This is a genomic window from Sphaerisporangium sp. NPDC051017, from assembly GCF_040683095.1.
In the GTDB taxonomy this organism is placed as follows: domain Bacteria; phylum Actinomycetota; class Actinomycetes; order Streptosporangiales; family Streptosporangiaceae; genus Sphaerisporangium.
In genome coordinates this window covers 1-55649 of the sequence record NZ_JBFBCI010000057.1, presented here as the reverse complement: position 1 = coordinate 55649, position 55649 = coordinate 1, and the positions used below count along the sequence as shown (strand labels likewise).

The following is a 55649-nucleotide window of genomic DNA, read 5'->3' as shown; positions in this document are numbered from 1 at the left end:
CACGCGGCTGGTCTTCGACCACGACGTGATCGTGATCGAAGACCTCGCGGTCAAGAACATGGTGCGTAACCGGAACCTGGACAAAGCGATCTCCGACTCCGGATGGGGCACCTTCCGCCGCATGCCGGAGTACAAGGCGGCCAAGCACGGCCGCCACCTGATCGTGATCGACCGCTGGTACCCCAGCTCCAAGACGTGCAGCGCGTGCGGGCATCTGCTCGCCGAGCTGAGCCTGTCCACCCGGCGCTGGACGTGCCCGGCCTGCCGCACCCTGCACGACAGGGACGTCAACGCGGCGAAGAACATCCTGGCGGCAGGTCTTGCCGTGTCCGCCTGTGGAGGTGACGTCAGACACTCCGGGTCCGCCCGGGTGCAGTCGCCTGGGAAGCAGGAACCCCAACCTGTGAAGGTCGGACTCCCCCGCTAGGCGTGGGGAGAAAGTCAATCACCGATCCTTTTCCGTGATCACCGAAGTTTTCCCTGGAAATGGCGATATATGTTGGGACTTCTGGGATTATCGCCAACCGGCACGGCGGCCCCCCATCGGGGCCACCGGAACGGGAACATCGGCGGGCGTCCGGCGTCAGGGCGCGACGGTGGGCAGTCCGGTGAGGACCTCGGCTGCGGCCTGACCGCAGACACGGGCGGCGCCGTGCGTGGCGATGTGGACGGCCCCGAGGTCGGTGCGCCCCGGCAGGCCCATCTCCACCACGACCGCGTCGGGCCGCGCGGCCAGCAGGCGGACGATCGCGTCGGTCTGCCAGGCGTGACGGTGCGCGTCGCGGACGACCACGACCAGCGGACGCTCGGCGGCCGTGCCGCTCAGGACCTCGTCCACCGCCGCCCGCGCCTCCTCCTCGCCCACGCGGGTCACCGTGGTGCCGGGAAGGAGCTTGCCGAGCGGCTCGCCGACGCCCCAGGGCATGTTCTTGTCGATGGCGAGGTTCATGCGTGGCGCCAGCTCGACCACGTGCGGCGCGGCGGCCAGCGGCAGCACCCCGGCAGGGTCGCGGCCGGCGATCCGGATGGCCCGGCGCGCCGCGTCGAGCCCGACCGGCACGTGCCCGCCCGCCGCGGCCCCGTTCGCTTCGCCGCCCACGGTCAGGATCGCGGTCCCCCGCCCGTCGCCCGGAGCGCTCGCCGCGGGCACGGAGAACGCGCCGGTCCAGGCGGTGAGCGCGCCGACCCGGCGGGCTGCCTCCACGAGCCGCTCCTCCGGCAGCACCCCCTCGGCGACCGCGTCGGCGATCGCCTCGCGGATCGTCACGACGACCGCCTCGTCGGCGCTCTCGCCGCCGACGCAGATCAGATCCGCCCCCGCCGCGACCGCGCGCACGCTACCGCCGCCGATGCCGTACCGCTCGGCGATCGCCGCCATCTCCACGGCGTCGGTGACGGTCACCCCCTCGAAGCCCATCTCGTCCCTGAGCAGGCCGGTGAGGATGCGCCGGCTCAGCGTGGCGGGCAGTTCGGGGTCGTACGCGGCGACGAGCAGGTGACCCGTCATGATCATGCGGACGCCCTCGGCGATGGCCGCGCGGAAGGGCGCCAGCTCCACCTCGTGGAGCTGACGGGCCGAGGCGGTGACCGACGGCAGCCCGTGGTGGGAGTCGACGGCCGTGTCGCCGTGGCCGGGGAAGTGCTTGGCGCACGCGGCCACGCCCGCCGCCTGGAGTCCCCGGACCCAGGCGGCGGTGTGCCGGGCCACGAGGCCGGGGTCGGCGCCGAAGGACCGAAGGCCGATGACGGGGTTGCCCGGGTTGGAGTTGACGTCGGCGGCGGGCGCGAAGTCGACGTTGATCCCCAGCGCGGCGAGGTCCACGCCGATGCCGTGGGCGATCCGCTCGGTGAGCGCGACGTCGTCCACTACGCCGAGGGCGTAGTTGCCAGGCCGGGAGCTGCCGGTGTGCGCCTCCAGCCGGGTGACGTCCCCGGTCTCCTCGTCGATGCCGATGACGGCCTCGGGGCGTTCGGCGCGCAGGGCCGCGGTGAGCTCGGCCAGCTCGGACGGCGTTCCGACGTTCCTGGAGAAGAGCACCACTCCGGACAGCCCTTCGCCGAGGCGGCGGCGGAGCCAGTCGGGGGGTGTTCGTCCTTCGAACCCGGGGAGGAGGACCGAATCGGCCAGACGCAGTAATTCAGGGCTGCGCTTCATTCACACTCCTCGCCTGGCGGCAACGTCGGCGGCTCGCGCCGGAAGCTCGCAGGACAGTACGGGGCTCGACGCCCGGGAGAGGACTCTCCCACGGCCGCCGTCTCGGGCATTTCGACAATCTAATAGGAAAGTTTCCTGTATTCCATACCCCGCGACCATTGCATCTCGGTATTTGAGAACGCTCCCATATTCGGAGCAGACCGTAACCACCCCTCCCCGCGCCGCCCGCCCGGCCCCCGCGGAGCGGGCTTACAACAGACCCCGGGAAACGCGGTCAGAGGCGTTCGACGACCGTCACGCCGGCCTGGCCGCCCTCTCCCATGACCTGCAGGCCATAGCGCCCGCCGGTGCGTTCGAGCTCGTGCAGCAGCGAGGTCATCAGCCGCGCGCCCGCCGCGCCCGCGGGATGCCCGAAGGCGAGGGCGCCGCCGTTGGGGTTGACCCGCTCCGGGTCGGCGCCCGTCTCGCGGATCCAGGCCGGCGGCACGCAGGCGAACGCCTCGTCGACCTCCACGACGTCGAACTGGTCGATCGCCATGCCCGTCAGGTTCAGGGCCCGCGCGGTGGCGGCGACGGCGGACGGCGTCCCGGGGCCGGAGCCGCGCGCCGAGGTGTGGTGGATCCGGGCGCGCGGGCTCAGCCGGTGTTCCCGCACGGCCCGCTCCGAGGCGATCAGCAGGACGGCGGCGCCGTCGGCGGCGTGCGCGGACAGCCCGGCGGTCAGCCTGCCGCCCTCGGCGAGCGGCTCCAGGGCGGCGAGTTCGCCCGGGGTGACGTCGCGCGGTCCCTCGTCGGCGAGCAGCCCGGCCACGGGGACGACCTCGCGCTCGAACCGCCACTCGCCGGTGGCCCGGACGGCGCGCCGGTGGGACGCGACCGCGAACTCCTCCATCCGCTCGCGGGAGATGTCCCACTTCTTGGCGATCGCCTCCGCCCCGCGCAGCGGCGAGGGCTCCCGCCCCCCGTACCGCGCCTGCCAGCCGCGGGAGCCCGCGACCGGCGTGGCGAACCCGAGTGCCTTCGCCGCGGCCGCCGCCTTGGCGGACGGCACCATGCTCGCGCTCTGCACCCCGCCGGCGACGACCAGCCCGGCGTTCCCGCTCCACACCGCGTGCGCGGCGAAATGGACGGCCTGCTGTGAGGACCCGCCCTGCCGGTCCACGGTCACGCCGGGCACCTCGCCGGGCAGCCCGGCGGCCAGCCAGCACGTGCGCGCGACGTTCCCCGCCTGCGGCCCGACCGCGTCCACGCAGCCGAAGACGACCTCGTCCACGGCCCCGGGATCGGCGCCGGTACGATCGAGCAGTGCCCGGATCACGTGGGCGCCGAGGTCCGCGGGATGGGCCCGGGCGAGCCCGCCGCCCTCCTGGCCGACGGGGGTGCGCACGGCGCCGATGACGTAGGCCTCCGTGTCACGAAGGGCCGTGCGAGGGGTCATGCGGGGGGTCGTCCTTCCCGTCCTCCGGCTTCACGGCGGCCCGGCGCGGCCGTGTTCGTAGCAAGCGCTTGGTGCGCGCGCGAACGCGCGGTGAGCAGCCGACTCGCCGTCCTCGTTAGGCGAACAAGCGATTGCACGGAGGCCCATAATGGAGGACGTGAACACCCGAAAGAACTCCGGCGGCGCGTCCGCGGTCGCCGCGACCCCCACGGGCGCGGTTCCCCGTGGCGGCTCCGCGGCCAAGCGCCAGGGCACCGCCACACGCCGGGCGGCCGCTTCGGGCTCCGCCTCCGACCGCCGCGACCACCTGGTGAAAATCGCCGCCGAACTCTTCGCCCGCAAGGGCTTCCAGGCCACCACCGTGCGCCAGATCGCCGACGAGGCCGGCATCCTCTCGGGAAGCCTCTATCACCACTTCGACTCCAAGGAGACGATCGTCGACGAGGTCCTGTCGACGTTCCTCCGAGACCTTATCGCGCGCTACCGCGCGGCCCTGGCGACCGACGGCGACGCCCGTGCCGTCCTGTCGGAGATGGTGCGCATCGGCTTCGGCACGCTGGAGCCCCACCGCGCCGCCATCACGGTCATGCAGAACGACTGGAACTACCTGCGCTCCCTGCCCGGCGACCGCTTCGACTACCTCATCAAGGCCGAGGACGAGGCCGAGCGCATGTGGATCAGCCAGATCAAGCGTGGCCAGTCCGAGGGCCTGTTCCGCCCCGACGTCGACGTCAAGCTCACCTACCGCATGATCCGCGACACGATCTGGGTCGCCGTGCGCTGGTTCCGTCCCGGCGGGCGGCTCAACACCAACGCGCTGGCCGAGCACTTCATCACCGTCCTGTTCGACGGCCTCGCCACGGGCGAACGGACCAGCCACAAAGCATGACCCCGCTCCACAAGGCCGTGCGGCTGGCCCTCGCCGAAGTCGCCGACCCGGCCAAGGCACCCGCCATGCAGGCGTACATGAAGTCGGCCATGCCGTTCCTCGGCGCGCAGGCCACGCCGAGGCGGGCCGCGCTGAGGCGCGTGTTCGCCGAGCACCGCCTGGAGACCGCGCCCGAGTGGCGCAGGGCGGTGCTGGCGCTGTGGCGCGACGCCGAGTACCGCGAGGAGCGCTACGCCGCGATCGAGCTGTGCGCGTTCCGCTACTACAAGGGCTTCCAGACGCTCTACACCGTGCCGATGTACGAGGAGATGATCGTCACCGGGGCCTGGTGGGACTACGTCGACGACCTGGCCACCCACCGCGTCGGCGGGCTGCTGCGCGCGTACCCCGACACGATGCGCCCGCTGATGCTGGAGTGGGCGGCGGGCGCCGACCTGTGGAAGCGGCGCACCGCGATCCTCTGCCAGAACTCCTTCAAGGAGCGCACCGACCTCGGCCTCTTATACGCCTGCATCGAGCCGAGCCTGTCCGACACCGACTTCTTCGCCCGCAAGGCGATCGGCTGGGCGCTGCGCGAGTACGCCAAGACCGACCCGCGCGAGGTCGTCCGGTACGTCGAGCACAAGGGGCTGAACGGCCTGAGCCGGCGGGAGGCGCTGAAGAACCTTCCGGCGACCTGAGCCGGCCGATGCGCGGCCCCGTCGAACGGTCGTGATGGTTTTCCTCCTGTTTCTCTGTTGTTCACCTTTTGGCCACACTGCGTGGCCGTCGCCTGTGACCGTGTTGTGAGTTTTTGACGAAAAACCGTCACATGATCAACATGATCTGGTTTTTCGTCTATATTCGGCGGTAGAGCATTGATCACACGGCGTGATTCCCGGCGAGGGCGAGGGCGCGTATGACCGAAGGCGAAAAGACGTTACCCGGGATCGATCCCCGGACCCCCAGCGTGGCCCGCATGTACGACTACTACCTCGGAGGAAAGGACAACTTCGCGTCGGACCGCGAAGCCGCGGAAAAGATCATCAAGCTGTTCCCGAACGCCAGGGATTTCGCCCGCGACAACCGGGGCTTCCTGAAGAAGGCCGTACGACTCCTCGCCGAGTCCGGAATCACCCAGTTCATCGACATCGGCACCGGGCTTCCCACCCAGGAGAACGTCCACGAGGTCGCCATCGCCGCCGCGCCCGACGCGCGCGTCGTCTACGTGGACAACGACCCCATCGTGCTCGTGCACGCCCGCGCCCTGCTGGCCGACAGCTCGCGCACCATCGTGGTCGAGGGTGACCTGCGCGACCCCAAGGCGATCCTGGAGCACCCGCGCGTGCGCGGCCACCTCGACCTGGACAAGCCCTTCGCGGTGATCCTGTGCGCGATCGTGCACTTCGTCGACGACGATGACGAGGCCGCGAGCATCGTGTCCTACCTGCGGGGAGCGATGGCGCCCGGGGGGGCGCTGGTCCTGTCGCACGGGTACAAGGGGAGGGTCGCGGCGGACGCCGTGGCGCAGGCCGAGGAGATCTACACGCGCACGCGGGGGACGCTCAAGCTGCGCGACCACGACACGATCGCCGAGTACTTCACCGGCCTGGACATGGTGGAACCGGGCCTCACGTACGTACAGGCGTGGCGGCCGGACTTCGAGGTGTCGGTCGACCCCTCGCGGCCGGGCGCGCTGGTGGGCGTGGGGCTCGTCCCCCGGACATAGGCACCGCCGCACCCCGGGGAGTAATAGGGGGCTTCGCACGACACAGGGGGCACGGGGGACACAGGGGACACGGGGGACATCGCGCACCGGCCACAGAGGCCGGGCGCCCCAGCCGTCCGGACACACCGGCCGCATTGGATAGTCACGGTATCCAGAGCGAGGTACGATCGCCTCATGCGGATATCCCAGCTCAGCGCCGCGTCGGGTGTGCCGATCCCCACGATCAAGTACTACCTGCGTGAAGGGCTGCTTCCCCAGGGAGAGCAGACGGCCGCCACCCGGGCGGAGTACGGTGAGGGCCACCTGCGCAGGCTCAGGCTGATCCGGGCGCTGCTGGAGGTCGGCCGCGTGCCCGTCGCCACGATCGCCAAGATCATCGCCGCGGTCGAGGACGAGGACATGCCCGTCCACACGATGCTGGGCACCGCGCACTACGCCCTCGCCGCCCCCGCGGAGCCCTCCCCCGGCGACGCCGGCCACGCCAGGGCGCGCGAACGCGTCGAGGCGCTGGTCGCCGGCCTCGGCTGGCACGTGAAGTCCGACGCGCCCACGCGCGACGAGCTGGCGGAGATCCTCGTCCGGCTCGACCAGCTCGGCATGCCCGCCACCGACGAGCACCTGCACGACTACGCCGACGTGACGATGCGGCTGGTCTCCGAGTACGACATGGCGCTGATCCCGTTCCACGGCCCGCGCGAGACCGCCGTGGAGTCGCTGGTGATCGGGACGGTCCTGTACGGGAAGGCGTTCGACGTGCTCAGGAGGCTGGCCCAGGAGTCGGAGTCCGCCCGCATCCTCGGTACCTGAGCGACGCCGCGCCCGTCCCGTCCCCGCTCACGACCCCGCGGCGGTGATGTGCCCGGCGGACTCGGTGAGGGCCGCGATGAGCGCGGGCAGGTCATGGCCGCACAGCGCGCCGTCCCTCTTCACCACGCGCCCGCCCACCAGGACGGTGTCGACCGAGCCGCGCTCCGCCGACATCACCACCGAGGCGACGGGATCGTGCGCGGGGGCCAGCCCCAGCGTGTCCGTGCGCAGCAGGATCAGGTCGGCCTGCTTGCCGACGGCGAGCGACCCGGTGACGTCCCCGAGACCGGCCACCCGCGCGCCCTCGATCGTGGCCATGCGCAGCACGTCCGCGCAGGTGAAGCCCATGCCCGCCCCACCGGGCCGTGCGCGTTCCAGCGTGTACGCCGCGCGCATGATGCCGAACATGTCGCCCGGGCCACTGCCCACGGTGTCCGCGCCGAGCCCGGTCGGCAGTCCCGCGGCGCGGGCGCGGCCGGTCGCGGGATAGCCGATGCCGAGCTCGGCCTCCACGAACGGCGTCACCGAAGCCAAGCCGCCGCTGTCCGCGATCCGCCTGAGCGCGTCGTCGGTGTAGAAGTTCGGGTGGACGTACATCGTGCACGGGCCGAGCAGGTCGTTCCTGACGAGGAAGTCGAGGCCCCGCTCGGCGCTCTCGGCGTCGTGCGCGCCCATGTGCGCCGACAGCGGCAGGTCGAGGTCGCGAGCGAGCCGCCACTCGTGCAGGGCCAGCTCCTCGCTGACGATCTCGGGGCCGAGCGCGGCGACGGCCATCGTCAGCAGGCCGCCGGCACCGTCCGCGTACTCCCTGTGGACGCGGCGGCCCTCGGCGGCGAGCCCGGCGGGCCCGCCGTCGCCGCCATAGCAGTAGCCGAGCACCGCGCGGATGCCGGACCGCTTCAAGGCGTCGGCCACGGCGTCGGTGTGCGCCGGGCTGAGCTGGATGTGCGACCAGTCGAACACGGTCGTGATCCCGGAGTCCAGGCACTCCAGCGCCCCGGCCAGGTTGCCGATGTGGACGTCCTCGGGGCGGTACCGAGGCGCCAGCTCGCCGAGCACGCGGCCGAGGTAGCCGCCGAGGGTGACGTCCGGGGCCACCGACCGGATCGCCGCCTGCCAGGTGTGCCGGTGGGTGTCGACGAATCCGGGCATGACGATGCGGTCCATAGCGTCGATCACCTCCGCGCCGGGTACGTCCGGCAGCGAGGGTTCCACGGCGGCGATCAGGCCGTCCTCGACGAGGATGTCACCGCTCCGGACGACCGGAGTGGGATCTGTGTCGATGAGAAGCCCATTACGGATCAAAAGCGACGTAGACATGGCAGAAAACTTAGCCAAAAGCTTTTGAGAAAGCAATATGGGTGAAGGTACCCTTTTCGGGTGCAGCATGAAGGACACGACGCGCGGGACGAGGTCGACGCCCTGGTCCCCGCCTGGGAGGCCGAGCTTCCCTCGTCCCTGGTGGCCGTCCTGGAGCTCGGCAAGCGGGTCTCGCGCATTGACGGGCTGCTGGAGCAGGCCACGCGCGCCGAAATGGCCGGCCTCGGCCTGACCTACGCCGAGTTCGACGTGCTCGCCGCGCTGCACCGCGCGGGCCCGCCCCACCGGCTCAAGCCCAGCGAACTCGCCCGCGCCCTGTTCCTGACCTCCGGCGGCACCAGCAACGTGCTGCAACGACTCACCCGCGCGGGCTACGTCGAGCGGGAGGCCGACGCCGAGGACGGCCGCAGCCGGTGGGTGCGGCTCACCGACGAGGGACGGCAGGTGACCGCCACCGCCCTCGCGGCGTCCAGCCGGGCCCACTCCGACGTCATGGCCGCGGTCCCCGAGGACGTCGTGCGGCGGGCGGCCGACGCGCTGCGCGAGGTCCTGCTCGTCGTCGGTCGCCGCCGCGTCCGCTGACCGGCCAAGCACCGCCGCCACGACCACGGAGTGCCGCCGCCACGTCCGCCGACCGGCCGAGTGTCGCCGCCGTGTCCGCCGAGCCGGGCCAAGTGCGCAACTGATCGTCTGGGCGGCCTCGCGGCCGGTTGTTAGGCTCGACGAGCGGCAGGGCTTCCCCGAGGAGAGGACGCGCATGACGGCTCAGGGTCACTGCGATCCCCGGTTCGCCCGGGTGCGCGAGGTGTTCGACGCGAGCTTCGCCCGGGGCGAGGAACTCGGCGCGGCGTTCGCCGTGTACCTCGGCGGCGAGCCGGTCGTCGACCTGTGGGGCGGCGTGGCCGACCGCCACACCGGGCGCGCCTGGGAGCGTGACACCCCGGTGCTCACCTACTCGTGCACCAAGGCCGTCACCGCCACCGCGCTGCTCATGCTCGCCGAACGCGGGCTGGTCGACGTCACCGCGCCGGTCGCCGAGGTGTGGCCGGAGTTCGCGGTCCACGGCAAGCGGGACGTCACGGTCGAGCATGTGCTCAGCCACCAGTCCGGGCTCCCCGCCCTCGACGAGGAGGTCCCGATCGAGGAGTTCGAGGACCACCCCGCCATCGCCGCCCGCCTCGCCGCTCAGGCCCCGATCTGGACGCCGGGCACCGCGCACGGCTACCACGCGCTCACCTACGGCTTCCTGGCCGGGGAGGTCGTCCGCCGGGTCACGGGCAGGAGCACCAGGGAGTTCGTCGCCGACGAGATCGCCGGCCCGCGCGGGCTCGACCTGTGGCTCGGCGCCCCGGACGCCGTCGCCGCGCGTACCGCCCGCATGTCGGCGGGCGAGCGGCTCGGCTCCAAGGGCGGGACGACCACGCCCCCGCCGCAGGGGGAGGGAACCCCGCTGGAGCGGCTGGCCAGGGCTGCGCTGGACAAGACGAGCCTGATGAACCGCGCGCTCGGCAACCCCAACCCGAACAAGCTGAAGGGCGGGGGCAACCACCCGGTGATCCTGCGGACCGGATGGCCGGCGATGGGGCTGGTCACCACGGCCCGCGGCCTGGCCGCGTTCTACCGCGACCTGATCGCGGGCGAGATCCTCAAGCACGACACCCTGCGGGACGCGGTACGCCGACGCGTGAACGGGCCCGACCGCGTGATGATCATCGACAGTTCGTTCGGGCTCGGCTACATGCGCCCGTCGACGAACTTCCTCACCCCGCGCCGGGGCGCCGACACGGCGTTCGGCCACACCGGGCTCGGCGGGTCCCTGGGCCTCGGCGACCCCCGCCACGGCCTCGCCATGGCGTACACGATGAACAGGATGACGACCGCCGGCCCAGGCGTCCTACGCGCCTACCGCCTCGCCTCCGCCGCGTACGACTGCCTGGACTGACTCGTTCGGGGCGCGGCGGTGTTCTGGAGGAGGAGGGAGGAAGGGGTGAGGAACGAGCCCCTTCCGAGTGACAACGAAAGAACACCGCCTCCGGGGCGCCCCGGACCGCCGTGCCGGAGGCGCGGCAATAGGCACTGTTCGGGGCGCCCCTACCTGGCGTAATCAAATCGTCACCGTGACGATCTACCAATCCCGTGACATTTCGCGTATCGGGTGAGACCTTCGTCTGGGGAGACGGGAGCATCTTCACCTCTGAGGGGACAACGATGGATGCCTGGTCCGTTCCGGGATACAGGGAAGAACGCACCCTCGGCTCCGGCGGGAGCGGCCGGGTCGTGCTGGCCACCTACAACCAGACCGGCGCCCACGTGGCGATCAAATATCTGAGCGACGAGCTGAGGGGCGACCCGCGCTTCCTGGCCGCGTTCCGCGAAGAGGCCCGCACGATGGTCGAGATCGACGACCCGAACATCGTGCGCTTCTACGAGTACGTCGAGAGCCCGCTCGGGGCGGCCATCGTCATGGAGCTGGTCGACGGGGTGGCCCTGCGCAGGATCCTCCACGAGCACGGGTCCACGAGCCCCGAGGCCGCGCTGGTCGTGCTCAAGGGCTCGCTGGCCGGGCTTTCGGCCACGCACGCGCACGGCATCGTGCACCGCGACTACAAGCCCGAGAACGTCCTGGTCCAGGCCGACGGCTTCAGCAGGCTGGCCGACTTCGGCATCGCCACGCCGGCCGGGCAGTCGGGCAGCCCGTCTGGTACCCCGTCCTACATGGCGCCCGAGCAGTGGAACGGCGCGCCGGCGAGCCCCGCGACCGACGTCTACGCCGCGACCTGCGTGTTCTTCGAGTGCCTGACCGGCCGCCGTCCCTACCGCGCCGAGAACGTGGCGGCCCTGCGGCATCAGCACCAGACGGCTCCGATCCCCGTGGACGCCGTGCCGGGTTCGGTCCGGTCGCTGGTGGCCCGCGGCATGGCCAAGAACCCCGCCGACCGTCCCGCGACCGCTCAGGCGTTCATCGGCGAGCTGGAGGCCGCCGCCGTCGCCGCGTACGGGCCCGAGTGGGAGCAGCGCGGCCGCCGCCACCTGGCCGAGCTGGCGGCGCTGCTCGCGCTGCTGTTCCCCCTCGCCGAGCCGCCCGCGCAGGCGGGCTCCAGCCTGGCCGAGTCGGTGCTGCGCCGGCCACGGCGCGCGCGGCTGCGCCACCTCTCCCGCGTGCTGGTCGGCACCGGCATCCTCGCCGTCGGCGTGGTGATCGCCGTGCTCGCCGCCAACCGCAACAACACGACCATTCGGGACGTCGCCCTGACCTCGCCGACGGTGAAGGCCGCCGTCGGCGAGGGCACGGCCGACCCCGCGTCGCCCTCGCCCGCCGACTCCGGGTCCGATCCGGCGGTCGCGCTGTCGCCGGACTCCCAGGAGCCGGCCACCCCGCCCTCGACCTCGGACGGCCGTCCGAGTCCTCCCCAGCCGACGGCCACGGGGAAGGCCACCCCGACGCCCGGCACCTCCCACAAGCCGTCCCCCACCCCGACCCCAACGCCCAAGCCGACGCCGACCCCCACCCCGACGCCCACTCCCCTGTCGGTGAGCGACCTGAGCGTCTCCTTCGACGGGCGCACGGCCTCGGTGCGGGTACGGACGTCCACGCCGCAGAACGTCACCCTGACCGCACGCTTCGCCGAGGGCCCGTCGGCCTCCGACCTGACCCCGGCCGGGACGCGTACGCTCACGCTCGCCGGCGCGACGTCCTACACGCGGCCGATCGACGCCGGGTTCGCGCCGCCGGCCTGCGGCGTCACCGTCTACCGCCAGGTCAGCGTGTCGACCACGCCCAAGGCGAAGGACGGGACGGCGAGCAAGGTCGTCTCGGTGAAGGGCGAGCCGTGCCCGCCGCCGACCGTCGACAACCTCGCCGTCGAGTGGAACGGCCGCACCGCGCGGGTCTCCGTGCGCGCGAGCGGGCCCGGGGCCGTGCGCCTCGCGGCGGAGTTCACGCGCAGAGAGGGCGACGGCTCGGCGCAGGTCGTGGACCAGGCGAGCCGCACGCTGTCCGGCGACACGTCCTACGGCCTCTCGCTGGCGGGCGACCTCGGCGAGGTCTCCTGTGGCACGACCGCCTACTTCGGCGTGCGGGTGACGACGCAACCGGCCGCCGCGAACGGCGCGCAGACCAAGGAGGTCCGGTTCGCCGGGCCCAAGTGCGCCCCGCCGTCGGTCGCGATCACGTCCTTCGACGGCGGCACGCTGACGGTGAGGGTGAGGAACGCGACGCCCGACCCGGTCAGCCTGTCGGCCCAGTTCACCCAGACGCTGGACGTGGGCGAACGCACGGTGACCCGCACCTCCAGCCGTCAGGCGCGGCTGTCCGGCGACACGGTGTACGAGCGGACGTTCACGGTCCGCTTCAGCACCCCGGAGTGCGGCTACAGCGACGTACGGCGGGTCACGGTGAGCGTCGGCTCCGACCTCGGCACGGCGAGCGACTCCGCCCGCTGGTCGGGACGGGGCGCGCCGTGCGCCGAACCGACGCCCGAGCCCTCCGACCCGACCACCGACGAGCCGAAGGACCCGCAGCCCGAGAGCCCCAAGCCGGAGGACACCCCGAGGCCGCCCGTCATCCGGTGAGCCGCGCGAGGCGCGCCTTCCCGTCGCGGTGAGGGCGCGCCCGTCCGGGGATCCCCGGAGAGCCCCTAGCGGGGTGCCGTGCGAGCCGTCTTGTCCGGTAGCTTCGAGGCAGAGGAGCTACCCCCAGTGGAGGCCAGCGTGAGCGCGCATGCCCAGAAGGTCGGCAACGTTCTGATCCCCGTCAGCGATCTGGACAAGGCGGTCGCCTTCTACTCGGAGACGCTGGGCCTGACGGTGAAGTTCCGGGACGGCGACCGCTTCGCCGCGCTGGACGGCGGCGGGGTGACCGTCGCGCTGGCCGCCTCGGCCGAGCAGGTCGCGGGCGCGGTCACGTCGCCGTCCTACAAGGTCGGCGACGTCGCGGCGGCCGTGGAGGACCTGACGACGGCCGGGGCCGAGCTCGTCAGCGGCCCCGAGACCGGACCGCACGAGGTCAGGGCCGTGCTGCGCGACCCGTCCGGCAACGTCTTCGTGCTGTACTCATCCCTCTGACGCCCCGGGCCGGGCGGCGCGTCGGCCTCGGCGGGCGGTGGCAGTCCCGGTTCCCGCAGCGGCTCTGCGCGGGCGAACCAGATGGCCTTGCCCACTCCCCCGGGCAGGGCCTCGATCCCCCAGCGGTCGGTGAGCGCGGCCACGATGCGCAGGCCGCGCCCGTGTTCGAGCTCCGCTCCGGCGGCGATCAGCCTCGGCCGTCCGGGTCCGTGGTCGGCGACCGAGCCGGCGAGGGTGCCTGAGACGAGCCGCAGCGTCAGGTGGATCGGCGGCGCGCCGTGGATCAGCGCGTTGCCCAGTAACTCGGTGACGACGACCACCATGTCGTCGGTCAGGTCGCGCAGGTCCCACTCCTCGAGCGTCTCGCGGACCAGCGCGCGGCACTTCGCCGTGACGCTCGGGTCTGCGGGCAGTTCCCAGCGGGCCTCGCGGGGGCAGGTCGGGATGCCGGTCATCACGAATGTCCCTGTCCTTTCGCGCGTCGCGGTACATCGGCTTCGTGACGGGCCCCGCGCACGGATCCAGGCGGAGCCGGGCGACGGGGACGGACCTTTACCTTCCGGTGAGCGGCGGGGGCGTCAACAGGCGGTCAGACGGGGTGCGTCTGTAGCCGGGAACCCCTGATCCGGCGGGAGCGCGGCTTCCGGTGGCAGAAACCGGCGGCCGGGTCGCCGATTCCTGACAACCCTGCGTAGCGGAATCAAGCCTTTGGCTACTCTCGGTGTCGGCGATACGCATCCACGGGGGTCGGAGGGTACGCGATGCCACGTAAGCCACGCAGTCTCAAAGTGGAGATGGACCGCTTCACCGCCGAACTTCGCGAACGGGGCTCGACCTGGGTCGAGGTCGCGGAGGAGTACCGGCGGCGCTACCGGCTCAACGCCCGGCAGGCGTTCCGCGAGGCTCACCGCCTCACCCAGGAGCGCGTGGTCGAGCAGTGGAAGGAGCTGTGGCCCTCCGAGCCGTTCAGCGTGCGCAAGCTCGGCTCGTGGGAGGCGTGGCCCGGTCTCACCGGCAACGAACCCCCGGTGGCCGGGCTCAACCGGCTGGCCCGCATCTACGGGTGCCGGGCGTGCGACCTCGTCGACGGCGAGGACCACACCGGCTCCGACCAGAACGCGAATGTGCCCCGCAGGCGGGATATCCCGACCACGCCGGGCACCCTTACCCTCACTTTCAGCGACATAAAGGACATCCTGCCGACTCAACCACTCCCTGGGCCGGCCTCACCGGGCGACCAGCGTGACCGGGAGTTCGAGCAGCTCGTCCACGCCTTCACGGATTGGGCATCGCAGATGAATCGACGTGACGTTCTCGCCCTGATCGGGGCGGCCGCCACCTCCGCCTACGCCTCGCCGCTCCTGGACCGGCTCGACGCCGAGGAGTCGCAGCGCCTCAGGATGGCGATCACCGATCCGAGCCGCGTGGACGACACGACGATCGGCCACATCGAGGCGGTCCTGCGCCACTGCATGCGCCAGGAGGACGTGCTCGGCCCGCAGGCCACCGTGGCGACCGTCCTGGCCCAGCAGAACCTGGTCCTCTCGCTGCTGTCGGCCGGGATGTCGGCACACATGCGCGGCCGGGTGCTGTCGCTGCTGGCCGACATCCGGCGCTGCACCGGCTGGATGCTGTTCAACCTCAACGACTTCCGGGGAGCCGACTACTACTACGCGCAGGCGCGCGACGCGGCCCACCAGGCCGACGACGACGCGATGTGCGGCATGGTGCTGGCCAACTGGAGCCAGCTCGCCACCTGGCGGGGCGACCCGCGCCTCGGCGTCGAGCACGCGCTCGGGGCGCTGGCCTGGGGACGCCGCGCGGGCAGCAAGATGCTGACCGCCTACGCCTGCGACGTCGGCGCCCGGGCGTACGCCGCGGTGGTCAGGCGGTCACCCAAGACCGAGCGCCGCAAGGACCACTCCCGCTGCTTCCGGTCGGTCGACCAGGCCGAACGCGAGCTGCACGGAGCCGACGAGGGCGACCCGGGCGCGCGGCTCGTCCCGTTCTACGGCCAGGGGCAGTACCTGTCGACCAAGACCGGCTGCCTGCTGGACACCGGCGACCCGGCGCGGGCCCTGGAGGTCGCGGCGGACGCGACGGCGGGCATCGACCCGACCTTCGTCCGCAACGTCGCCTACATCCGCCTGAAGACCGCGCAGGCCCACCTCGACCTGCGCGACATCGAGCAGGCGTGCGAGGAGCTCGGGGAGGCCGCGCGACTGGCCGAGCGCAACACCTCGCCCCGGTTGGCGCGGTCGGTCGTGGAGACCCGGGAGAAGCTCAGCCCGTGGAGCCGCACCCGCAGCGTGGCCGCGCTGGACGAGCGCCTGTACACCGCCCGGCTCATCGCCTGAGCGGGCGGGCCCGCAGCGCGCCGGCCAGTCCCAGCGCGACCACGGCGACGATGAGAAGGTCCTCGGCCAGCGGTGCCGCCCAGGGCCGGTAGACCTCGGCGATCCACTGGGCCTGCGGGCCCGGGATCCGCGACAACCCCACGGCGCCGGGCAGGTAGATCAGGCTCGTGACCACCCCGCGGGCCAGTACCGGCCCGTCGAGGCGGCCGGCCGGCATCAGTGCCAGCAGCGGGAAGAGCATGGCGTCGTACCACGGGTGCTGCACGGGGGAGGTAAGCAGCCAGCCCAGGCACAACGCCAGCGCGGGGCGCGCGGAGGCGACGTCCGCCGGCCCCTCGGGGAGCCGCCAGAACAACAGCAGGGCGATCAGCAGGGCCGCGCCGAGCGCCAGGCGTCCCTCCAGCGGGGAGTCCGGCGCTCCCGGACCCGTCGTCCCGGGGGCCAGGAACTCGACGACCAGCCGCCAGGGGTCGGCCATGGACCGGGCCCCGAGCTTGCCCGCCAGGTTGTCGATCGCCTCGGGCCCCTGCGTGGCGTACGCGCCGACCAGCGCCGCGGACACGCCCATGACCAGGGCCGTCAGGGTGGCCCACGACCGGCGCGCCGCCCACGCCAGGCCGGCGCCCGCCAGGATGAACGGCGCCTTGACCGCGGCCGCCGCGCCGAGCAGCGCGCCCGCGAGCAGGCCCGCCGCCACACCTCCCCGCCGCAGCGCGAGCAGCGCGGCGAGCAGGAGCGCGACGCCGAGCCCGTCGACGTGGCCGCCGAGGACGACGTGCCAGAGCATCAGCGGGTTGAGGCTCCACAGCAGATGGACGCGGATCCGCCGCTCGCGGTCCGCCCGGGCCAGCCGGTCCAGGACGAGCGCCGATAGCAGGAACGCCAGCGCGGTGGCCAGCTTGAGCGTGAACACGATGCCCGCCATGGACGCGCCGCCCAGCCGGGCGCAGGCGAACTGCGCCCAGGTGGCGAGCGGCCCGTACACCGACGGGGTGTCGCGCCAGGCCAGGGGGGCCATCCGGCCGACCGGGTCGCCGATCTCGTGCAGCCAGGCGGGCGTGGTGACGTAGGGGTCGTGGCCGAGGGCGGCGATCCGTCCGTAGATCGCGTAGTTCAGTACGTCGGTGGACCCGGCGGGCGGCACGACGGCGAGGAGGGCGACGGCGGCGACCACGCCGCCGAGCAGCCCGCCGATCGGCGGGCGCCACCCCCGGCGCAGCGCGTACAGGGCGACGCCGACGCCGGCCGCGCCCATGATGACCGCGAGCCAGCCGAGCACGATGACCGTCCCGCCGCCGGGCGCGGCGTGGAAGGACCACGGCGGGGCGCCGCCGCCGAGATCGGGCACCGCCGTCGAGGGACCGAGCAGCGCGATCGCCGCCATGACGGCCACGGCCCCGCCGGTCGTCCCCAGCCCCGCGAACCCGGCGATCCGGACGTGCCTCATCGTCGGCTCCTCGGAAAACGCGAGCGGCCGCCTTCTCCGGCGGCGAAGGCGGCCGCGTCTTGGGCGACTTGCATGGATTTAATGTGACGTTCATCGTAGGGCAAGATCACCAGAATGGGGTAATTGCGGGGCGTTACGGGAACGGCGGGAAAAGGGGTGCACCGATGACCGGAATGGCCCTGACTTGCGAGCCGAGCCGAAAGATTCCATGCGGTCACGCTGGGCGACCGCTATCGAGTGCGATAAATCACACTCAGCCCCGTTTTTCACGCCCATCCGGACATGCGACACCCATACCCGACGAGCGCCCAGAAAAGCCTCCGTACGGAGGGATCAGTGGACGAACTCTCTCGTTCTCCCGCGATTAGCAGTGAGATAGTAGGCCGCACGTACTAAGCGGGGCATAAGCCATCGGAAGGCTCACGGGGAGATCGGAACCGGGCCCGGCGGCGGTGCGGTGCCCGAGGGCGTGGAGCCCGGCCTGCGCCGCCGCCTCGGCCAGGACGGCTTCGGCACGCCGGCGGCCAGGAACGCCTCGGCCTGCAACGCCGAGATGCCGATGCGCGGCAGGTCGCGCGCCGTCGGGTACAGCAGGAACCGCGGCTCCCAGAAGGGCCTGAACTTGGCGTTGAACTTGTACAGCGACTCGATCTGGAACCAGCGCGACAGGAACACCAGGACGCCGCGCCAGGCCCGCAGTACCGGCCCCGCCCCGAGCCGCTCCCCGCGCGCCAGCGCCGAGCGGAACATGGCGAAGTTCAGCGAGACCCGGGTGACGCCGAGCAGCGGCGCCGCCTGCAACGTCTTGACGATCAGCAACTCGTTCAGGCCCGGGTCGGCATCGCGGTCGCGGCGCATGAGGTCCAGCGAGATGCCGCCCGCCCCCCAGGGGACGAAGTGCAGGACCGCGCGGATGTCGCCGCCGGGCAGGCCACGGCCGTCCTCGCCGGACTTGTGCGCCGTGACCACGACGCAGTCGCCGTCGGACGCGTCGCCGAAGCGGCCGAGCGCCATCGAGAAGCCGCGTTCGGTCTCGGCGCCGCGCCAGAAGTCGGCGGCGGCGCGGATCTGCTCCTTCTCGTCCTCGCCCAGGTCGCGGACGCGCCGTACCACGCACTTGTAGCCCGCCCGCTCGGTGCGGTTGACCATCTGGCGGACGTTGCGCATGGCCCGGCCCTCCAGCGTGAAGCCGCCGACCTCGACGACGGCCTCGTCGCCGATCTCCAGCGCGCACAGCCCCGCCTCGCGCGCCCAGACCTCGCCGCCGGTCTCGCTGCAGCCGATCACCGCGGGCACCCAGGCGTGCCGCCTGACCTCCTCCATGAACCGCTTGATGGCGCCCGGCCACGCCTCGACGTCGCCGATCGGATCGCCGCTGGCCAGGGCCACCCCGGCGACCACGCGGTAGGCGATCACGGCCTTGCCGGACGGCGAGAACATGGCGCTCTTGTCGCGCCGCAGCGCGAAGTAGCCGAGCGAGTCCTTGGCGCCGTGCCGGTCGAGAAGGGCGCGGACGCGGCGCTCGTCCTCGGCGCTCAGCGCGGCCACCGGCCGCTCGGGACGCAAGGCCAGGTAGAGCGTGGTGATCGCGGTGAGCGCGCCGAGCCCGGCCAGCGAGAAGTACACCAGGTCGGCGGTGCGGTCGAGGGAGTACTGGACCGGGCCCTCCATGCCGAACAGGCCGAGCAGGACGTGCCGGAGGCGCTCGCCCGGGGACGGGTCACCGACGATCGTCGCCGGGTGCACGCTGACGATCATCCAGCCGATGCCGAGGTCGAGGGCGGCGAGCGCCAGGAAGTTCCACAGGGCCCGCCAGCGCGACCGCGGGTCGGACAGGGCGTGGAACTCACGCCGGTTGACCAGGAGCACGGCGAACAGCAGCAGGCCGACGACCGCGTGGGCGGAGTGCCTCCAGCGCAGGGCCTCGACCACGGCGCCCAGCGGGAGCAGGACGATCACCGCGCGCCACGCCCGCACCTTGCGGCGGCGCAGCGCGTGGGCCAGCATAACGAGCAGGACGCCGACCAGCAGCGACGCGGCGGCGGCCAACGTCGTGACCGTGCCCGGCAGCAGGCCGGCGATCACGCTCACCCGGCTTCGCCGGAAATGCGGGAACACTCCGCGAATGATGTCGATTATGCCGATGGCGAGCGCGGCGTACCCCGCCGCGGCGGGCACCCAGGAACGCGATGCCGCGAAACGCGAAAGGCGTGTCCGGTCCTTCACAACAGGACACACTAGAGGGTGCGATCCGTGATTCGGGCGTCCGAGAAGTGATACATCGTTACCCTGGCCCTCTATCGCTTGAGTCGCTTTTACTGGCACTACCATAAAAGACGCCATGGAGTGAGACCAAGACCGGGGGAAGCAACATTGGGACTCACCGCAATAAAGCTGGAGCTTCTGGTGGCCTCGCTGGCCGTAGCGGGGCTCGTCACGACGGTGTGGTGGATATGGCCGCGGCTGAGCGCGCGCACGATTCCATCCATTCTCGGACGGGTGGGGGTGCTCCTCCTGAACCAGATCCTCACCCTGGCCACGCTCGGGCTCGCCCTTAACAACTACTTCGGCTTTTACGGCAGTTGGGCGGATTTGCTGGGCACCGACACCCCGCAGTCGGCGCCCATCGTCGCCGACCAGGGCGCGGGCGTCCCGCCCCCCGCGGAGGTCACCAGCGGCGTCCAGGTCATCTCCACCACCCGCGTCCCGCTGATCTCCGGCAGGAACGGCGACGCCGGGGGCAGGCTCCAGCAGGTCGTCATCTCGGGGGCCACCTCGCGGCTGAGCTCCCCGGCGTACGTCTACCTGCCGCCGCAGTACTTCGAGGAGCGCTACGCCGACACCCGCTTCCCGGTGATCGTCGCATTGACCGGCTACCCGGGCGACGCGCGCAACCTGGTGACCCGCATGAACATGCCGATCGTCGCCGCCAAGGCCATCGACCGGCGCGAGATGATGCCCGCGATCATGGTCCTGATGCGCCCGACCGTGGCGCCGCCCCGCGACACCGAGTGCGTGGACGTTCCGGAGGGCCCGCAGGTCGAGACGTACTTCACCAAGGATCTCAGGGAGGCGATGGCGAGCGGCTTCCGGGTGGGGACCGACGCCGCGAACTGGGGCATCCTCGGCGCCTCCACCGGCGGTTACTGCGCGCTGAAGGTGGCCATGCGGCACCCGGAGGCGTACTCCGCCGCAGTCTCCCTGTCCGGCTACCTCAAGCCGCCGATCGACGCCACGACCGGCGACCTGTTCGGCGGCAGCCGCAAGCTCCGGAACGAGAACGACATGATGTGGCGCCTGGCGCATCTGCCCCACCCGCCGATCTCGGTGCTGGTGACCAGCAGCAGGCAGGGCGAGTCGAACTACCAGTCCACGCTGGCGTTCCTGCAGGCCGTGAAGCCGCCGATGCAGGCGTCCTCGCTGATCCTGCCGAGCGGGGGCCACAACTTCAACACCTGGAGCCGCGAGGTGCCGCAGGCGCTGCCCTGGCTGGTGCAGCAACTGCACATGCCGGCGCACGCCTCCCTGGCCTCGCCCACGCCGAGCCCCCGGTCCTGACGCGGGGCAGGCGGAACCCTGGGCGGGCGCAGGGGTCAGCGCGCGGCGGCGCGGCGGGACTCCTCCAGCCGCTCGGTGAGCGCCACGAGGTCGGCGGTCACCGCCGTGAGCTCCTTCTCGGGCACGTCGGTCAGGACGACCGCGTCCACCAGGTCGCGGACCTGCTGGGCGAGGACGGCGAGCCGGGTCTCGTCGCCGGACTCCTGGGGGCTGCGCGAGATCGGGCACCATGCCGCCGATTCCAGGCCGCCGGACCGAACGATCTTCTAATCTGACCGTTTTAGTCATCTTTGGGTAAAGGATTCCGATTCGAGGAATGGCCCGCCGAGGGCCGTCACGGGACCGGAAACCCCGGCCCCGCAGGCGATCCCGCACCCGGCGTCCGCCGCCAGGGGGGCGGGTCAGTCCTCCTTGGCACGCTTTTGACCTGCGCTTTCCCTGACTAAGGTCCTGCCTCACCGAAGACCTGGCGTGCCCCAGCGCCACGGGAACAAGCGGAAGGTCCCTCGCTTCCATGTCGTCTGAACTGCAGAACATGATCGACCTGCTGAAGTCCCAGCTCGGCTACGGCGAGCGGGGAGGCGGGTACACGAAATACGGAGACTGGTACGGCAAGACGGTCGAGTTCGACTCGGACTACTCGGCCCAGCCCTGGTGCGACATGCTCCTGTCGTGGGCGGCGCACAAGCTCGGCTACGAGAAGTGGTTCGGCCAGTTCGCCTTCACCCCGAACCACGCCCGGTGGTTCGTCGACCACGACGCCTGGGGGCACCACCCCGAACCCGGCGCGGTCGTGTTCTACGACTGGAGCAGCTCGGGCACCGTGGACGGCATCGACCACGTCGGCATGGTGATCTCGGCCGACGACGACGGCACCATCCACACGATCGAGGGCAACGTCGACGGCGGGCACGTCAGGGAGAAGACCCGCGACCAGAGCTACGTCGTCGGCTACGGCTACCCAGACAAGGTGAAGATCGCGATGCGGGGCGAGGCCGCCGGGAAGACGCCCGTCAGCGACGCCAAGACCCTGGCCCTCACGGCCGCCGAGACCTCGCTGAACCTCCCCGGCCAGGCCGCGCACCAGCCCGGCCCCGGCGCCGCGGGCGCGCTCGTCCTGTTCGCCCTCCTGCTCGTGGTCGCCTGCCTGCGGGTCACGCGCCTGTCCACCCGGCTCGCGCACGCCGCCACCGGCCCCTGGGGACGTGACTCGGCCTCGCCCGAGCCCGCCCACTGCGCATCCTCCCCGGACGCCGCCCAAAGGGGCGCCCCGAACCGCCGAGCGGAGCGAGGCCATAGGCACTGAAACATCACTTTCTCAACATCCACGACGCGGTGGAGCGCGAATACCCAGACAAATCGCCGCGCCGAGAAGTGAGACGATGACCCCACCCCCACATACCGATGACACCCCCCGCCGAACCCTCCCCGCCGCGCCCGCCGTCCCCCGCGCGGTGCCACGAACGGCGGCCCGGGGCGGTGAGGGGTGACCGAACACTTAGAAGGCACCGACCGCGCCGCGATCCTGCGCCGGTTCGAGACCGCGCTCCTCGACCCGCCCGTCACCCTGCTCCTCCACGGCGAGGCCGGCATCGGCAAGACGCACCTGCTGGCCGAGACCGAGGAGATGGCCAGGTCCATGGGGTACCGCGTGCTTCACGGGCAGGCGCGCGACTTCGGCAGCGGCCTCGCGTACGCCTCCCTCACCGAGGCGCTCGGCCCGCTGCGCGACGACCCGGCCACGCGCGAGCCGTACACCGAGCTGGTGGAGGCCATCGACCAGGCCGCGCTCGGCGTCCTCGGCGGCGCGCCCGCCGTGCGCACGGCCAACCTGCTGCGGCGGCTCCCGGGCCGCACCCTGCTCGCCATCGACGACCTGCACCTGGCCGACCCCGACACCCTCGGCGCGCTGTCCCTGCTCCCCCGCCGCGTGTACGGGCTCGCGGTGGCCGGGACGGCGCGGCGGCTCCCGGCGATGGACGCCGACATCGTGGCCGGGCTCAGCCCGCTGTCGTTCGGCGAGGTCGCCGCGCTGGTCACCGGCCTGCTCGGGCGCACGCCGAGCGACGCCATCGTCCGGCACGTCCACGACGTGAGCCGGGGCAACCCGTGGTTCGTCCGCGAGGCCGTGCTGACGCTCGTGCACGGCGGCGCGGTGCAGTCCGCCTACCCCGGCCCGCGCAGGGGCGCGATCCTCGGCCGCCTGTTCCAGCGCGACCGCGGCGGGCGCGGCCTGGCCCGCGTGCTCGCCGCGCTGCGCCGCACCCGGCCCGCGCGCATGGCCGACCTGCCCGACCTGGCCGAGATCGCCGGACTGGAGGTCGGCGAGGCCGAGCGCGCCTTCGACGGGCTGGTCAGGGACGGGCTGCTGCTGCCGCTCGACGACGACACCTTCGAGTTCGCCCACCCCCTGGTCGCCGAGGCGCTGTACGCCGACCTCGGCCCGGCCGAGCGCCGCCGCGTGCACGCCCGCATCGCCGCCCTGCTGCACCGGCAGGGCCTGGGCGGGACGCGCAGCGTCCTGGAGTGGGCGTCCCACCTGGCCGAGGGCGGCACGAGCGCCGAGGCGCTGCCCGCCGTGCTCCGCGCCGCCGAGGTGACCCGCTGGACCGCTCCGCTGTCGGCCGGCCACTGGTACGGCAGGGCCGCCGAACTCGCCCCCGTCGCCGAACGCGGCGTCCTGCTGGCCCGGCAGGCGCTGTCGTACTGGAAGGGGTCGCGCCCCGTGGAGGCGCTGCGCGCCGGGCAGGCCGCGCTCGCCGTGCTCACGCCCGGACGCCGCCACACCCGCACCGCCCACACGATGGTGAACGCCGCGCACGCGATGGGCCGCTACGAGCTGGCCATGTCGATCGTCGCCGAGCAGCTCCCGGTCGCCGACGACCGGACCGCGCTGCTCGCCCAGCGCGCGGTCATCGGCACCCAGCTCGGGATCGACTCCCGCGCGCTGGTGGCCGAGGCGTGGAAGACGGTGGGGACCTGCCCGCCTGAGGACCTCGTCATCGCGCTCAGCGCGCTCGCGGGCGACGCGATGATCAGGGGCGACTGGGCGGCGACCGAGCGCGCGCTGGACACGCTGCTGTCGGCGTCCGCGGCGCTGCCGCCCGGCGCGCGGCTGGCCGCGCTGGAGTCGGCGGCGCACATCCTGGCGAGCGGCGGCGTGCGCACCCGTACGCTGGGCCTGCTCTCCGAGGCCGAGCGCATCTACAAGGGGCTCGGCTGGCGCGACATCGCCGGCCAGCACGTGCGCACAATGGCGGTGGTGCGCAGGCTCGGCGGCGAGTGGGAGCACGCGCTGCGCGACCTGCGCGTGGACGCCGTCGCCCTCGCCGACGCCGGGCTACGGGAGAACGCCGCCCTGCTGCGCAACGTCGAGCTGGACATCCTGCTCGACCAGGGCCGCTACGACGCGGCCGAGCCCCTGCTGGCCGACCCGCCGCCGAACTGCGTCTACCAGCTGTCGCTGCGGAAGATGTTCAGGGCCAGACGCGCGTTCTACGCCCTCGGCGACCGGGCGACGGCCGCGCGGCTACTCGACGAGGCCGTCCGCGACGGGCCTCCCGACGTCGTCCACCGCGCGCTCGGGGTCCGGGTCGTCATGCTCATCGTCGCGGGAGACGACGACGGCGCGCGCACGGCCGCCGTCACCCTCGCCGAGTCGGCCCGCACGGGGACGCCGCGCGCCCGGCTGATGGGGACGCTGGCGACGGCCGCGGTGTTCAAGGACGCCTCCCGGGCCGAGGCCGCGCTGGAGACCGCACGCGCCGACGGCCTGAAGTTCGAGGAGGCGCGCGCGCGGTACGCCCTCGGCGTGATCGGGGACGGGCGGCAGCTCGTGCGGGCGCACGGGATGTTCGGCGACCTGGGCGCGGCGCCCTGGCGCGACCGGGCCGCCTACCGGCTCCGGGAGGCCGGGCTCGCCCCGGCGCCGTCCACCGCGCTCACCGCCGCGGAACGCCGGGTCGTCGAGCTGGTCGCGGACGGGCTGTCCAACCCGCGGATCGCCGAGGAACTGCACTACAGCCGCAAGACGGTGGAGGTCTACCTGTCGCGGGTGTACGCCAAGACCGGGCTGCGCTCGCGCGTGGAACTGGCGCTCGCCTACGAGCGCGGCGAGGTGTAGGGCGGCGAGCTGTGGGGCGGATTCCCCGCGGAGGGCACGGGATGGGCAAAGATCCGGAGATGTAGGGAACTCCCTACTGCGGCGGCCCGGCCGCCCGGGTCAGGCTTGTCGGCATGAGATCACCGATCCTCGACCACGCCGACAGCGTCTGGCGGGGGGTGGTGAGCCCGCAGGCGGTGCCGCTGCGGGACCTGCGCTCGAGGGGGGTGCAGGAGGTCGCCGAGGGCGTGGTGATGTGGCCCGCCTTCGGCAACGTGTACGGCATCAGGGGCGATGGCGGTCTGGCTCTGTTCGACACGGGCAACCTCGTGGACGCGCCCACCATGCACGCGGCGATGCGCGCCTGGTCGGACGAGCCAGTCCGCTACGCGATCTTCTCGCACGGGCACTTCGACCATGTCGCGGGCCTGCGCCCGTTCGAGCGCGACGACGGCCCGCGCCCGCTCGTGGTCGCGCACGAGGACGTCGCCGCCCGGTTCGCCCGGTACGCCAGGACCGCCGGGTACAACACGGTGATCAACCAGAGGCAGTTCGGCTTCTCCGGCCTGAGATGGCCCACCTCATACCGGCAGCCCGACCTCACCTACCACGACCGGCTCACCGTCTCGCTCGGCGACGTGACCTTCTCGCTGCGGCACGCGCGCGGCGAGACCGACGACGCCACCTGGGCGTACCTGCCCGAGCGCGGCGTGCTGCTGACCGGAGACCTGTTCGTCTGGGTCACGCCCAACGCCGGCAACCCGCAGAAGGCCCAGCGCTACCCCGACGAGTGGGCGGTCGCGCTGCGCACGATGGCGGCCCTGGACGCCGAGGTGCTCCTGCCCGGGCACGGCCTGCCCATCGCCGGGGCGGCCCGGGTGCGGCAGGCGCTCATCGACACCGCCGACTACCTGGACAGCCTCGTCGAGCAGACGCTGGAGCTGATGAACGCGGGGGCCCGGCTGGACGAGATCGTCCAGGCCGTGCGGCCCCCGGAGGAGCTCGCCCGCCGACCGTACCTGCAGCCTCACTACGACGAGCCGGAGTTCGTCGTGCGCAACATCTGGCGGCTCTACGGCGGCTGGCACGACGGCAACCCGGCCCACCTCAAGCCGGCCCGGGACGAGGTGCTCGCCCGGGCGCTGGCCGGCCTGTCCGGCGGCGCCCCGGCCCTCGCGGCGCGCGCCGCCACCGCCGCGGCGGACGGCGACCTGCGGCTGGCCTGCCAGCTCGCCGAGTTCGCCATGCAGGCCGACCCGCACGACCACAAGGTGCACGAGATCAGGGCCCGGGTCTACACGCTGCGGGTGCGGCAGGAGACGTCCGCCATGGCGCGCGGCGTCTACACCTGGGCCGCGGCCGAGTCGCGCAGCGTGATCACGTCCAAGGACCTGCTGGACGTGTACCAGGAGATCGCGGGCGGGCACATGTGGTGGGTGCCCCCGGCCGGCCCGGCCGCCCCGGAGTGACCCGGAGCGGTGGAGTCGAGCTTGCCCTTCGTCGGCACGGGCGCGCGGGGGCGCGAATCGAGCCGGGGTGCCCGGCCGGTCCCGGGATGGCTTGCCCTGATCGTCTATCGCGCGTGCGTGGCCCGGCGCACCAACCGGTCGAGAAGATCCTCCAGCTCGGCCTCGGGATCGGCGGTGAGCCCGGCGTGCACGGGGCCGGCCTGGACGATCGTGCTGCGCGGCGCGGTCAGCCAGCGGAACCTGCTGCCCAGCGACTGCGCGCGCAGCGCCTCGGACTCACCGGCGCAGGCCCGCTCGTACGCCGCGAGCGCCCTGCGCACCCCCTCGACGTCGGCGTCCTCGTCGAGCGTCCTCAGCCGCCGCTCGTCCAGCTCCGTGCGGGCGCACAGGAAGTCACGGGGCTGGCAGTAGAGGATCACGCCCGCGTTGATCAGCTCCCCGCGCACGACGCACGGCACGACCCGGATCACCGCGTACTCGTAGACGTCCTTCACGCGGCCACCTCCGGGAGCCAGGCGCGGGGGGCGGCGGCGCGGGTGAGCAGGTGGTCGACGTAGGCGTCGCGGACGGCGGCGGCGTCGTCGAAGCCCGGCTCGTCGTCCAGCCACTCATCCGGGACCAGCGCCGTGACCCTGCGCAGGAGGTCCTCGGTGATGAAGCCGGGCAGCTCGTCGTCGGCCTCTTTGAGCCGCTTCGCGAAGGGCGCCATCACGTGGTCGCGGGCGTCGAACGCGCGCCTCGGGTCGGCCGTGCGCCAGTTGTGGTGGAACCACAGGGCTGCGCCGTGGTCGATCAGCCAGGTGTCGCCGTGCCAGACCAGCAGGTTCGGGTTGCGCCAGCTTCGGTCGACGTTATGGATCAGGGCGTCGAACCAGAGCAGGCGGGAGGCGAAGTCGCGGTCGGGCGTCCAGGCCAGGGGGTCGAAGCCGAGCGCGCCGGGCAGGAAGTCGACGCCGAGGTTGTGGCCCTCGCTGGCCTTGAGCAGGTCCTGGACCTCCTGGTCGGGCTCACGGGCGCCGATCTGCGGATCGAGATCGACGATCTTGAGGTCGGGGGTGCGCAGGCCGAGCCGCCGGGCCAGCTCCGCGCAGATGATCTCGGCGACCAGCACCCGGCGCCCCTGCCCGGCGCCGCGAAATTTCACGACATAGGTGCCTAGATCATCCGCCTCGACGACGCCCGGCAGTGACCCGCCCTCCCGCAGCGGGGTCACGTACCGCGTCGCGGTCACCAGTCCGATCACCCGCCAAGGTTACCGGCGCCGCCAGGCCTCCCCGTCCCCTGCCGCTCCACCGCGGCGCCGGGGACGGACCGGCCGCTCAGAACAGGACGGACATGAAGGTGTCGACCTCTTTGAAGCCCACCTTGCGGTACGCGGCCCGCGCGGCGACGTTGAAGTCGTTCACGTACAGCGAGACCACCGGCGCGACGTGACGCAGCGTCTGATCGACGACCGCCGCCATGCCCGCCACCGCGTGCCCCTGGCCCCGCCGGTCCGGATGCACCCACACGCCCTGGATCTGGCACACCTGTGGCGTCACCGCCCCGACCTCCGCCTTGAAGACGACCTGGCCGTCCTCGATGCGGGCGTACGAGCGGCCGATGCGGATCAGCTCGGCCACCCGCGAGCGGTAGAGGGCGCCGCCGTCCCCGAGGTCGGGAGAGATGCCGACCTCCTCGGTGAACATCGCCACGCATGCGGGCAGCAGCGTGGCGAACTCGTCGGGACGGACCTGGCGCACGAGGGGGTCGGGTGGGACGGGCGGCGGCGAGGACGTCGCCATGACGGGCTGGGCCCAGCGGATCGCCCGCGCCTGGCCCCAGTACGGCTCCAGGCGCTCCCAGAGCTTCTCCACGGCCTCCGCCGGGCCGACGATCGAAGAGCACCGGCGGCCCTGCCTGCGGGCGCGGTCCGCGAAGGCCTGGACGGCTTCGGGTCCCGCGTTGACCGGAACCAGGTTGGCCCCGGAGTAGCACAGAGACGTCATCCCACCGCGCGGGCCGAACCCCCACATCTGCCCACCGAGACGGGCCGGGCTGAGACCGACCGATCGCACGCGGGAGGCGACGAAGACGTTGGCGACGGGGTCCGCGTCGAGGATCGTGAGCACCTCGTCACGGTCCTGGTCGTCGAGCACGCGCGACGCCGATGTTCGCAGCATCACGCGCATTAGCCTACGCGACCGGCCCGATTTTGGAACGAAGCGACCCTACTGGCCGGCGATCACCTTGGTCAGCCGCAGGTGGCCGGCCCCGCGCTCCGCCGGGGGCAGCGGCCGCGGCTCCGGACCGGCGGCGCACGTGGCGTCCGCCCTGCGTCCCGGCTGCCGCTGGGCGCCTCCCGGGACACTTCCGTCCCGCAGGTACGCGGCCAGGTAGCGGTTGACGCACGGGCTGCCGCCGAGCGACACGCCGTGGTTGCCGCCGCCCTCCTGGAGCAGCCGCGCGCTCGGGAACCGGGAGCGCACGCGCAGCGCGCCGGCGTACGGCGTCGCGGCGTCGCGGTGGGACTGGACGAGCAGGATCGGCGGCAGGTGGCCGGCGGCGTCGCCGACGTGGACGGGTTCGCCGCCCTTCTCGGGCCAGAACGCGCACGGCGCGTTGTACCAGGCGTTCGGCCAGGCCATGAACGGCGCCCTGGCGTTCACCTTCGCCGTGTCGGCCGTCCAGCGCGCCCAGTCGCGGGGCCACTCGGCGTCGCGGCACTGCACCGCGAGGTACACCGCGTAGTTGTTCTCGGCAGCGGCGTCGTGGTCGACGTGCTGCCGGTAGGCCGTCACCAGCCCGTCGGGCTGCCCCCTCTTGGCGTAGGCGGCGAAGGCGGCGGCGAGCTGCGGCCAGACGATGTCGGTGTACCCGCCGACGGTGAAGATGTCGTCCAGCTCGCTGGGCCCCACCGGGCCGGCCGGCCTGGCGGCGAGCCGCTCGCGCATCGCGGCGTAGGCGGCCGAGACCTCGGGCTGGGTGCGGCCGAGGTGGTAGTCGTCGTTGTGCCGCGCCACCCAGGCCAGGAACTCGCGGTGACGCCGGTCGAAGGCGTAGTCCTGGGCGATGTTCGCGTCGTACCACACGCCCTCGGGATCGACCACGCTGTCCAGCACCAGCCGCCGCACCCGGTTCGGGAACAGCGTCGCGTACACCGAACCGAGGTAGGTGCCGTAGGAGTAGCCGAGGTAGCTGATCTTCTGCTCGCCGAGCGCCTGGCGGATCGCGTCCATGTCGCGGGCGGAGTTCTCTGTGGTCAGGTGGGGCAGCAGCCACGACCAGCGCGCCCCGCACGCGTCGGCGTACGCCTTGGCCCTGGCCACCAGCGCCGCCGCGGCGACGTCGTCCTTCGGCACCTGGTCGGCGCGGGGGGCGGCGAAGTGCCTCTTGGGGTCGACGCAGCTCAGCGCCGGCTCGCTGCCCCCGACGCCGCGCGGGTCGAAGCCGATCACGTCGTACCGGGCGGCGACGTCCTTGGGCAGCGCCGCCGCGACGTACCGGGCCAGCGTCACGCCGGACGCCCCCGGGCCGCCGGGGTTGACCAGCAGCACCCCGAGGCCGTTCTGGTCGTGCGAGGCGGAGCCCTTGATGCGGTTGACGGCGAGGGAGATGGCCGGGCCGTTCGGCTTGGCCGGGTCGAGCGGCACCTTCACGGTCGCGCACTCGACTGTCGCCGCAGACTTCGACCCGGGGCAGGACCCCCACGTCACCGCGTCGCGAGGGGCGGCCACCGCCCCTCGCGCCCCTGTCGTCAAGCCGGCGACCAGCGCGATCGGCACCGCCATGCCCACGACAACTCCGAGAACCCGTCTCACCCTTGCTCCTCCGCTCCTGGGACAGAGGCGATGCTCCCGGATGGGACCGCCCCCGACCGCCCGCACGAGCCGTTCTTTACCAATCCGTAGTCGTGCGATTGCCTATTGTAGCCATCGGGAGGACTGCTCCGAACCGGGGCTGGGTGGCGCTTCACACCCCCGCGACGGGGTGTCTCACCCGGGGAGACGCTGGATGGCGACCATGGCCGCGTCGTCGCCGAGCCGCCCGCCGACGTGGGCCAGCAGATCGTCGCGGACGTGCGCGACCAGTGACTCGGGGCCGTCACAGCTCCAGGAGGCGAGCCGGTCGGCGAGCTGGTAGAAGGTCCCGGCGGGGCAGCGGGCCTCGACGACCCCGTCGGTGTAGAGCAGGAGGAGGTCTCCCGGCTTGAAGTCGAAGGTCTCGGTCAGGTATGCGGCGGCGTCGCCCAGCTCACCGAGGCCGAGCGGCGGCGCGGGGGTGGCGACCTGCATGGCCATGATCCGCCCGTCGCGGATCATCAGCGGCGGCGGGTGTCCGCAGGCGATCAGGTGGACCACGGGCAGCTCCTCGGGGACCTCCAGGACGGCGGCGGTGATGAAGTTCTCCGAGATCTCGCCGGACTCCTCGGCGTGCTCCTCCAGGTCGGCCCGGACGCTCTCGTCCAGGTAGCGCACGACCTCCGGCAGCGTGGCGTGACTGCGGGCGGCCTCGCGGAACGCGCCGAGCAGCAGGGCCGCATCCGAGACCGAGGGCAGCCCCTTGCCCCGGACGTCCCCGATCAGCAGGCGGGAGCCGCCGTCCGCGCGGGCGGCGGCGTAGAGGTCGCCGCCGATCTGCGCCTCCCGCTCGGCGGCCAGGTACATGGACGCCACCCGCAGGGACCCGAGCCGGGTGGGGAGGGGCCGCAGCAGCGCCCGCTGCGCGGCCTCCGACACCGACCGGACCCGTACGAGCTCCTCGCGGTGCCGGTCGATGACCGTCGCGAACAGCACCAGGAACGCCGACACCAGCGCCAGTGCCGCGAGTTGCGTCTGCGCGCCGCCGAAGCCCAGGGAAGCGGCGCGCAATTCGAGCAGGATCTGGACGGCGACAGCGACCGCGCCGACCAGCGCGGTGAGCTTGGGCCCCGCGAAGGAGGCGGTGATCGCCGGGGCGGCGACCAGCAACGGGCTGAGCTCGATCGTGGCCGGGGTGACGATGTCGGCGACCGCGATGACGACGATCAGCGCGAGTGGGATGGCCAGCAGGGCATTGCCGGACAGCCATGTCCGGGAAAGATCCGACGACCCTAGCCGAAATCGCACTCTTCCTGCATACACCCGTCGGCGACGGCTCAGGAAGGCCGGTACCGTCCAGGGCCGGGACCGCCGGAGACAGGCCCGAGGGACGACGGACGCCGCCCGCCCCGCGCCGGTCGGGTCATCGGACGACGACCTCCGGGCCGGGCGCGTCCTCGTCGTCCAGGTCGACGTCGACGCCCATCTCTTCGGCGAGGCGCAGGGCCTCCTCGATCAGGGTCTCGACGATCTGGGACTCGGGGACGGTCTTGACGACCTCGCCCTTGACGAAGATCTGGCCCTTGCCGTTGCCGGAGGCCACCCCGAGGTCGGCCTCACGGGCCTCGCCCGGGCCGTTGACGACGCAGCCCATGACCGCGACCCGCAGCGGGACCTTCAGCCCGTCGAGGCCGGCGTGGACCTGCTCGGCCAGGGTGTAGACGTCGACCTGGGCGCGTCCGCACGAGGGACAGGAGACGATCTCGAGGCCGCGCTCGCGCAGGTTCAGGGACTCCAGGATGCCGATGCCGACCTTGACCTCCTCGACCGGAGGGGCCGAGAGGGACACGCGGATGGTGTCGCCGATGCCCTCGGCCAGCAGGGCCCCGAACGCGACGGCCGACTTGATCGTGCCCTGGAAGGCGGGCCCCGCCTCGGTGACCCCGAGGTGAAGCGGGTAGTCGCACTTGGCGGCGAGCAGGCGGTAGGCCTGGATCATCACGACCGGGTCGTGGTGCTTGACGGAGATCTTGAGGTCGCGGAAGCCGTGCTCCTCGAACAGCGAGCACTCCCACAGCGCGGACTCGACCAGCGCCTCGGGCGTCGCCTTGCCGTACTTGGCCAGCAGGCGGGGGTCGAGCGACCCGGCGTTCACGCCGATGCGGATGGACACCCTGGCGTCGGCGGCCGCCTTGGCGATCTCGCCGACCTTGTCGTCGAACTTCTTGATGTTGCCGGGGTTCACCCGGACGGCCGCGCATCCGGCGTCGATGGCCGCGAAGACGTACTTCGGCTGGAAGTGGATGTCGGCGATCACGGGGATCTGCGACTTGCGCGCGATGGCCGCCAGCGCGTCCGCGTCGTCCTGCGAGGGGACGGCGACCCGGACGATCTGGCAGCCGGCGGCGGTCAGCTCGGCGATCTGCTGCAGGGTGGAGTTGACGTCGGCGGTCAGCGTGGTGGTCATCGACTGCACCGAAACCGGCGCGTCTCCGCCCACCGGCACGGACCCCACCATGATCTGCCGCGACACCCGCCGCGTGGCGATCGGCTTGCTCCGTACCGCGGGAATCCCCAGATCAACAGATGTCATCTTTTCCAGCACCTTGGTCGCTCGGCTACGCGCTCAGACGCGTCCAGTCTAGGTAACCCCGGGCACCCTAGGGTTCCGGACACAGAGATAACCGAATAAGTGACCTTCAAGCATTAAGCGGCCACATCGCCCTACCTCACGGCTTTAGACGGGAAGTGTCCGGACTTATCGCGGATTCGCCCCCGGCACACCGACCGTCCCCCCGTGCCGGTCAGCCGGTCAGCTCCCGCGCCCGCGCCCGGGCCCAGGCGTCCGCCTCCAGGACCTCCTCGACCGACTCCACCGACCCGGACGGGGAGACGGTGTGCTCCCCGACGACCGCCTCGATCGTGTCGACGATGCCGAGGAACGGCAGCCTCCCGGCGAGGAACGCCTCCAGGCACGCCTCGTTGGCCGCGTTGTAGACGGCGGGCGCCGTGCCGCCCAGGGCGCCGACGTGCCGGGCCAGCGCCACGGCCGGGAACGCCTCGTCGTCCAGGGGCTCGAACGTCCAGGTGTGGGCGGCGGTCCAGTCGACCGGCCGCGCGGCGCCGGGGACGCGGGCGGGCCAGCCGAGCGTCAGGGAGATCGGCAGCCGCATGTCCGGCGGGCTGGCCTGCGCGATCGTCGAACCGTCCACGAACTCGACCATCGAGTGGACGACGGACTGCGGGTGCACCACGACGGTGATGCGCTCGAAGGGGATGTCGAACAGCAGGTTGGCCTCGATCACCTCCAGGCCCTTGTTCACCAGCGTGGCCGAGTTGATCGTGATCACCGTCCCCATGTCCCACGTGGGGTGCTTGAGGGCCTGCTCGGGCGTCACGTCCTTCAGCTCGGCGCGCGTGCGCCCGCGGAAGGGCCCGCCGCTGGCCGTCACGACCAGCCGCCGCACCGCCCCGGGGTCGTACCCCTCGGGACCGGCCGCCCACAGGCACTGCGCGAGCGCGGAGTGCTCGGAGTCGACCGGCAGGATGCGCCCGGGGCCGGCCGCCCGCTTCACCAGCGGGCCGCCGATGATCAGCGACTCCTTGTTGGCCAGCGCCAGCACCCGGCCCGCCTTCAGCGCGGCCAGCGTGGAGGTGAGCCCGACCGCGCCGGTGATGCCGTTCATCACGATGTCGCAGGGCCAGGAGGCGACCTCGGCGACGCCCTCGGCCCCCGCCAGCACCGGCACCCCGCCGACGGCCTCGCGCACGGCCTGCACGGCGCGCTCGTCGGCGACGGCGACGACCTCGGGCCGGAACCGCTCGACCTGCCGCGCGAGCAGGTCGGGCCTGCCGCCTCCCGCGACCAGCCCGGCGACGCGGAAGCGGCCGGGCTCGCGCTCGATGACGTCGAGCGCCTGGCTTCCCACCGAGCCCGTGGAACCGAGCACGACGATCGAGCGGGGCTCGTACGAGCCGGGCAGGTCGGCGGGGCCCGCGAGGCCGTCCGGAACCGCGACTGGGGTCTGCATGCCCCCATTATCGGCCCGCCCGCCCCGTTCCCTCCCCGTCTCCGCCACAGGGCCATCGAACGGTCACCAGAGCGACAGGTGGGAAAACAGCAGCTCAATGCCCGAATCTCGCCATACCTGTCTCGATGAATCACGAGAAATGCGGCAATCAGCCGCACTACGGTCCCGCGTCAGACACGGCACCCGAAAAGCGGGAGCCGGGCACGCCGAAGCACGCGCCTCGCCGCCCCGGACGGGCGCCGCCCCGCCTCCGCCTGCCCGGCGAGCGCGACCACCAGGAGGACCCGTATGCACCGCACGGCACGACGTCTCATCCCCGTTCTCGCCCTGTCCCCCGCGGCGGCGGGGATCGTGCTGACCGCCCCGGCCGCCGGCGCCGCCAGGCCGCCCGCCACGCCGAGGCCCATCGTCCACGACGCGGCCGACACCACGACCGAGCAGCGCGTCGTGAAGAAGTTCTGGACGCCGGCGAAGATGGCCGCCGCCAAGCCCCTCGACCTGGTCCGCACGCGCGGCGGGCGCACGACCGTGGCTCCGAGCGGCGCCGGGACGACCCTCATGCCGGGCTCCGCCACCCCGAGGCGCGCGGACGCCGAGCCCTCCGCCGTCCCCTCGACGCCGTCCACGCCCCCGCCTCCGGTGACCGCCTCCCCCACCCCCTCCTCGTCCGCCTCCCCCACCGCCACGTCCGCCGCCTCGGTCGTATCCGCCCGCTCCTCCGGGGCGTCGTGGACGGCGGGCGGCGCGATCGTGAAGACCGAGGGCCGGGTCTTCTTCACCTACCAGGGCCGCAGCGCCTCCTGCTCGGGCACCGCCGTCACCAGCGCGAACAAGAGCGTCGTGATCACGGCGGGGCACTGCGTGAAGCTCGGCGGCGCCTTCCACACCAACTGGGTCTTCGTCCCCGGCTACAACGCCGGCGCCCGCCCGTACGGGACGTGGGTGGCCACCAACCTGCTCACCACCCCGCAGTGGAGCGCGGGCGAGGACATGAACCACGACATGGCCGCCGCCGTCGTCGCCCCTCTGAACGGCCAGTCGCTCACCGACGTCGTCGGCGGGCAGGGCGTGGCGTTCAACCAGGCGCGGGGCCGGCAGATGTTCGCCTTCGGGTACCCGGCCGCGAGCCCGTACGACGGGTCCCGGCTGGTCTACTGCAGCGGCAGGGTGTTCGAGGACTACCTGATCTCGACCGACCAGGGGCTGACCTGCGACATGACCGGCGGCTCCAGCGGCGGCGGCTGGTTCCTGAGCTTCAACGAGCGCACCGGGGCGGGCACGCTGAACTCGGTGAACAGCTTCAAGTACAACTTCGCGCCCTACTGGATGTTCGGCCCGTACTTCGGCCCCGAGGCCCAGGCGGTCTACACGGCCGCCCAGAACGCCGACACAACCTGATTTACCGAAAGTATCCGCGAGGACACGGAACGTGGTTCAGACTCGGGAGCCATGACCCCGATCCTCCCCCTGCTGGCCGTGGTGCTCGCCGCCGGGCTCCTGAACGCCCCGCCCGGCGGCCCGGCGGCCTCCCCCGCGGCCGGGGACGCCGTCACGAGGAACGAACGGACGTCCCACTCCTCTCCCGCGGCCCCCTCGGCGTCCCCGCTCGCGCCCGGGCGGTCCTCCGGCGTCGTCGGGCACACGGCGGCGCGCACCCTGGCCGAGCGGCGCCGCGTGCTCGGGTACTGGACCGCCCGGCGCATGTCCCTCGCGCTGCCCGCCGGCCTGCGGGGCCCGGTCTCCGCGCTGGGCCCCCTAGCGTCCGGCGCCGTCCCGCTGCGCCTGGCCTCGGTGCTCCGGCAGGCGCGGGCGACCCTCGGTCCGCCGCCGGGTGTCCCCGCGAGGCCCGGCGACCGCCGGATGGGCGCGAGCGGGGCGGGCGTGGGCGTCACCGGCGCGCGGTGGGCGGCCGGTGGCACGGTCACGCGCACGACCGGCCGGGTGTTCCTCACCATGCGCGGCGTCGACTACGTCTGCTCGGCGGGCGCGGTGCGCAGCCGCAATCTGGACGTCGTGGTCACGGCCGGGCACTGCGCGAAGGACGGCGCGGGCGCGTGGGCCGAGAACTGGACGTTCGTCCCCGGCTACGAGTCCGGGCGCAGGCCGTACGGCGTCTTCACGGCCCGGCGCATGTTCGTGCCCGAGGCGTGGTCGCGGCGGGGCGACGACAGCCAGGACCTCGCCATGATCGCGTTGAACGCTTCGGAGCGCGGCCACCTGAACGAGGTGGTGGGCGGCCAGGACATCGGGTTCGGCCGGCCGCGCGGCATGCGGGCGTTCGGCTTCGGTTTCCCGGCCGACCCGCCCTTCGACGGCGAGCACCTCGTCTACTGCTCGGGCGGGCTGCACGGCGACCCGCACGACCAGACCGGGGACCAGGGCATGCGCTGCGACCTCACTGCGGGCTCCAGTGGCGGTCCCTGGCTGAGCTCCTTCGACTCCGCGACCGGCCGGGGCGTGGTCACGTCGGTCAGCAGCTTCAAGTACAGCGACGACCCGGGCACGATGTACGGCCCCTACTTCGGCGACGAGGCGCGGCGGCTGTTCGAGACGGCCGAGCGCGCCTGAGCACACCTTGAGCAACACCTTGAGTGCGGCACGGCGGCCGCCGCCCGGGGGCGATCCGGACGGCGGCCCGGCCGCGGGAGGCCCTACAGGACGAGGCCGGTGAGCACCATCACCTTCTCGTAGGTGAAGTCCTCCATCGCCGAGCGCAGTCCCTCGCGCCCGATGCCGGACTCCTTGACCCCGCCGTAGGGCATCTGGTCGGCGCGGTACGACGGCACGTCGCCGATGATCACCCCGCCGACCTCGAGCTCCCTGTTCGCGCGGAAGGCCAGGTCGAGGCTGCGCGTGAACACACCGGCCTGCAGGCCGAACTTCGAGTCGTTGACGGCGGCGAACGCCTCGTCGGCCGAGGCGACCGGCTGGATGACCAGCACCGGGCCGAAGACCTCCTCGCACACGACCTTGGCGTCCGCGGGCACGTCCGCGAGGACGGTCGGCGCGACGGTGGCCCCGTCCCTGCCGCCGCCCGCCAGGACGCGGGCGCCGCCCTCGACGGCCTCGGCGATCCACTGTTCGACCCGCTCGGCGGCCTGCTCCGACACCAGCGGCCCGACCTGGGTCTTCTCGTCGGCCGGGTCGCCGACGACCAGAGAGTCGACCGCGGCGAGGAGCTTGGGCGTGAACGCGTCCAGCACGGACTCCTCGACGATCACCCGCTGGACGGCGATGCAGCTCTGCCCGGCCTGGTAGTTGGAGAACAGCGCGACACGGCTCGCGGCCCAGTCCAGGTCGGCGTCGGCGAGCACGACCGCCGCGGCGTTGCCGCCGAGCTCCAGCGTGACGTGCTTGCGCGGCACCTGGTCCTTGATGGCGTACCCGACCGGCCCGGAGCCGGTGAACGACACCACCGGCAGGCGCGGGTCCTCGACCAGGGAGCCGGCGCGGTCGTTGGGCACCGGCAGGACCGAGAACATGCCCTCGGGCAGCCCGGTCTCGGCGAGCAGCTCGCCGAGCAGCAGGGACGACAGCGGGGTGGCGGGCGCGGGCTTGACGATCACCGGCGCGCCGACGGCGATGGCCGGGGCGACCTTGTGGGCCACCAGGTTCAGCGGGAAGTTGAACGGCGTGATCGCCAGCACGGGACCGTGCGGCTGCCGCGTGATGTAGGCGAGGCGACCGGCGGCGGCGGGCTCGGTGTCGAGGCGCTGGGCGATGCCGCTGAAGCGGCGGGTCTCCTCGGCGGCGACGCGGAAGGTCGCGACCGCGCGGCCGACCTCGCCACGCGCCCAGAAGATGGGCTTGCCGTTCTCGGCGCTGATCAGCGCGGCGATCTCCTCGGCGCGCTCGGCCAGGCGCCGGGACACGTGGGCGAGGGCCTCGGCGCGTACGTGGATGGGCAGGCCGGCGGCCTCCTTGCGGACCGCGTGCGCGGCCGCCACGGCCCGCTCGGTCTGCTCGGGCGTCGGCACGGAGGCGATGCCGGCGACGCGGCCGTCATGGGGGTTGGTCACCGTGAGCTCCGCCTCGCCCAGGGCGGGGGAACCGGCGAGCCAGAAGGGGCGTACGTCCATGACCATGACCGTATGTCACGAAGCCGGAGGGAGCCCCACTCCACTACGGACAAGAGACCGAGTAGACCGCTACAATCCGCATAAGACATGGTACTTCCCCTTTCTGTAACAGACATGCCGCAATTTCAGAAGGTTTTCTATTGCATGTCGGTTTGAAGCCTCTGACACGTGGTTAAGTCCAGATGCGGGTCCGCGCGGGGACCCTTGGTGAGAAGGGTCTGGGTCGCTCATGGGTTCGCCGGCGCCGCTCGGTCTCCAAGGGGCGTACGCACTGGGCAACCAGACGTCCCATGACGAAATACGCAACCGTCTCATCCAGGTGGCGGGGGATCTCCTGCTGACCCACGGCGCCGACAGCCTGACGGTGCGCCGCATCGCGAGCGAGGCCGGCTGCTCCACCACGGTCGTCTACACGATGTTCGGCAACAAGGAAGGGCTCGCGGAGGCGCTCTACCTCGAAGGGTTCGAGCGTTTCCGGCTCAGGCTCGCCGCCGTGCCGCGCCACCCCGACCCGCTTGAGTACCTCACCTCGCTCGGCCCCGCCTACCGCGAGGCATGCCTGGCCGAACCGGGCTACTACAGCGTCATGTTCGAGAAGGCGATCCCCGGCTTCGAGCCGAGCGAGCGGGCGCGCACCCTGGCCAGGGCCGCGGTGAACGTCCTCGACCGCGCCATCGCCGACTGCATCTCCGCCGGGTACCTCGTCCCCACCCAGCCGCGCAAGATCGCCGACTGCCTGTGGGCCGCGGCACAGGGGGCCGTCAGCCTGGAACGCGCCGGTCACCTCAGGGACGAGCGGGTCTACCTGTCCGTCACGCTGGCCGCCATCAGCCGCTACCTCGTCCAGAAGGACAGCCTGCCGAGCCCCCTCTAGCCCGGCGTTTCACCCCATGTCCGGCTCCGGCGCGGACAGGGCGATCCACAGCTCGGCGCGCGCGGCCGGGTCGTCCAGGTCGCGGCCGAGCAGTTCGGCGGCCCGCCGGATGCGGTAGCGGAGGGTGTGCCGGTGGACGCCGAGCCGCTGCGCCGCCGCGTCCCAGTGGCCGTTGCAGGCGAGGTACGCGCGCAGCGACTCCACCAGGTCGGCGCGCGAGCCGTACTCCCGCAGCGGGGCCAGCAGCGAGGACGCGTAGCCGGCGAGCAGGCCCGGGTCCACGAGCGACAGCAGTCCCTGGCCGGCGAGGTCGGGAAAACGCATGACGGTCGCCCCGTACGCCAGCGCGCGCCGGGCCTGGTCCAGCCCGGCGGCGACGTCCGGCGCCTCGACCGGCCCACTCGCCCCCACCCGGCCGTGGGACGAGGCCAGCGCGACGACCGCCTCGGCGTCGTCCTGCGCGGCGAGCGCCACGACCAGGCCGTCCTCCCACGGCGCGGCGAAGCCCGGCAGGGCGTCCTGGAGCGCCTCCGCGTCGCGCGGCTCGCAGGCCAGCACCACCACCCGCCCGTCCGGGAAGCCCGCGCCGCGTCTGGCCGGGTCCGGGAGGCCCGCCGCCTCCAGGACCTCCTCGGCCGATCGCCGGTCCCCGGTGAGCAGCAGGCGCAGCGCGGCCGCGCGGACCCGGCGCGTCGCGGCGAGCCGCACCCGTCCCTGTTCGAGCGCGAGGGTGAGCAGCGAGCCCGCGGTGTTGACGACGGTGTGCCCGACCGGCGAGAACGGCCGCTCGGCGCCGACGGCGAAGAACCCCCGCACGCGGGGCCGGTCCCCGAGGGGCTGCACGATGACGTGCTCGGACGGCCCCGAGACGGCCAGGCTGGACGGCGCGCCGGGGGCCAGGAGCCTGCGCACCTCGCACCGCGCGACCCGCGCCCCCTCGGCGGCGCCCTCGCCCGCCGCGCACAGCACCTCGCCGGCGTCGTCGAGCAGCACGGCCCAGCCGTGGATCTCCTTGGCGAGCCGCTCCACCACCGCGCCGGTGCCCCCGGCCCGCAGCGCGGCGCGGGTGAGCCGTCCCTGCGCGGCGAACGCGTCGCTCAGCTCCTCGTACCGCTCGGCGGCGAGCAGCTCGCTGACGGCCTTGCCGATCGCGATGAACGGCGTCTCCCGGGGCACCTCGAACAGCGGCAGGCCGGCGTCGGCTGCGGCCTCGACGAAGGCGGGCGGCACGTCCTCGTGCCCGAGGCCGACGCCGAACCCGAGCCCGGCCACCCCTCGGGCGACAAGTCTTGATATGTACGATTCGGCGTCCCCGGGGCCGAGCCGCATCCCCGTGGTCAGCAGGAGCTCGTCGCCCTCCAGAAACGGCGTCGGGTCCTCCAGCTCACTCACGGCCACCCAGCGCACCGGCCGGTCCAGCGCGTCCCGCGCCGCGCGAACCCGCAGGCGCAGCGCCGGCATCGCCGCCACCCGCCGCAAGCTCGGAGCCATTCAGTCCTCCGAACAACCCGCACAGGTTTGTACAACTTGGACAAGGAGAATGCCCTTATTGTGCCATGTCGCCAGATCGGCATCCGGAGCCGGTGGCCCTACGGTCGAAGCATGAGCACCGAGCGTGACGCACACGAGCAGCCCTTCGCGCACGGCGGCCCCTCGCTTCCGCAGGAGCGCCGCCTGGTCACCGAGATCCCCGGCCCGAGGTCGCGGGAGATGTTCGCGCGCAAGCGGTCAGCCGTGCCGCCCGGCATCGGGACCACCCTGCCGGTCTTCGTCACCCACGCGGGCGGCGGCGTGGTCGTGGACGCGGACGGCAACTCCCTCATCGACTTCGGCTCCGGCATCGCCGTCACCACCGTCGGCAACTCCGCGCCGCGCGTGGTCGAACGGGTCCGACGGCAGGTCGCCGACTTCACCCACACGTGCTTCATGGTCACGCCGTACGAGTCGTACGTCGAGGTCTGCGAGAAGCTCAACCGGCTCACCCCCGGCGACCACGAGAAGCGCTCGTTCCTCGTGAACTCCGGCGCGGAGGCCGTCGAGAACGCCGTGAAGGTCGCCCGGCACGCGACCGGCCGCCAGGCCGTCGTCGTGTTCGACCACGGGTACCACGGCCGCACGCTGCTGACCATGACCCTGACGGCCAAGAACATGCCGTACAAGCACCGGTTCGGCCCCTACGCCCCTGAGGTGTACCGGATGCCCATGGCCTACCCGTACCGCTGGCCCACCGGCCCGGAGAACTGCGCCGAGGAGGCCGCGGCCCAGGCCATCGACGCGATCGACAAGCAGATCGGCGCGGCCAACGTCGCGGCGATCGTGATCGAGCCGATCCAGGGCGAGGGCGGCTTCGTCGTGCCGGCCCGGGGCTTCCTGCCCAGGCTCGCCGAGTACGCCAAGGCCAACGGCATCGTGTTCATCGCCGACGAGGTGCAGACCGGCTTCGCCCGCACCGGCCACCTGTTCGCCTGCGAGGACGAGGGCATCGTCCCCGACATCATCTGCACGGCCAAGGGCATCGCGGGCGGCCTGCCCCTCGCCGCGGTCACCGGCAGGGCCGAACTGCTCGACGCCGTCCACGTGGGCGGCCTCGGCGGCACCTACGGCGGCAACCCGCTGGCCTGCGAGGCCGCGCTGGCCGTGCTGGAGACGATCGAGGCCGACGGCCTGGTGGAGCGGGCCCGGCGGGTCGAGGCCGTCATGATGCCCCGGCTGCGCGTGCTGGCCGAGCGCTTCGACGTCATCGGCGACGTCCGCGGGCGCGGCGCGATGATCGCGATCGAGCTGGTCGTCCCGGGGACCAAGCAGCCGGACGCGGCCCTCACCGGCGAGATCGCGCGGCGCTGCCACGCCGAGGGCCTGGTGGTCCTCACGGCGGGCACCTACGGCAACGTCCTGCGCTTCCTGCCCCCGCTCGCGATCTCCGACGCCCTGCTCGACGAGGGGTTGTCCATCCTGGAGAAGGCCTTCTCGGCCGTTTAGTAGCACCACAAAAGGGGCACCCGGCTTGCTGCTAGGTGCCCCTTTTGTTGTTGTCCGGCGGGGGCGATGCGTGCGATTTAACCCGTCCTTGACATCGGCCTAGTCGATCACTGAGGGTAATGACGCTATAACGGTTCGGGTACGAGACATTCGATCAGCGGGAGCAGGATGAGTAGCTGGGATCCAGCCGGAGCCGCACGGCTCACCTTGACGTTCGACCCTGGTGATCTCACAGGCCCGCAGCGCGACGGCGACGCCTGTGTGGTCTGCCACAAGAAGTGGCCGCGCCCCCGGGTCCGCGTCGGCAGGCTTCCCGATAACCGGCCCGTCATGGCGTGCAACGAGTGCGCCAAGGCTCTGACGCCCGCGACGCCCGCGCCGCGGCGCAAGCCTTACTCGCCCACCCGGGCCGTGTTCTCCTGAACGTTCTCCTGAACGTTCTCCCGGCCTCCTCCAGATGGGCGGACCGGGAGCGTCAGCCTTCGCGCATGCCCCAGGGCGAGCCGTACTCGTTCAGCAGCGCCAGGAACGGCTCGGGCTCGAACGCCTCGGGGCCGAGCACGCCGGCGCCCTTCCACTCGCCGCGCGCGAGCAGTTCCAGCGCGACGACAGGGTGGACCGCCGTCTGCCAGACCACCGCCTGGGCGCCGTACTCGCGCATCGACCACTCGTTATCGACGACGTGGTACAGGTAGACCTCGCGCGGCCCGCCGTCCTTGCCGACGCCCTTGATCCAGGTGCCCGCGCAGGTCTTGCCGCGCATCCGCTCGCCGAGGGTCGCCGGGTCGGGCAGCGAGGCCGCCACGACGTCGCGGGGCGAGACCTCCAGGCCGCGCACGCGCACCGGCTCGGTGGAGTCCAGGCCGAGCTTGTGCAGGGTGCGCAGCACGTCGATGAACTCCGCGCCAAGGCCGTACTTGAACGTCACCTTGCGGGCCTTCACCCAGCGGGGGACGAGCAGCACCTCCTCGTGTTCGACGTTCACGCACTCCACCGGGCCGATGCCCTCGGGGAAGTCGAAGATCTCGGGCTCGCTGAACGGCTCGGTGGTGTGCCAGCCGCCGTCCTCCCAGACGACGGGCGGGTTGAGGCACTCCTCGATGGTGGTCCAGATGGAGAAGGTCGGCGCGAACGCCTCCTCCCCGTCGGGGCCCTCCACGACCAGGTTGGCGCCGTCGCGGATGCCGATCTCGTCGATGCTCTCGAAGAGGTGGTCGGCGGCGTACCGGGCGAAGACGTCGGCGAGGCCGGGCTCGACGCCCATGCCGACCAGGGCGAGCAGCCCCTTCTCCTCCCAGTCCGCCGACAGGGCGAACTGCTCGTCGCCGAGCTTCACGCCGGGCAGTTCGTACGGCCGGCTGGGGTGCGGCCTGGACAGGGACATCGCCATGTCGAGGTAGTGCGCGCCGGCGTTCAGCGCGGCCTTGAACAGGGGCATGTCGAACCGGGGGTCCACGGCGTTGAAGAGCACGTCGCACTCGTGCTCGCGCAGGGCGGCCCCCACCGCGTCCTGGTCGGAGGCGTCCAGGCCGATGGCGCTGAACCGGAGGGCGTCTCGTCCGGGGGCGGGCCCGGACGGGACCTGTTTGGAGACCACTGCCTCGGCGCGTGAGCGGTCATAGTCGGCGACGACGATGTGTTCGAAGAAATCCCGGCGCGCGGCGATCGGGACCACTGCGGACCCCACGCCACCTGCGCCTACGAGCAGAATGCGCATGCCGACGACGGTACCAACTGACTGGTCGACCATTCAATACTGGCTGGTCATTCAGTCAGCAAAGATGCCACGGAGTACCGGCGTGACCCTGCGGATTTCGTCGCGTCAGACGGCCGTCACCCGCCGGAAAGCCCCTCAGCGACCCTTCAGGACACGGATCGCACGCCGGGAAGCGCCACACGCCCGCGGACACTCGGCACGCTGCGAGAAGGCGCTCCGGACTCGGGGGGATGATCCGGAGCGGACCGCGCCCAGCGGGGGAACGGGCGCGCCCGGGGTCTTCTCACGCGCCGGTGAAGAGCACCCCGTCTATCGGACCAGCCGCTGCCACGCGGCGGCCCAGTCGGCATAGTCCGTGCATTCCCCGCCCCCGCCCCCGCAATCCCTGGACGGGCGAACGGCAAAGTCGATCTTCGCGATCCGCGCGTCATCGTCCACGCCGTAGGCGTCGCAGAGGCGGGCGGCCACGGCGGCGCGCGCCGCCTGGGAGGCGCCCCCCTTGGGCGCGTACGAGCAGGCCCGGGGGTTCGCGGGCGCGAGCCCGCTCCACGCGGCCGCCTGCTGCTGGGCCTTGGCCGAGCTGACCCAGTCGATCCAGCGGTAGGCGCAGTTGGGGGCCGCCGCCTGCGCCGAGATCATCCAGGAGTCGACCCAGCCGGTCGTCGGCCCCCGCTCGTCCACGGCCTTCACCGGCCACCCGGCGCGGGACGCGACGGCGAGGGTGTAGGGCAGGGCCCGCTCGACCCGCACCCCGCCTCCCGTGAAGCCCTGCAGCGCCTCGACCGGGATCGTCCAGTACGAACGCCCGGCGTCCTTCTTCTCGCCGAGCAGCGCCACCGCCGCGTCGAACTGCTGCCGGGTGAGCTGGAACGGATCCTTCACGCCCAGCGAGGGCCGCCGGTCCTTAAGCGCCAGCGCGGCGTCCGCGATGGACATCGGGCTGTCCTTCAGCATGACCGGCCCGCGGTCGGTGTACGGCGCGTCCCGCGGCGCCCGAGACAGCGCGCCGGCGTCGTACAGCGTCAGGTAGTACCCCCACAGGTACGGCACCCCGTACGCTGCGCCGCCGGAGGTGATCGCGCGCTGGCCGCGCAGCCACTCGGGGATCTGCTGGTAATGCGGGAGGAGCGAGGTGGTCAGGGGCGCGGCCTTCTTCTCGGCGATCAACCGGCCCGCGACCTCCGGAGGCGCCGAGACGACGTCGAACGCGCCCTGGGACACCAGCTTGTCCATGCCGTCGGGGCCGGGCTGCAGGTAGCGCATGTTCACCTTGCACCCGGATCCGCGCTCGAACTCCCCCACCCAGTTGACCGCCGAGTCGCTCGCGCCGTACTCGGCGTAGCCGCGGCCGGCCAGGACGGTCAGCGCGCCCTCACCGCGCCCCGGCGCCGTCGGGGACGGAGTGGAGGACGCGCGGGGGGTGGGCGTCGCCGGGCTCGGCGAGACGGCCGGTGTGGAAGGGGTGCGGGACGTCACGCCGCCGCGCGCGAGCGCCGGCTCGGACGCGCTGCTCGCGGCGCCGCACCCGGCGAGCAGCACCACGGCCGCCCCGGCCAGCGCCGGCCGGCCCGCACGACGTCCTCTGACCTTCGTCACGCGGGCCCCTTCGTCATTGCGAGCAGCGTCTCTGATTGGCTTAGCGATCCTATGCGTTACACAGAATCAAGGCACAACGAGCTGCCCGGTATTCACCAATCGTCTTCGTGCCCTGGTGCCGGCAACCGGAGCCGCCGGCCCGTCGAGCACGTCCCTCCGGACGCCGACCGGTCAGGCGTGCACAGCCCGACCGGGGAGGGTGCCCGACGTCGCCTGGGCGCCGGGCGTGCCGGTAACAGCATGCCACGACATGACTACGATTCGCTAATCGAATCAGAAAGCCTAGCCGCCCGCGGCGACGCCACGTCCGCGGCGCGGGCCCGTCGCGGCGGGCCCGCGCCGGCCTTGGCTACTTGTTGGTGGGGAACCCGAGGTTGACGCCGCCGTGGCTCGGGTCGAGCCACCGGGACGTGACCACCTTGCCGCGCGTGTAGAAGTGGACGCCCTCGGTGCCGTGCACGTGGGTGTCGCCGAACAGCGAGGCCTTCCAGCCGCCGAAGCTGTAGAACGCCATGGGCACCGGGATCGGCACGTTGATGCCGACCATTCCCACCTCCACCTCGTTCTGGAAGCGGCGGGCCGCGCCTCCGTCGTTGGTGAAGATCGCCGTGCCGTTGCCGTACTCGACGTCGTTGATGATCTTCAGGCCCTCCTCGTAGGAGGACACCCGCACGATCGACAGCACCGGGCCGAAGATCTCGTCGCGGTGGACGACCGACCCCGGGCGCACCTGGTCGATGACCGTGGGCCCGAGCCAGAACCCCGGCGTCTCGGCGGCCGTCGTGCCGCCCTTGACCGGGGTCTCGCGCCCGTCGACCACGAGCTTGGCGCCCTCCGCGACCGCCGTGTCCAGGTAGGACGCGACCTTGTCCCGGTGGACGCGGGTGACCAGCGGGCCCATCTGCGACTCCGGGTCGTCGCCCGGGCCGATCGTCAGCCCGCCGACCCGCTGGACGATCTTGTCGACCAGTTCGTCGCCGACCGGGTCGACCGCGAGCACGACCGAGATCGCCATGCAGCGCTCCCCCGCCGACCCGAACCCCGCGTTGACGGCGGCGTCGGCCACCAGGTCCAGGTCGGCGTCCGGCAGCACCAGCATGTGGTTCTTGGCGCCGCCGAGCGCCTGCACGCGCTTGCCGTTCCGGGTGCCGGTCTCGTAGACGTACCGGGCGATCGGCGTGGAGCCGACGAACGAGACCGCGCGCACGCCGGGGTGCTCCAACAGGCGGTCCACGGCCTCCTTGTCGCCCTGCACGACGTTGAACACGCCGTCCGGCAGCCCGGCCTCCTTCCACAGCCGCGCCATCAGCAGCGACGCCGACGGGTCGCGCTCGGACGGCTTGAGGATGAACGCGTTCCCGCAGGCGATCGCGATCGGATACATCCACATCGGGACCATCGCCGGGAAGTTGAACGGCGTGATGCCGGCCACCACCCCGAGCGGCTGGCGGATCGAGAAGGAGTCCACGTTCGTGGAGACGTTCTCGGAGAAACCGCCCTTGAGCAGGTGCGGGATTCCGCAGGCGAACTCCACGACCTCCAGGCCCCTGGCGACCTCGCCGAGCGCGTCGGAGTGCACCTTGCCGTGCTCGGAGCTGATCAGCCCCGCCAGCTCGTCCCGGTGGGCGTACATGAGCTCGCGGAAGCGGAACAGCACCTGCGCGCGCTTGACCAGCGAGGCGTCCCTCCACGCCGGGAACGCCGCGGCCGCCGCCGCGACCGCCGCGTCGACCTCCCGCGCCGAGGCGAGGTCCACGTGCCCGCTCACCTCGCCGGTCGCGGGGGCGAAGACCTCCGCCTGCCGGGCGGACGGCTGGTCCACCGGCGCGCCCGCGATCCAGTGGCCGACCCGCTTCTGCTCAGGGGCCGTCACTTGCCGACCTCCTCGTTGATCGTCTCCAGCGCGGTGACGATGATGCCGAGGCCCTCGCGCGCCTCGTCCTCGGTGAGCGTCAGCGGGGGCGCCATGCGCAGCGCGTTGCCGTACAGGCCGCCCTTGCCCGCGAGCAGGCCGAGCTTCTTGGTCTCCTCCATGAACCGGCCGGCCAGCGCGGGCGCGGGGGCGCCGGTCGCGGGGTCGACGAGCTCGACGGCGAACATCAGGCCCTTGCCGCGGACGTCCCCCACGATGGGCAGGCGGTCCTTGGCCTCACGCAGGCCGTCGATGAGGATCCCGCCGGTGACGGCGGCGCGGCTCTGCAGGTCGTGGTCGAGGACGTAGTCGAGCGTCGCGTTGGCGGCGGCCATGGAGATCGGGTTGCCGCCGAACGTCGCCAGGCCGATCGCGTGCGGGCCGTCCATCAGGTCGCCGCGGGCGACGACGCCGCCGACCGCGAACCCGTTGCCGAGGCCCTTGGCGAAGGTCATCATGTCCGGCGTCATGCCGTGGTTCTGGATGCCGAAGAACGCCGAGCCCGTACGGCCCCAGCCCGTCTGCACCTCGTCGGAGATGAAGAGGATGCCCTCCTCGTCCAGGACCTCCTTGTACGCCTTGAACAGGCCGTCGGGGGCCATGGTGAAGCCGCCCACGCCCTGGATCGGCTCGGCGATCAGCGCGGCGACGTCGTTGGAGACGGCGGTGGCGAGCACGTGCCGCAGGTCCTCGACGCAGACCTCGATGTACTCGGCGTCGGACAGGCCCCGGAACTGCGGGAGGTGCCGGTCGGCGCCGTGCAGGAAGTGCACGTTCAGCGGCGACAGGGAGTTGTTCTTCCATGAGCGGTTGCTGGTGACCGACAGCGCGCCGAAGCTGCGGCCGTGGTAGCTCTGCCGCATGGCGAGCACCTGGTCGGACTTGCGGGCGTAGGTCGCGAGCAGCAGGGCCGTCTCGTTGGCCTCGGTGCCGGAGTTGGTGAAGAAGACCTTCGCGTTCTCGATGCCCGACAGCCTGGCGATCTTCTCGGCCAGCTCGATCTGGCCGCGCAGCAGGTAGACGGTGCTGGTGTGCACCACGCCCGTGGCGATCTGACGCTCCACGGCCTCGCGCACCTCGGGCACGTCGTACCCGATCATGTTGGTGAGGATGCCGGCGAAGAAGTCCAGGTAGGTATGGCCTTCGGCGTCGACGACGCGGTTGCCCTTCCCCCGCACGATCTCGATGGGCTCGTCGTAGTAGATGGACAACCAGTTGGGCATGACCGCACGATGGCGCGCAAGAAGGTCGGACATAGCCCGATTATGTCGATTTATCGCCATGGGCATTACCCCCAATGTGTCGGCGTACCGCGAGCTCACATTACATGCTGGCAACCTCCTGCTTCTATTGTCCTGTGACCCTGTGGACGTGATGTCCTGACATATCGTGAACGGTCCGTTCCGCGGGACGTCGACGGCCCCCGCCCCGGACGGCGGCCCGCGCGGGACGGGCCGTCACGTGCCGGGTGACGGGGACCTTGGGTGAACGAACATCTGGTCGTTCAGGGGAACGGGGCCGGTCAGGAGACGGTCTCGGCTTGGCGGTCGGCGACCGCGGCGGCGGGGGCCGTCCGGGAGCGCAGCATGGTGAAGGCGAGCACGGCCGCGGCGAGCGTCAGGGCGACGTCGACCCACGCGCCGAAGGACATCGCGGACACGAACGCGTCCTTGGCCGCCCGCGCCAGCCCCGGGTCGCCGGACACCGGCGCCGCGCCGATCGAGCCCCTGGCCGCGGCCGGGGCGTCGTCCGGCATCTGCGCGGTGTAGATCCCGGCGAGGACACTGCCGAGGACCGCCACGCTCAGCGCCATGCCGACCTGCTGGACGGTGTCGTTGAGCGCCGACCCGACCCCGGCGTGCTCCGGCGGCACCGCGCCGAGCAGCGTCGCGTACGCGGCCGGCCCGGCGAGACCGCCGCCGACGCCCATGATGAGCAGACCGGCGATGAGCTTGCCGTACCCGTCGCCCGGGCCGATGAGGGCGATGACCACGAAGCCCAGGGCGATGACGACCATGCCGCCCGTGATCAGCAGCCGGTTGCCGACCTTCTGACCGAGCCCGGCGCCGACCGCGTTGAACAGGGCCGCCGCCACCGCGTACGGCAGCAGCGCGAGGCCGGCCTGCATCGGCCTGTAGCCGAGGACGAACTGCAGGTACTGCGTGAGCATCAGCAGGAGCGCGCCGGTGCCGAACGACAGCAGCACGATCGAGAGCGACGAGCCCCGGAAGTTGCGGTCGCGGAACAGTCCCAACGGAAGCATCGGATGCTCCGACCTGCGCTCCCACACCAGGAAGATCCCGAGGGCGACCGCGGCGACCGCGAGCGCGACCAGCGTGCCCGTCGAGGTCCAGCCCGCGCGGGGAGCGTCGATCACCGCGTAGACCAGGCCCGTCATGCCGACGGTGGACAGCAGCGCGCCGAACGGGTCGGTGGGACGGGAGGGCGCGCGGGATTCCGGCATGAGCAGCACCGCGGCCACGATCGCGAGGGCCGCGATCGGCACGTTGAGCAGGAAGACCGAGCCCCACCAGTAGTGCTCGAGGAGGAAACCGCCGAGCGTCGGCCCGGCGATCACACCCACCATGGCGACCGCGCTCCAGGCGGCGAACGCCTTGCGGCGCTCGGAGTCGTCGAAGACGACGATCAGGATGGACAGCGTGCTCGGCATGAGGAACGAGCCGCCGACGCCCATGAGCGCCCGCGCGCCGACGAGCTGCCACGGCTCCTGCGCCAGCATCGCCACCACCGAGGCGCCACCGAACAGGGCCAGACCGATGATCAGGAAGCGCCGCCGGCCGTACTGGTCGGACAAGCTGCCCGTCGTGAGCAGCAGGCCGGCGAACACCAGGACGTAGGCGTCGATGATCCACTGGATGTCCGACGGGGTCGCGCCCAGGTCGCGGATGAGGGAGGGGATCGCGAGGTTCAGCACCGTGTTGTCGACGACGAGCACGAGCAGGCTGAGGCAGAGGACGCCGAGGATCCACCAGCGGCGAGGGTTCTTCTCCGGGGCACCGCCGCGCCCGGCTTCTCGTACAGTGTTCGATGTCACTCGCACAGCGTACGATATGCATCGGACAGTGTGCGAGTGGTTTTATCCTTGAGCGAACCAAGGAGGCGCACCAGTGGCGAACAAGCCCCCGTTCACCTCGGTCTGGGCCCGGGAAACCCCGCCACGGCGCGGCCGCGACCAGCCCGCGCTGAGCCGCGGGCAGATCGTCCGGGCGGCCCTCGAGATCCTCGACGCCGAGGGCATGGAGGCGCTCAGCATGCGCAAGCTGGGCGCCAAGCTCGGCGCGGGCGCGACCAGCCTCTACTGGCACGTCGCCAACAAGGACGAGCTGCTGGAGCTCTGCCTCGACGAGGTACTCGCCGAGGCCAGGGTCCCCGGACCGCAGGGCGAGAGGAGCTGGCGGGACGCCGCCGCCGTGTTCGCCTACGGCATGCGCCAGACCATGCTCCGGCACCCCTGGGTGGCCCCCCTCCTCGGCGTGCTGCCGAGCTTCGGGCCGAACGCGCTCGCGGTCACCGGCGCCCTCACCGTCGCCTTCGAGAGGGCCGGTTTCACCGGCAGGATCCTCCACTACGCCACCGGCGCCGTCGTGTCGTACACGCTGGGCGCCACGACGCCCGAGGTGAGCTGGCTCAACATGGTGGCGGGCTCGGACGTCTCCGCCGACGAGTGGCTGGACACCTTGAGGAAGCAGGTCGAGGTCGCGGCGGCCGACTACCCCGACCTGCTGGCCCGGCACAGAGCCCAGGACTACAGCGACATGGGCATCACCAAGAGTCTCACCTTCGACTTCGGCCTGGTCGCCCTGCTCGACGGCCTGGAGGTCCGGCTGCGGCACCACCTGGACGAGGCCGGCCCGCCACCTCAATCGGCCCAGTCATCGGCCCCGCCCTCGTCTCCCACCGAGGACGCCGCCGCCGGGCGCGGCTGAGGCCCGCCCGCCTTCCCGATCACCCACAGTAGACGGCAGGCAGGAGCGACGGGAGGGCACGCACCGTCACGGCACGGACGCGCGCCGACGTGCGCCGATGCCGTCACCCTGTCACGTAGTGGGTGGTCTTTCTTACATCGTGATCGGCTACGCTCGGACGTATGCTACCGACCCTGGCCGACGTCCTCGCACTGGACGCCGTCCGCCGCGGCAGCCCGCGCGTCGTCGCGGGCGCCGACCGGCTGGACACCCGCGTCCGCTGGGTCCACGTCGGCGAGGTCAGCGACATCGCCCACCTGCTGCGCGGCGGAGAGCTGATCCTCACCACCGGGGTCGCCCTGCCCGAGGAACCCGACAAGCTGGCCGACTACATCGCCGACCTCGCCGCCGTCGGCGCCTCCGGCCTCATCGTCGAACTCGGCCGTAGGTTCATCCGCGAGCTGCCCCGCGCGGTCGTCGAGTCCGCCGAGACCCACGGCCTGCCCCTCGTCACGCTCAGCCGCGAAACCCCGTTCGTGCAGATCACCGAGTCCGTGCACGCGCGCATCATCGACATCCAGCTCGAAGAGCTGCGCGCCTCCGAGCAGCTCCACGAGGTGTTCACCGAGCTGTCGGTCGAGGGCGCCTCCCCCGCCGAGGTCCTCGCCCAGGTCTCCCGCCTGTCCGCCCGGCCCGCGCTGCTGGAGAACCTCGCCCACCAGGTGCTCGCCTGCGAGTCCGCCGGCCGCGACACCGGCGCGCTCCTCGCCAACTGGGAGGCCCGATCCCGCGCCGTCGCCCCCCACGAGCGCACGGCGTACGACCCCTCCTCCGGCTGGCTGGTCACCATGGTCGGGGCGCGCGGCCACGACTGGGGGCGGCTCATCCTCCTGTGCGAGGCGCCGCCCGGTCCCCGCGACGTCGTCCTCGCCGAACGCGCCGCGACGACGCTCGCCCTCGGCCGCCTGCTCGAACGCCACCAGGAAAGCCTGGAACGCCAGGCGCACGGCACGATCATCACCGGCATCCTCACCCACGCCTACTCCGACCCGGACGAGGCCGCCGCCCGCGCCCGCGCGGTGGGCGTCCCCCTCACCGGCAGGAAGCTCATCAGCGTGGTGCTGCGGCTCACCGACCCGACCGACACCGCGCTCAACCTCCAGGCACAGCTCGGCGAGCTCGCCGAGGCCGCCGCCGCGGCCTGCCGGGACGCGAAGCTGCCCGCGCTGGTCGGCGCCCTGGACCAGACCCGCGTCGGCGTCCTGCTCCCCTTACCTCCGCGCACCACGGCCGAGACCGCGCTCACCTCGCTCGCCGAACGCCTCCGCACGGCCTTCGCCACGCCGTTCGTCCTCGCCGCCGGCTCCGTGGTCGAGTCCGTCCGCGACGTGCGCCGCAGCTTCCTGGAGGCCGAGCAGGTCGCCGAGGCCGCCGCGCGCCAGCCCGACCGCCGCCCGTTCTACCGCCTGCCCGACCTGCGGCTGCGGGGACTGCTCCACCTGCTGCGCGACGACGCCCGGCTGCAGACCTTCGCCGAGCGCGAACTCGGCCCGCTGCTCGCCCACGACGCCCACCGCGGCGGCGACCTGACCGGAATCCTGCGCACCTACCTCGACGCCGGGCGCAACAAGGCCGTCGCCGCCCAGCGCGCCCACCTGTCGCGGCCCGCCTTCTACGACCGGCTCCGCCGCCTCGAACGCATCCTCGACACCGACCTCGACGACGTCGAATCCTGTCTGTCCCTCCACGTCGCCCTGCTGGCACTGGAGTCGTTCCGAAGGGAGACCCGGTGACCCACGGCGAGACGACGTCCATGCGGGCACGTGACCACGGCATCGTGATCGGCACCGGCACTCCCTGCCGGTACAACGCGATCACCGACGTCGCTGGCGTCAACTAGGCCATACCACCCTGATCGAGGGCGACGGCCCCCGCGTCGTCGGCCGGGGCCCCGCACGCACGGGGGTCACGATGGTGCTCCCGCACGGCGGCTCCGCCTTCGACCGCACGGGAGGCGCGGGCGAGAACTCCACACGATGACCGGCGCCGACGGCGTCACCGCCCATGATCTGGACGGCGCACGCCTGGCCGCGCTGCTCAAGTGACCCCCCGCGGTCGTGCGCGTGATCCCCTGGTCGCCGGTGCCGCTTACCAGGCGTAGCCCACCAGACCTCGGTACAGGCCAAGAATTCAACACTTAATAGAACATTTCCGGACAGCGGATAACAGTCGGTTACATTCTCATAGACGTTGGCGTGTTCCCGGGCGCTCGGCGTGTCGCAGCCATGACCATGGTCCCGCAGCCATGACCTTGGTCCCCAAGGATGCGATCACCCCCCGGGAGCCCCTGATGCCACGTCCGATGCCGCGCCTGACGCCGTACCCGCCGGGTCCGCCTCGTCGGACGCGACACCGCCTCCACGTCGGCCTCCTCGCGCTGTCCCTTCTGGTGGCCGGCGCCCCGTCCGCCGCCCTCGCCGAGACCGCCGCCCTCTCGACGCGCACGGAGCTCCCCACGTCGAACTTCCCGCTCGGGCAGCCCGGGGTCGCCGCCCAGACCCACACGGCCGTCGCCCCCGGCATCGACCTGTTCACGCTCCTCCACGGCAGCGCGACCGACGGCTACACGGTGTCGGTCCTGATGAACGGCAAGGACTACGGCACCCGCGCCCAGGCGGAGGCCGCGGCGGAGTCCGTCCGCGCCGCGGGCTTCGAGGTCAGCGTCCAGGAGTTCACCCGCCCCGAGGTCGCCGACTACCCGGCGAGCACCGGCTACATGGTCCGCACCGGCTTGTGGACGTTGAAGGAGCGCAAGGAAGCGGACAAGGTCGTGAAGCAGCTCAAAGAGGCCGGCATCACGGCGAAGGCGGACTTCCTCGGCGACGACGGCGTCCAGTCCACCGGCCCCTGGGACGTCCGCGTCCTCACCATCGACCCCCGCGCCTTCCGTGGCGCCTACCACTCCAGCGTGGGCGTGAGCGTCGCCAAGCAGGAACGGCCCTCCGCGATGGCCAAGCAGGCCAAGGCCATCGCCGCCGTGAACGGCGGGTTCTTCAACATCCACACCGACAAGCACCTGCGCGGCGAGCCCGTCGGCATCTCCGTGGTGGACGGGCGCCTGCTCAGCGAGGCCGTCCCCGGCCGCAGCGCGCTGATCCTCAAGGGCCGCTCAGCCAGGATCACCGAGGTCAGCACCACCGTCACCGCCACCTCCGCCGACGACGAGCGCACCGGCATCAGCGGCGTCAACCGCGCGCCCAAGCCCGACGAGCTCGTCCTCTACACCGAGGAGTTCGGCGCCAAGACCCCCGCCGACGACGGAGCCGAGGCCGTCCTCGACGCCAACGGCCAGGTGCTGGAGCTGCGCCGCGCCGGCGGCGACGTCGAACCCGGGACCCGCGTGCTGCACGGCACCGGCATCATGTCCGACTGGATCTGGTCCCACGCCTGGGAGCAGTGGACGCTCGACGTCACCTACAAGGTGACCGACCTGCGCTCGGGCAAGTCCATCCCCCTCACCCCCGAGACCAGCATCATCGGAGGCGGCGTCGGGCTCGTCCGCGACGGCATCGAGCACGTCACCGCCAAGGCCGACGGGCACGCCAACGTCAACATGATCCTGCGCCGCCACCCGCGCACCCTCGCCGGAGTCACCAAGTCGGGCCGGCTCATCCTCGCGGTCGTCGACGGACGCAAGCCCGGCGTCACCGTCGGAGCCTCCATGGTGGAAGCCGCCCAGCTCATGCTCTGGCTCGGCGCCCGCCAGGCCATCAACCTCGACGGCGGCGGCTCCAGCGCCATGGTCGTCAAAGGCAAGGTCGTAAACCACCCCAGCGACGGCACCGAACGAGCCGTAGGCGACGCCCTCCTGATAGTCCCCTAACCCCACCCACAGCACCGACAGAGGAGAGATCAGGACATCTTCCCGCTCTCTCCTCCAGCCAGCAAGCCTGGACGAACGCCCAACGCTTCTCAAACTGACAGCAGGCCACGCGGACGCACGTGCCCAGCCGGGCTTCAGCCCGGAAAACACAGCCCAAGCGAAGCGAGGCCCATTTCCCCGGTCAGCCGGTGGGTCTCGACTTCCTGGTCTCTCAGCGGCTCTTCCCGCTCGGGTGGCAGGTCTCAGCGACGAGTTGGTCGTCGGTGGGTTCTGCGCCGCCTGTCTTTGTCCTCCGTCGTATGGCTGGTCTGTGGTTGGCGCCGGCGCGGTGGCAAGCGGCTCGGCGAACCCGGCGCCCTGATACGACGCCCCGCCGGTCATCCGGCGCAGGCAGAGTGGAGCGAGGCCCGTTTCCCGGTCGTCCGACGGGTATCGACAGACACGGAAAGCACAGAAAACACCCAGAAAACGCAGGAGGGCCACCCGAAACCTCGGGTGGCCCTCCTACATCAATCAAAAAATTGTCCGGCGGTGTCCTACTCTCCCACACCGTCCCCGG

At 72.2% G+C, this 55649-nt stretch carries 41 protein-coding genes and 1 pseudogene; 22 read left to right on the top strand and 20 right to left on the bottom strand.

Features of this window, described 5'->3' with window-relative positions; genetic code table 11:
• Window positions 1-427, top strand: a 427-nt coding sequence (locus AB0M95_RS32570) for an RNA-guided endonuclease TnpB family protein (protein ID WP_363772942.1), incomplete at its 5' end; no start/stop codon positions are given.
• 156 nt (window positions 428-583) lie between these two features.
• On the opposite strand, the gene AB0M95_RS32565 is transcribed toward AB0M95_RS32570, so the two are convergent.
• On the bottom strand, window positions 584-2155 hold the full coding sequence (locus AB0M95_RS32565) for a glycoside hydrolase family 3 protein (RefSeq protein ID WP_363772939.1): 1572 nt from the start codon (window positions 2153-2155) through the stop codon (window positions 584-586).
• 274 nt (window positions 2156-2429) lie between these two features.
• A complete protein-coding gene (locus AB0M95_RS32560) occupies window positions 2430-3593 on the bottom strand; it encodes an acetyl-CoA C-acyltransferase (RefSeq protein ID WP_363772936.1) in 1164 nt (387 codons plus the stop codon).
• Between the two features lie 157 nt (window positions 3594-3750).
• On the opposite strand from AB0M95_RS32560, the gene AB0M95_RS32555 reads away from it, so the two are divergent.
• The 4 genes from AB0M95_RS32555 (at window position 3751) to AB0M95_RS32540 (ending at window position 6997) form a co-directional block, all read left to right on the top strand.
• Entirely contained in the window at window positions 3751-4482 is a 732-nt protein-coding gene (locus tag AB0M95_RS32555) for a TetR/AcrR family transcriptional regulator (protein WP_363772934.1), read from the top strand.
• On the top strand, window positions 4479-5162 hold the full coding sequence (locus tag AB0M95_RS32550; protein WP_363772931.1) for a DNA alkylation repair protein: 684 nt from the start codon (window positions 4479-4481) through the stop codon (window positions 5160-5162). The genes AB0M95_RS32555 and AB0M95_RS32550 overlap by 4 nt, the downstream gene beginning before the upstream one ends.
• Window positions 5163-5380: 218 nt before the next feature.
• The gene (locus AB0M95_RS32545; protein ID WP_363772928.1) at window positions 5381-6190 is read left to right on the top strand and encodes an SAM-dependent methyltransferase; all 810 of its coding nucleotides are present in this window, start codon (window positions 5381-5383) and stop codon (window positions 6188-6190) included.
• A 174-nt stretch (window positions 6191-6364) separates the two neighbouring features.
• Complete coding sequence (locus AB0M95_RS32540; RefSeq protein WP_363772925.1) at window positions 6365-6997, top strand: MerR family transcriptional regulator; 633 nt, start codon at window positions 6365-6367, stop codon at window positions 6995-6997.
• A 27-nt stretch (window positions 6998-7024) separates the two neighbouring features.
• Here the strand turns inward: AB0M95_RS32540 and AB0M95_RS32535 are convergent, their stop codons facing one another.
• Window positions 7025-8317, bottom strand: coding sequence for an amidohydrolase family protein (locus AB0M95_RS32535; protein WP_363772922.1), 1293 nt, complete (start codon window positions 8315-8317; stop codon window positions 7025-7027).
• Window positions 8318-8377: 60 nt separating this feature from the next.
• Between AB0M95_RS32535 and AB0M95_RS32530 the strand changes: the two genes are divergently transcribed.
• The 4 genes from AB0M95_RS32530 (at window position 8378) to AB0M95_RS32515 (ending at window position 13381) form a co-directional block, all read left to right on the top strand.
• Complete coding sequence (locus tag AB0M95_RS32530; protein WP_363772919.1) at window positions 8378-8899, top strand: MarR family transcriptional regulator; 522 nt, start codon at window positions 8378-8380, stop codon at window positions 8897-8899.
• A 175-nt stretch (window positions 8900-9074) separates the two neighbouring features.
• Window positions 9075-10259, top strand: coding sequence for a serine hydrolase domain-containing protein (locus tag AB0M95_RS32525; protein ID WP_363772916.1), 1185 nt, complete (start codon window positions 9075-9077; stop codon window positions 10257-10259).
• A gap of 266 nt (window positions 10260-10525) precedes the next feature.
• Window positions 10526-12889 carry a protein kinase gene (locus tag AB0M95_RS32520; RefSeq protein WP_363772913.1) on the top strand — a complete coding sequence of 788 codons (2364 nt, stop codon included), beginning with the start codon at window positions 10526-10528 and terminating at the stop codon, window positions 12887-12889.
• A 138-nt stretch (window positions 12890-13027) separates the two neighbouring features.
• The gene (locus AB0M95_RS32515) at window positions 13028-13381 is read left to right on the top strand and encodes a VOC family protein (RefSeq protein WP_363772910.1); all 354 of its coding nucleotides are present in this window, start codon (window positions 13028-13030) and stop codon (window positions 13379-13381) included.
• 92 nt (window positions 13382-13473) lie between these two features.
• On the opposite strand, the pseudogene AB0M95_RS32510 reads toward AB0M95_RS32515, so the two are convergent.
• A pseudogene (locus tag AB0M95_RS32510) lies at window positions 13474-13836 on the bottom strand (ATP-binding protein); the annotation flags it as partial.
• A gap of 306 nt (window positions 13837-14142) precedes the next feature.
• On the opposite strand from AB0M95_RS32510, the gene AB0M95_RS32505 reads away from it, so the two are divergent.
• Window positions 14143-15738 carry a hypothetical protein gene (locus AB0M95_RS32505; RefSeq protein ID WP_363772907.1) on the top strand — a complete coding sequence of 532 codons (1596 nt, stop codon included), beginning with the start codon at window positions 14143-14145 and terminating at the stop codon, window positions 15736-15738.
• On the opposite strand, the gene mptB is transcribed toward AB0M95_RS32505, so the two are convergent.
• Together mptB and AB0M95_RS32495 are read right to left on the bottom strand one after the other, a co-directional pair.
• Window positions 15728-17185, bottom strand: coding sequence for a polyprenol phosphomannose-dependent alpha 1,6 mannosyltransferase MptB (mptB, locus tag AB0M95_RS32500; protein WP_363772904.1), 1458 nt, complete (start codon window positions 17183-17185; stop codon window positions 15728-15730). The two genes, AB0M95_RS32505 and mptB, sit on opposite strands and share 11 nt — an antisense overlap.
• A gap of 420 nt (window positions 17186-17605) precedes the next feature.
• The gene (locus AB0M95_RS32495; protein WP_363772901.1) at window positions 17606-19363 is read right to left on the bottom strand and encodes a phosphatidylglycerol lysyltransferase domain-containing protein; all 1758 of its coding nucleotides are present in this window, start codon (window positions 19361-19363) and stop codon (window positions 17606-17608) included.
• A 195-nt stretch (window positions 19364-19558) separates the two neighbouring features.
• On the opposite strand from AB0M95_RS32495, the gene AB0M95_RS32490 reads away from it, so the two are divergent.
• The 4 genes from AB0M95_RS32490 (at window position 19559) to AB0M95_RS32475 (ending at window position 26314) form a co-directional block, all read left to right on the top strand.
• Window positions 19559-20743: an alpha/beta hydrolase-fold protein gene (locus AB0M95_RS32490; RefSeq protein WP_363772898.1), complete on the top strand. Its 1185-nt coding sequence runs from the start codon at window positions 19559-19561 to the stop codon at window positions 20741-20743.
• Between the two features lie 514 nt (window positions 20744-21257).
• Window positions 21258-22049 carry a CHAP domain-containing protein gene (locus AB0M95_RS32485; protein WP_363772895.1) on the top strand — a complete coding sequence of 264 codons (792 nt, stop codon included), beginning with the start codon at window positions 21258-21260 and terminating at the stop codon, window positions 22047-22049.
• Between the two features lie 180 nt (window positions 22050-22229).
• The gene (locus AB0M95_RS32480) at window positions 22230-24866 is read left to right on the top strand and encodes a LuxR C-terminal-related transcriptional regulator (protein ID WP_363772892.1); all 2637 of its coding nucleotides are present in this window, start codon (window positions 22230-22232) and stop codon (window positions 24864-24866) included.
• 113 nt (window positions 24867-24979) lie between these two features.
• A complete protein-coding gene (locus AB0M95_RS32475; RefSeq protein WP_363772889.1) occupies window positions 24980-26314 on the top strand; it encodes an alkyl sulfatase dimerization domain-containing protein in 1335 nt (444 codons plus the stop codon).
• 104 nt (window positions 26315-26418) lie between these two features.
• On the opposite strand, the gene AB0M95_RS32470 is transcribed toward AB0M95_RS32475, so the two are convergent.
• From AB0M95_RS32470 to dxr, 7 genes are all read right to left on the bottom strand, one after another.
• Window positions 26419-26808 (bottom strand): DUF3037 domain-containing protein, encoded by a 390-nt coding sequence (locus tag AB0M95_RS32470; protein ID WP_363772886.1) that lies wholly within the window; start codon window positions 26806-26808, stop codon window positions 26419-26421.
• A complete protein-coding gene (locus AB0M95_RS32465; protein WP_363772883.1) occupies window positions 26805-27557 on the bottom strand; it encodes a HipA family kinase in 753 nt (250 codons plus the stop codon). The genes AB0M95_RS32470 and AB0M95_RS32465 overlap by 4 nt, the downstream gene beginning before the upstream one ends.
• 76 nt (window positions 27558-27633) lie before the next feature.
• On the bottom strand, window positions 27634-28476 hold the full coding sequence (locus tag AB0M95_RS32460; RefSeq protein WP_363772948.1) for a GNAT family N-acetyltransferase: 843 nt from the start codon (window positions 28474-28476) through the stop codon (window positions 27634-27636).
• A 48-nt stretch (window positions 28477-28524) separates the two neighbouring features.
• Window positions 28525-30114: an alpha/beta hydrolase gene (locus AB0M95_RS32455; RefSeq protein ID WP_363772880.1), complete on the bottom strand. Its 1590-nt coding sequence runs from the start codon at window positions 30112-30114 to the stop codon at window positions 28525-28527.
• A 174-nt stretch (window positions 30115-30288) separates the two neighbouring features.
• On the bottom strand, window positions 30289-31401 hold the full coding sequence (locus tag AB0M95_RS32450) for a PP2C family protein-serine/threonine phosphatase (RefSeq protein WP_363772877.1): 1113 nt from the start codon (window positions 31399-31401) through the stop codon (window positions 30289-30291).
• A 115-nt stretch (window positions 31402-31516) separates the two neighbouring features.
• Window positions 31517-32686, bottom strand: a complete 1170-nt coding sequence (ispG, locus tag AB0M95_RS32445; protein ID WP_363772874.1) for a flavodoxin-dependent (E)-4-hydroxy-3-methylbut-2-enyl-diphosphate synthase — start codon at window positions 32684-32686, stop codon at window positions 31517-31519.
• A gap of 211 nt (window positions 32687-32897) precedes the next feature.
• On the bottom strand, window positions 32898-34124 hold the full coding sequence (gene dxr, locus AB0M95_RS32440; protein ID WP_358517353.1) for a 1-deoxy-D-xylulose-5-phosphate reductoisomerase: 1227 nt from the start codon (window positions 34122-34124) through the stop codon (window positions 32898-32900).
• Between the two features lie 288 nt (window positions 34125-34412).
• On the opposite strand from dxr, the gene AB0M95_RS32435 reads away from it, so the two are divergent.
• Window positions 34413-35522: a peptidase gene (locus tag AB0M95_RS32435; RefSeq protein WP_363772871.1), complete on the top strand. Its 1110-nt coding sequence runs from the start codon at window positions 34413-34415 to the stop codon at window positions 35520-35522.
• A gap of 51 nt (window positions 35523-35573) precedes the next feature.
• On the top strand, window positions 35574-36692 hold the full coding sequence (locus AB0M95_RS32430) for a hypothetical protein (protein WP_363772868.1): 1119 nt from the start codon (window positions 35574-35576) through the stop codon (window positions 36690-36692).
• An 83-nt stretch (window positions 36693-36775) separates the two neighbouring features.
• Here AB0M95_RS32430 and AB0M95_RS32425 read toward each other — a convergent pair whose 3' ends face one another.
• Complete coding sequence (locus AB0M95_RS32425; protein WP_363772865.1) at window positions 36776-38203, bottom strand: aldehyde dehydrogenase family protein; 1428 nt, start codon at window positions 38201-38203, stop codon at window positions 36776-36778.
• Window positions 38204-38432: 229 nt separating this feature from the next.
• Here AB0M95_RS32425 and AB0M95_RS32420 point away from each other — a divergent pair, with 229 nt between their 5' ends.
• Entirely contained in the window at window positions 38433-39077 is a 645-nt protein-coding gene (locus tag AB0M95_RS32420; RefSeq protein WP_358517345.1) for a TetR/AcrR family transcriptional regulator, read from the top strand.
• A gap of 9 nt (window positions 39078-39086) precedes the next feature.
• On the opposite strand, the gene AB0M95_RS32415 is transcribed toward AB0M95_RS32420, so the two are convergent.
• On the bottom strand, window positions 39087-40568 hold the full coding sequence (locus AB0M95_RS32415) for a PucR family transcriptional regulator (protein WP_363772862.1): 1482 nt from the start codon (window positions 40566-40568) through the stop codon (window positions 39087-39089).
• Between the two features lie 111 nt (window positions 40569-40679).
• On the opposite strand from AB0M95_RS32415, the gene gabT reads away from it, so the two are divergent.
• The gene (gene gabT / locus AB0M95_RS32410) at window positions 40680-42056 is read left to right on the top strand and encodes a 4-aminobutyrate--2-oxoglutarate transaminase (RefSeq protein WP_363772859.1); all 1377 of its coding nucleotides are present in this window, start codon (window positions 40680-40682) and stop codon (window positions 42054-42056) included.
• 168 nt (window positions 42057-42224) lie between these two features.
• Window positions 42225-42479 (top strand): hypothetical protein, encoded by a 255-nt coding sequence (locus AB0M95_RS32405; RefSeq protein WP_363772857.1) that lies wholly within the window; start codon window positions 42225-42227, stop codon window positions 42477-42479.
• Between the two features lie 52 nt (window positions 42480-42531).
• On the opposite strand, the gene AB0M95_RS32400 is transcribed toward AB0M95_RS32405, so the two are convergent.
• The 5 genes from AB0M95_RS32400 to AB0M95_RS32380 form a co-directional block, all read right to left on the bottom strand.
• Window positions 42532-43773 (bottom strand): saccharopine dehydrogenase C-terminal domain-containing protein, encoded by a 1242-nt coding sequence (locus tag AB0M95_RS32400; RefSeq protein WP_363772854.1) that lies wholly within the window; start codon window positions 43771-43773, stop codon window positions 42532-42534.
• 309 nt (window positions 43774-44082) lie between these two features.
• The gene (locus AB0M95_RS32395; RefSeq protein ID WP_363772851.1) at window positions 44083-45369 is read right to left on the bottom strand and encodes an extracellular solute-binding protein; all 1287 of its coding nucleotides are present in this window, start codon (window positions 45367-45369) and stop codon (window positions 44083-44085) included.
• A 349-nt stretch (window positions 45370-45718) separates the two neighbouring features.
• Window positions 45719-47206 (bottom strand): CoA-acylating methylmalonate-semialdehyde dehydrogenase, encoded by a 1488-nt coding sequence (locus AB0M95_RS32390; RefSeq protein ID WP_363772945.1) that lies wholly within the window; start codon window positions 47204-47206, stop codon window positions 45719-45721.
• Window positions 47207-47238: 32 nt separating this feature from the next.
• A complete protein-coding gene (locus AB0M95_RS32385) occupies window positions 47239-48537 on the bottom strand; it encodes an aspartate aminotransferase family protein (RefSeq protein WP_363772848.1) in 1299 nt (432 codons plus the stop codon).
• Between the two features lie 266 nt (window positions 48538-48803).
• Window positions 48804-50336, bottom strand: coding sequence for an MFS transporter (locus AB0M95_RS32380; protein ID WP_363772845.1), 1533 nt, complete (start codon window positions 50334-50336; stop codon window positions 48804-48806).
• 73 nt (window positions 50337-50409) lie between these two features.
• Between AB0M95_RS32380 and AB0M95_RS32375 the strand changes: the two genes are divergently transcribed.
• From AB0M95_RS32375 to AB0M95_RS32365, 3 genes are all read left to right on the top strand, one after another.
• Complete coding sequence (locus AB0M95_RS32375) at window positions 50410-51228, top strand: TetR/AcrR family transcriptional regulator C-terminal domain-containing protein (RefSeq protein WP_363772843.1); 819 nt, start codon at window positions 50410-50412, stop codon at window positions 51226-51228.
• Window positions 51229-51389: 161 nt separating this feature from the next.
• Window positions 51390-53000 carry a PucR family transcriptional regulator gene (locus AB0M95_RS32370; RefSeq protein WP_358517329.1) on the top strand — a complete coding sequence of 537 codons (1611 nt, stop codon included), beginning with the start codon at window positions 51390-51392 and terminating at the stop codon, window positions 52998-53000.
• Window positions 53001-53557: 557 nt separating this feature from the next.
• Window positions 53558-55090: a phosphodiester glycosidase family protein gene (locus tag AB0M95_RS32365; protein ID WP_363772841.1), complete on the top strand. Its 1533-nt coding sequence runs from the start codon at window positions 53558-53560 to the stop codon at window positions 55088-55090.
• Window positions 55091-55649 lie beyond the last annotated feature (559 nt).

What these genes read in the sequence shown, in the direction of transcription:
- AB0M95_RS32565 (WP_363772939.1), bottom strand. Translation starts at nt 2,155, where the DNA reads ATGAAGCGCAGCCCTGAATTACTGCGTCTGGCCGATTCGGTCCTCCTC.
- AB0M95_RS32560 (WP_363772936.1), bottom strand. Translation starts at nt 3,593, where the DNA reads ATGACCCCTCGCACGGCCCTTCGTGACACGGAGGCCTACGTCATCGGC.
- AB0M95_RS32550 (WP_363772931.1), top strand. Translation starts at nt 4,479, where the DNA reads ATGACCCCGCTCCACAAGGCCGTGCGGCTGGCCCTCGCCGAAGTCGCC.
- AB0M95_RS32545 (WP_363772928.1), top strand. Translation starts at nt 5,381, where the DNA reads ATGACCGAAGGCGAAAAGACGTTACCCGGGATCGATCCCCGGACCCCC.
- AB0M95_RS32540 (WP_363772925.1), top strand. Translation starts at nt 6,365, where the DNA reads ATGCGGATATCCCAGCTCAGCGCCGCGTCGGGTGTGCCGATCCCCACG.
- AB0M95_RS32535 (WP_363772922.1), bottom strand. Translation starts at nt 8,317, where the DNA reads ATGTCTACGTCGCTTTTGATCCGTAATGGGCTTCTCATCGACACAGAT.
- AB0M95_RS32525 (WP_363772916.1), top strand. Translation starts at nt 9,075, where the DNA reads ATGACGGCTCAGGGTCACTGCGATCCCCGGTTCGCCCGGGTGCGCGAG.
- AB0M95_RS32520 (WP_363772913.1), top strand. Translation starts at nt 10,526, where the DNA reads ATGGATGCCTGGTCCGTTCCGGGATACAGGGAAGAACGCACCCTCGGC.
- AB0M95_RS32505 (WP_363772907.1), top strand. Translation starts at nt 14,143, where the DNA reads ATGCCACGTAAGCCACGCAGTCTCAAAGTGGAGATGGACCGCTTCACC.
- mptB (WP_363772904.1), bottom strand. Translation starts at nt 17,185, where the DNA reads ATGAGGCACGTCCGGATCGCCGGGTTCGCGGGGCTGGGGACGACCGGC.
- AB0M95_RS32485 (WP_363772895.1), top strand. Translation starts at nt 21,258, where the DNA reads ATGTCGTCTGAACTGCAGAACATGATCGACCTGCTGAAGTCCCAGCTC.
- AB0M95_RS32475 (WP_363772889.1), top strand. Translation starts at nt 24,980, where the DNA reads ATGAGATCACCGATCCTCGACCACGCCGACAGCGTCTGGCGGGGGGTG.
- AB0M95_RS32460 (WP_363772948.1), bottom strand. Translation starts at nt 28,476, where the DNA reads ATGCTGCGAACATCGGCGTCGCGCGTGCTCGACGACCAGGACCGTGAC.
- ispG (WP_363772874.1), bottom strand. Translation starts at nt 32,686, where the DNA reads ATGACATCTGTTGATCTGGGGATTCCCGCGGTACGGAGCAAGCCGATC.
- dxr (WP_358517353.1), bottom strand. Translation starts at nt 34,124, where the DNA reads ATGCAGACCCCAGTCGCGGTTCCGGACGGCCTCGCGGGCCCCGCCGAC.
- AB0M95_RS32435 (WP_363772871.1), top strand. Translation starts at nt 34,413, where the DNA reads ATGCACCGCACGGCACGACGTCTCATCCCCGTTCTCGCCCTGTCCCCC.
- AB0M95_RS32430 (WP_363772868.1), top strand. Translation starts at nt 35,574, where the DNA reads ATGACCCCGATCCTCCCCCTGCTGGCCGTGGTGCTCGCCGCCGGGCTC.
- AB0M95_RS32425 (WP_363772865.1), bottom strand. Translation starts at nt 38,203, where the DNA reads ATGGACGTACGCCCCTTCTGGCTCGCCGGTTCCCCCGCCCTGGGCGAG.
- AB0M95_RS32420 (WP_358517345.1), top strand. Translation starts at nt 38,433, where the DNA reads ATGGGTTCGCCGGCGCCGCTCGGTCTCCAAGGGGCGTACGCACTGGGC.
- AB0M95_RS32415 (WP_363772862.1), bottom strand. Translation starts at nt 40,568, where the DNA reads ATGGCTCCGAGCTTGCGGCGGGTGGCGGCGATGCCGGCGCTGCGCCTG.
- gabT (WP_363772859.1), top strand. Translation starts at nt 40,680, where the DNA reads ATGAGCACCGAGCGTGACGCACACGAGCAGCCCTTCGCGCACGGCGGC.
- AB0M95_RS32405 (WP_363772857.1), top strand. Translation starts at nt 42,225, where the DNA reads ATGAGTAGCTGGGATCCAGCCGGAGCCGCACGGCTCACCTTGACGTTC.
- AB0M95_RS32400 (WP_363772854.1), bottom strand. Translation starts at nt 43,773, where the DNA reads ATGCGCATTCTGCTCGTAGGCGCAGGTGGCGTGGGGTCCGCAGTGGTC.
- AB0M95_RS32385 (WP_363772848.1), bottom strand. Translation starts at nt 48,537, where the DNA reads ATGTCCGACCTTCTTGCGCGCCATCGTGCGGTCATGCCCAACTGGTTG.
- AB0M95_RS32370 (WP_358517329.1), top strand. Translation starts at nt 51,390, where the DNA reads ATGCTACCGACCCTGGCCGACGTCCTCGCACTGGACGCCGTCCGCCGC.
- AB0M95_RS32365 (WP_363772841.1), top strand. Translation starts at nt 53,558, where the DNA reads ATGCCACGTCCGATGCCGCGCCTGACGCCGTACCCGCCGGGTCCGCCT.